Raw genomic sequence first — 57,671 nt, forward strand, 5'->3', positions numbered from 1 at the left:
GGAAGTAAGTTCGAAATATTCAACAATAATTTCTGGCAATAATAACTTGATCAGTTCGCTGTAGGAATCTTGCATTGAGATATATTTTATAAATGCAAAAGTCGTTATTTATATATTTCCCCACAACATTTAGACTTGATCCACAATAATATTTTTACATTTTATCAACGACTTCGTATATCTGCTTATCAATTGCTCGTTTAACATCAATAAAGAAAGTCTTATCCTTTTCCTTTTCTAACAATATCGTTAACTTCTCAAAGCTTCTGCCATTTTGAAATCGAACAGCTTTAATTCTTTTAGCAAGCTTCATTAAATCAGTTCCATATAAATCAAACCGACTTATACCTTTACAATTAAATTTGCTCCATGACTTTAGAGTGATTTTTGTACCATCTTCAAATAGTACAGTTAAATCATCTTTTTCCAAACAAATACCAATCCCGACAGATTCAACAATTATCCCATTGTATGCAAAAACACCATTTTGAATTTCAAAAGATGGCTTCACAACAAAACCCACTTTTTTACTTTCAAGACTTAAAAGACTTTCGTTAGTATAAATAGATTCTTTGTCTGTCATTATGTCCCTGTGAAAAAAAACCTTGACATTATCTTGTCCAAATGCATTTAAGCCTATAAATAGAATTATAACCACTACTATTTTTCTCATTTATTGTTTTTAAGTAAATAATTTAGCACTCTTGTCAAGCCAAGAACTACTGTTTGTCTTTGTTTTTTGCATATTCATTTTATAATGAAAGTAATAAAATCAATACAGATTTTACAATTTCGACTTTTAGCGCAATCCAAAAATCTAATATAGGTTATTTAGACAGTTATTTTGGTAACATCTCTGTTAACTCGCTGTTAATTACCTCATCACCGCCTTGAAATTTACACCCCTCTGTTATTATCACTATTTGGTTAAAAATAACATTACTCAAACCATAACTAAATTAGCAATTGCAGTCAGATGTTTAGTTCTATACTCTGTCTTCTTAAAAATTGCGATGAAAGGCACTACAAACAATCTAGCAGCTTCCCGTACAAACGATATAACCGAGTTAATGTGTTTTGAGGTATTCCTAGCCGCATCACTGCACATACATTCAGTCACAATATCCGTTTTCATGGAGTTTAACCAATAAGTTTGTTGATTTAAACATGCTTAAATACTTAAAGCAATAAACTACTTTAAACCGCTAGCTTAGCTAATTAAACAAAAAAAAGAGCAACCATTACAGTTACTCTTCATATTAATTTAGTATCGCTTTATTATTTAATCGAATTTCAATCCTTTTCTATTAAAGTTACATTACAATCGGTTAAATCAAAACAATTGTTCTTAATAATTTAGTAATGATCTACTCCTATTAAAAATTATTGTGGTTTCTTAAAACAAATATTAGAATAAAAATCCCCAATAAACATAAGGTAAAAACAAAAAATCCACCTATATAGAAAAACATTTTGTTATTTCTATTTTCTTCTCTTATCAAGCCGTTGCTTCTGTACTCAGTCATAATATTATTTCCTTACTTTTAAACAATTCCAATCTGGTTCAATATACCAAACCTATCGCTATACAAAGTAACACATTGCACGCCAGCAACACAATACCTACTTTTAGTGATATTTCATTTATTTTTTCTTTAATCAGTTGCTTATATTATTTATTTTTAAATGACTTTTGCTGCTCTAAATTTCTTCTTTTACGCAAGTACAACTTCGAAATAAGATCATATAAAAGCAATACGGTCGTTATCGATCAAAAAGTAATAAACAGTTCCTCTAACTAAAAAAGCGCCTCGATAGACTACCGAGACGCTTAAATAATAAGACAACTAATTTATTTCATCAATTGCTGAAGTGGTTTTAACTGTTCCAAATCTATTTTAGATTCTTTTAAAACTGACAGCATTGTCATAATGTTTGTGGGATTCATATCTTTTCCTAAAACTCGAACTACCGCAAAGCCCATTTCTTTTCTGTTTGCAAATAAAACGAACTCCTCAATATGATCGTCAGATCCAACATAGCTTATGGAGGCACTTTCCTTTCCAGAGCCAAATTTCATCAACTGTTGGTACTTAGGGTCTTTTAGAATAGCATCGATTTTGGCACGTTCAATTTCAAACTGCCCCTTATTCTGATCATCAAGCTTAAAAGCTAAAACATTCATTTTGTCAAAAGATTTCAAAGCGTCATTTTGCTTTACTGACAATTTTGTTTCATCGACATTCAAAATACTCGGTGACACATCCACTGCAATGAAATTCTTGTTTTCTGTATTTTCAACAAAGTACTTTTGCAAAGTAGGCTCCGAATTACAGCTCATTAGAAACAATGACAAAAATAATGAGATACTATAAATTGCTTTCATATTACATAATATTTAAATTTGGCAATAGGTTTCATCCTGATTTCACAATCTGACAAATACCTTTTTATTTTTTTCCTTTTGTAGCTTTCTTCAATTCATCACCACCTGGAATTCTCATTTTATCAGTTAGAATCGAAATTTCATTCAAATCAAAGTTACCAGTCAAGGACATTAAAACCGTTTCGTTAGATCTACTTCCGCCCTCAATGAACATCAAAAGTTCTTTTATTTGAGAATCAGTCGCTCCTGACTTCACTAATATTTTAATATTTTTACCACTGTCATTAACACGCATTAGCTCTTCAAGTCCAGCTGTTTTTACGTACTTTTCAGCAGCAGATTTCATTTCGCCCGTAGCTCTTGAACTGCTGGTGGTAAAAACTTTTAGATTATCTAATTTTTTTATCAAATTCATATATTGCTGCGTTTCTTTATCTGATGCGTCAACTTTTACCTTGCTCATCAAATCAAACATCTTTCTATTGACTACTATAGAAGTCACATCATCTTGACCGTCAAACTTGTCAAAGGCAGACTGAGCAAAAAATGGAGTTGCTACTAAAGCTATTACTAGTGTGATTATAAATTTTTTCATTTTATTCTTTTTTTATTATTTGTTATTGTTCTTTGTTATTGTTCTTTGAAAATTAAATTTTTCGACTTTTTGTATTCCTTAATATATATTACACTTTCTATGCCAGTATTTACGTGATTTGACAACATCGCTAAAGCCTTTTGTGTTTCTACTAAAGCTACCTCAGGATTGTCATAGGTACCCAAACCAGTATTGATAGCTTTATCATTATAATTGACATAGCTTACGACACCAATTAAAACTGCAACTGAAGCCGCGATAGACAACCACCACACTTGACTTGTCTTAGATTTTTTGGGCTTTATCTCTTTCATTTTTTGGGCTGCTGCAACAGAAAAATAACCAAACATACGCTGGTATTGCTTTAAATGTGGTAAAACATCTGCCGAAGAAAAATAGTCACGTAGCTCATTTTCTTCTGAAATATTGGTTTCACCATTGAAGTATTTTTCTAATAGTATTTCAATATTTTTCAATTCCATAATTTTCAATTTTTGTCATACACTCTCGTATCGTTTTCCTTGCTCTTGATAGCGCCACCCGAATTGCCGTTTCATTCATCTCCATAATTTCGGCAATTTCTGAAAATTCATATTGTTCGATATCTCGCATCTGGATAATTAAGCGTTGTTGTTCAGGCAATTGATTTATTATCTTTTCTACCCAACTGAGACTATCTCCATCCTCCATTTTTTTAACTAAACTGTCTGCAGTATCCGTAAAATTATCGTCTACCATTTTGAGATTCTGTACCCTTTTAGACTTTAGCTGATCTAAACAATAATTTTTAGTCATTGTCATCGCAACAGCTTCAATACTATTAAATCCAGCCAAGCTTTCATTTTTACTCCACAATTTAACTAAAACTTCTTGAGTTGCGTCTTCTGCTTCCTCTGTGCTTATAAGCAAACGCTTGGCCAAGCGAAATACTTTGTCTTTGAATGGTAAGGTCAATTGCAGAAACTCTATTTGATTCATAAATCAAGAAATTGTTAGTTCGGCTTATAATATCAAGACGAAAGAAAGTTAATTTTGTTACAAAATATACAAAATAAAACTAAAGTTACTACTTTTACGTACCTATATCTATTGAAACCTACTATATGAAGACCAATTTTAAATTTACAGTTCTATTACTTTTAGCCATTTTCTCTTTCCAAGGTTGCCAAGACATGGATGATACTGCGGCACCGCTAAGTCTGGAAGTCCATGATTTTATCTGGAAAGGATTAAATCAATACTATTTATGGCAGGCAGATGTACCTAACTTATCTGACGATCGTTTTGCTTCCCAAAACGAACTGAACGTATTTCTAAGAACCTATCCCACTCCTGAGGAACTGTTTGATGCCTTGAGAGTAGACAAATCAATTGATCGTTTTAGCTGGATTGTTTCTGATTATTTAGAATTAGAACAAGCCCTTGGAGGAATTTCAAAAAATCAGGGGGCCGAATTTGGCTTAGTTTACAAACCAGGAAGCACTACCGATATTTTTGGATATGTTCGCTACGTCTTACCTAACTCAGATGCATCGATAAAAGACATTCAAAGAGGGACTATTTTTTATGGTGTTAATGGAACGCAACTTACTGTAAACAATTATCAATCTTTATTAGCACCAGATAATTACACTTTAAATTTAGCCGATTATAATGGAGGAGCCATAACGCCAAATGGAAAATCAGTTTCATTGAGCAAAACAATTTTGGCTGAAAACCCAATTTTAATAAATAAGGTCATTACTACTGGAGAGCACAAAATTGGCTACCTAATGTACAATGGCTTTTACGCTGAATATGACACACAATTAAACGATGCTTTTGGTACACTTAAATCACAAGGAGTTACAGACCTAGTACTTGACCTGCGTTACAATTCAGGTGGTTCGGTACTTACCGCAACCCGATTAGCGAGTATGATTACAGGACAATACACAGGACAAGTTTTTGCGAAGCAAAAATGGAATGATAAAATAAATGAATATTTTGAATCCTCTGATCCCGAAGCGCTAAAAAACAACTTTACAGATAAAATAGGAAGTACAGCAATTAACAGCCTGAAATTATCTAAAATTTATATCCTAACTACTAAAAGTTCTGCTTCAGCAAGTGAACTTGTCATAAATGGTTTGAAGCCCTATATGGATGTTGTTCAGATTGGAGACGTTACTACTGGAAAAAATGTAGGATCAATTACTTTATATGACTCTCCCACCTTTGGAAAAGACAACAGAAATCCTAACCATCGCTACGCTATGCAGCCTATCGTTTTAAAAATAGTAAATGCTGCCGGTTTTGGAGATTACTTTAATGGCCTAACTCCTACTCACCAGTTAAAAGAAAACATAGGGAATTTAGATGTTCTTGGGAATTCCACAGAACCTCTGTTAAGTACTGCAATTGGAAAAATTACAGGAACAGGAAAAATGATCAAACAAAGTCCTGAAAAAGATTTCAACTACTTTAAAGATGGAAAATCTATGAATGGTATTCAAAACCAAATGTATATTGAGAAAGTGCCTGAAGGAATCTTAAAAGCCCTAGACTAATCAAAAAGACACAATAAACTATAGTATGATACGTTATCATTAACCAGCCTCAAATTTTAACAAACATAGAACCTATGAAAAATTCAGTTAAGTTATTTTTGCTTGTGATTACTTTGACTTGTTTTGCGTTTATCAGTCCTGAAAAATCAGAACCAAAACTGATTAATGTAGTTATTGATGCCGGTCACCGTGGAGAAGATTTTAGCGCCACTCAGGATGAAATTACTGAAAAAGAAATTGTAGAACAGCTTATTTCTAAAATTAAGACTTTCAACAAAAATAAAAATATCGTAATTCATTATACCAGATCAACAGACAAGTTTATTCCATTTAAAGACAGAACTGATTTTATAAATACAATCAAACCAGATTTGGTTTTATCGCTACATGTTAACGCAAGTCCAAACAGTAACAAATCTGGGATGGAGTTCTATGTTTCTAAAGAGTCAAATTTTTATGAAAAGTCAAACCTTATAGCAGAAAACTTTCAGACCAGCTTCTTAAATTCGAATTATAAAGTCGCGGAAATAAAGAATGCAGATTTTTATATTTTAAAAGAATCAGAAGTTCCAGCTGTAATAATGGAACTTGGGTATTTAACCAATGAAGCTGACAAAAAGAGTCTTGCTAATAACAACGAGCAGAATCAAATAGCAAAAAAAATCATAGAATGTATTTCTGAATTAAAGTAATACCATCTCCATAACAAAAAAAGGGCTTTCATCACTGAAAGCCCTTTTTTAGGTTTATTATATAATGAGTATTTTATTCATTAAAATAGAATCCTGCGGGAATAACTCCTACAGTATATTCTTTATTTAATGTCCCTGTCGATGAATACACATATACTTTTCCGTTTGAACTATAATCTACAGCATCGCCAACATAGATTGAGTTATTCTTTACTGCAAAACTATATACCCCATAAACACCTTGAGCTGTTGTGCTGAAAAGTGCTGTTGTAGGCAAAGTTGTTCCATCAACATTCACTTTAAAAATATCTGAACCAACAGTATAATAAATACTATTACTTTCAATATCTAAATTAGAAGGATGTGTAGCAGCAGCAAAGTCAATAGTACTGCTTACTGTATTATTAGCTAAGTTAATTTTTACCAATTTTCCAGCAGTTTCTAAAGGTGCATATACAGGCTTACCACCGCATACAACATATAAGCTTCCATTACTTACTTCTAATGAGTTTGGTACATCACCTACTTCAATCGTTGCCGCAACCGTATTAGAATCTGTATTAATTACTGAAAGAGTTTTACCGTATCCATAACCTCCTTGGTGCGCTACATAAACCTTGTTGTTGTATTCTAAGATTCGTTCAGGCCCTTCAACTACAGGAATTTTACTGCTAACTACATAGGTAGACAAATTAATAACTGCGACATAGTCATCTGTAGCGCTCCCTCCATTACCCCAGTTCGTTACGTAGCCTTTTCCATTTGCAAAGGCAATGTATCTAGGATTACTTAAACCGCTATCAATTGTAGCAACGTGTACCATCGTATAACGGTTGATGACTTCAATTTTATTCGAATAATTTAAAACTACAAATGCAAAATCATTGTACAAACCAACATCCTGACCGGTATCTCCCAAAGTTAATGTAGGATTAACCACTGAAAAAATATTATTTTGAAAGCTAACATAATCATTTGAAACGAAAGACAAAGATGCATCTCCATGCCCAAAGCCACCTTGATTTAAAATTAACACACCATTATCATAAGCACCAAGTGGAGTTTCTATTTTATCATCCTCATCATTACTACATGATGCAAAGAAAAATGGGCTTAACAAAGCCAAGAGTACAACTTTTTTGAAATTCATTTTATTATAGTTTAAAAATTAAATTAATGGAATAATTCCTCCCTGGCATAGGCCTTGAGACAACACTTTGGTACTTTTCGTTTAAAACATTCAATACTTGAAAACCAGCTTTAAACATGTTATTTTCACCAAACTCATAGTTAAAACCTAGATTGGTTACCGAATAATCTTTAAGTTCATAAAAATTATCGGTCGAGGTAAACACCTTGCCATTGTACAGGAACTGACAAAAAAATGATGCACTTTTATATGAATAAGACATAGTTGATGTCAATTTATGAAAAGGCACATAAATCAGTTGCAAATTAGTTTCTTCATTCTCAGAAACAGTATATGCATAATTGTTACTCCATATAATAGCGTGATTCCCTATTTTTTTATCAAAAGTAAAATTGGATTCTAATCCATAAGTAGTTACTTTCTTAGTGTTTTCTGGTTGCCATATTCCTGAAGAGTTTGGTTTCCAACTAATCAAATCATTAATTTTGTTTAAAAAAGCAGTAGCAGAAAAACGAATTGTTTTAAAACCAATTTCTTGACCTAGCTCGTACTGATATGCGTTTTCAGGTCTTAAGTTAGGATTGCCTCCTTGTTGCCAATACAAATCATTGAAAGATGGAATTCTGAAATTACGAGACGCATTTACTTTTACAGTATATTTTTTTGTCGCTTCATATTTAGCGCCAACAGAATACAAGAACGGACTATCGTAAGTATTGGTTATTTCTTTTCGCAAACTCAACTGGTATTCTAACTTCTCCAGTAGCTGATGGTTCATTAATAATACACCCGAAGTTACCTGACGCTTTTTTGATAATAAATCAGAACCGTCAGCAGTTGTTTGTGTAAAATCTATGATAGAATTCAGGTTTATTCTTGAATTGATATTATAGGATAAATCATGCTTGACAATAAACGTTTCCGCTTTCCCATTTGTAAAAAACGACTCCTCTTTATCTTCAAAGTATTTATATTTTTCAGTTAAAAAAGCCACTTTAACTTTAGATACAAAGGAACCATAAAAGCCATCCCATTCTACTAAATTTCGTGTATTCAAATCTAAGTATTTGCTTTTAGAAGGCGCAGTTAGTGTTCCCGAAAAATGTCTTTCTCCATCAAAGAACTGACTGTATAATTTTATAATATTCTTTGAATCGAAACGATAGCCAACATTCAAGCTATAACTGGAATTTTCATATTGTCCGTTTTCATTTTTTTTAGTCGTCCCTAAATAGTCGTAATCATTATCCGAGCTATTTCTTGAAAGACTAAACTGACTACTCCATTTATCATTTGATGCTACCAATTTATAATGGGCGCCAAAAGTATTGAAACTACCGTATTGCAATTTTACTTCATTGGAAAAAGTGTCTTTAAAATCTAGTTCATTATTCAGATGAATACTCCCACCAATAGCACTTGTTCCATAAATAGCACTTCCTCCTCCAGCACGAACAACAATCGAATTAAAATCCTGCGTGGTTATGGTATTAAAATCAGTTTGTCCTAAAAGCTGAGAATTGATATTTATTCCGTTCCAGATTACCGCTGTTTGCTGCGCAGTAGTTCCTCTAAAAGAAGGCGAAGAAACCATCCCAAGCCCGTTTTCTTTAAAATAAATAACGGTGTTATAATTTAACAGCGAAGTTAGTGATGCTTGATTTTTAGAAATAATCGAATCATTGAGTTGTTGAACCGATTGTGTACTAGAGAATTTTTTCAGTTGTGAGTCTGAAATTTTTACTTCTTGCAATGAAATAGTATCCTGTTGCGCCGAAATAAATTGGCACAAAAACAAAAAAGAAGATAAAAACAGTTTATTTATAGTCATAATTCCTGAACCTTTTTTCCCGAAAGTTCGATATTCGTTAAGAAAAAAGGCAGGTCTCCTGGCTTGCGTCTTGTTGTTTACCTTCTCATCCGCCGCGGCGAACAATGGTTTGTAGATAACAACAAGCTTGATAGCTTACAGTTGCGGGAACAGCTTAGGTTTTGAACCTAATTCCCTTTTAATGTGATTTAAAAATAATGAAATCACAACCTCAATTCGGCGGCAAAGATAGAATAATTGCCAAGATATTCTTAAAAAATAGAATAAAATCAACTTAGATGAAAAATTTACCGATTTTAAAAATACATAATTAACTATTAATCAATTTATTAAAACACTTACTTATCCTTATCTTTCTTTTTAGTAAGCTTCATTATAAGCCAAGCAAAACCAACTACGAAATGCAATATAATAATCCCAGCAACAACATAAATAAAAGTATTAGAATTGTCTCTCATGATTCCTTTTTTTATAAAATTACTTTTTTAATATTGAAAAAAATGTATCAAATAGCACACAAGATTATTTTTATTAAAACAAAACAATACTTTTGTAAAAAAATTAGATTTATGAAATTCGTTAAAAACACACTATTCCTCCTTCTAATTTCTTTGCTTTTTATCCAATGTAAAAAAGAAACCAATCACGAGTCAATATCTGGGGTAAAAAATGAAATCCAGTACGCGAAAGGATTCGAAATCTATAAGTATTCTGGCTATTCCATCGTAAAAATCACCAATCCTTGGCCCGAGGCCAAAGAAAGTTTTAGCTATGTTTTGAAACAAAAAAACGCAATCATTCCGGACAGTTTGATGCATTTTACTACAATTGAAATTCCTATAAAATCCATTGTTGTTACCTCAACAACACATATTCCCTCTTTGGAAATGTTAGGCGTCGAAAACACTTTAGTTGGCTTCCCGAATACTGATTATATTTCATCAGAGAAAACCAGAAAAAGAATTGATGCGGGAAAAGTGAGAGAGGTTGGAAAAAATGAAAACCTCAACACCGAAGTGTTAATAGACATGCAAGCTGACGTGATTGTTGGCTTCGGTTTAAACAACAGTAATCCCTCATTAGACAACTTACAAAAAAGCGGTTTAAAAGTTATTTTTAACGGCGATTGGACAGAGCAATCTCCTCTTGGAAAAGCAGAATGGATTAAATTTTTCGGCGCTTTGTACGGATTAGATTCCAAGGCAAGCTCCATTTTTTCTGAAATAGAAAAAGAATACAAAACAACTTTGGCTTTAGCCAAAAAGACAACTAAAAAACCTACTGTACTCAGCGGAGCCATGTTTCAAGATCAATGGTATGTCCCTCAAGGCGAAAGTTGGGCTTCGTTATTTCTAAAAGATGCACAGGCTGATTATTTATGGGCTGACACTAAAGGAACTGGTGGATTATCGCTTCCTTTTGAAGTCGTATTAGAGAAAGCACAAAAAGCTGATTTTTGGATTGCCCCTGGTGATTTTTCGTCTCTGAAAGAAATGAGCGATAGCAACCCACATTATGCGCAATTTGATTCGTTTAAAAATAAAAAAGTATATTCGTATGCCTTAAACAAAGGCGCAAAAGGAGGGATTTTATATTTTGAGTGGTCTCCTACCCGTCCCGACTGGGTCTTGAAAGATTTGATAAAAATATTTCACCCCGAGTTACTACCAAATCACAAACTTTTTTTCTTTCAGAAATTAGAATAAATTGAATCAAACCAATCGAAATACCGCTCTTTTCCTAATCCTAACCATTGGAGTAGTTTGCCTGTTTATAATCAACATCAGTTTAGGATCTGTTTCTATTCCCATAAAAGAAGTCTTTCACAGCCTTTTTGGCGGTACTTCCACCAAAGAAACTTGGCAATACATTATCATAAACTACAGATTACCCAAAGCAATTGCTGCAGTTTTAGTAGGAATGGGGCTTTCAATTAGCGGTTTATTAATGCAAACTTTATTTAGAAACCCACTGGCAGGTCCTTATGTTTTAGGACTGAGTTCAGGAGCCAGTTTAGGCGTAGCAATGGTAATTCTTGGAGCAGCATTTCTTCCTGAATCAGTGGCTTCCATTTTACTTTCGTCTTATGGCGTCGTTTTAGCTTCCAGTTTAGGTAGTTTTTTAGTTTTAATGGCTGTATTAGTTGTCTCCTACCGATTACGCGATACCATGGCTATCCTAATTGTCGGGCTTATGTTTGGCAGCTTGACAAGTGCTATTGTGGGAACTTTAAGCTATTTCAGTACGGCAGAACAACTACAAAAGTTCACCTTTTGGTCCTTAGGAAATTTAGGAAATCTATCCTGGACATCGATACTCATTTTATTTATCTGTGTACTGATTGGTCTGCTTTTGAGTTTATTCAGCATAAAACCTTTGAACGCCTTGCTTCTGGGAGAGAATTATGCACGTAGTCTGGGTCTAAACTATAAAAGATCGCAGCTAATCATCATCTTTGCCACCAGTGTACTGGCAGGAAGTATTACTGCTTTTGCAGGACCAATTGCCTTTATTGGTCTAGCGGTTCCCCATATCGCTAAACTAGTTTTCCAGACCAGTAATCACACTATTCTATTTTGGAGCACCTTACTTTTTGGAGCCTGCATCATGTTAATATGTGATAGTATATCACAAGTTCCCGGTGGCGATATTACATTACCTATCAATGCCGTAACTTCCATTTTTGGAGCGCCAATAGTTATTTGGTTGTTAATTCGAAAAAAGAAAATGATTGGATAATGGAAAATAAAATCATCTTAAAGACCTCAAATATTAGCATTGGTTATTCTCATAAAAAGGAACAAACTAGTATTGCTGCGAATATTAATTTATCCTTAGAAAAAGGAAAACTCATTTCCTTGATTGGTGCCAATGGTATTGGAAAATCAACTTTATTGCGAACCATTACTGGAATTCAAAAGCCATTGCAAGGAGATGTATTTCTGAATGCTAAAAAAATCACTGATTTCGAGCCATTAGAGCTAGCCCAAAACTTAAGTGTCGTTTTAACCGAAAAATTGCCCCCAAGTAATCTGACCGTTTTTGAACTCATCGCTTTAGGGAGACAGCCCTATACAAATTGGATTGGAAAATTAACAGACTTGGATATTACAAAAGTTAATGAGGCCATGGAGCTGACACAAATTAGTCATTTGACAGCAAAAAAACATTATGAAATCAGTGATGGGCAATTGCAAAAAGTCTTAATTGCTCGTGCTTTGGCTCAGGACACACCGCTTATTATTTTAGACGAGCCCACTACCCATTTGGATTTACTACACAAAGTAGCGCTGTTTAAACTTTTGAAAAAACTGACTCAAGAAACACAAAAATGCATTCTTTTTTCGACACATGACATCGATATGGCCATTCAGCTTAGTGACGAAATGATCATTATGACGCCAGAAAATGTTGTTCAGGACGAACCTTGCAATTTCATTTCTAAAGGCAGTTTCAATACATTATTCAAAGACGAACATATTGTTTTTGATAGCCAAAAAGGGAAATTTATTATAACCTAATCCTTATTTTCAGGAGCTATTTCCTGCTATCCGTTATATCTTTTGTTTTTTAAAGAAAAAAACAAAAGGATGCCACTGCTATCAGGGCTAGTCATGACCTTGAATCATCAACTGTCTTTTAGCTTCACCAATAACAAATGCCACCGAATTAGCTATATTGAAACTGCGAATGTTTGCTGACATCGGAATTTTTAAATGATTCGCAAATTGAGCCAAGACCTCTTCACTCAATCCCTTACTTTCCTTACCAAAAACAAGCCAGTCTCCATCTTGAAATTCAATTTCTAAATATGACTTTTCAGCATGAGAGCTCATCAGGAATACCCTTGATTTATCGGTAATTTGAGTAGTCCATTCGGCCACATTATGATATTCCGTAACATCAAGATGAACCCAATAATCCAATCCAGAACGTTTCAGATTTTTATCATTAATCACAAACCCAAAAGGATGTACTAAATGCAAACGACTTTCAGTTCCTACGCACAATCTTCCTATATTCCCTGTGTTATTAGGTATTTCTGGTTCTACTAAAACAATGTTTAACATTAGTAATATGTTTAATCGGTTATTTGTTTAATCGTTTAATTGAAAATCACTCACTTCAATCACTTCCCCTGATTGTAAGTTATCAAGATGCACGTTTCCTATTCGCACACGAACCAATCGTAAGGTAGGGAAACCTACTGCCGCTGTCATTTTCCTGACTTGGCGAAATTTACCCTCATTGACTGTAATCGACGCCCAAGAAGTTGGTCCATGCCGTTCATCTCGAATCTTTTTTCCTCTTAGTCCAAAGTTAGGTGTTTCTTCAATTAGAAAAGCTTCACAGCGTTTGGTTATGTACTTAGTACCATTAAAACCTATTTCAACGCCCATTTTCATTTTATCAATGGCGCCTTGAGTCATAACACCGTCAACTTGCACATAATATTCTTTGTCGACTTTTTTAGAACGAATAATCTCGCTCATTTTTCCATCTGTGGTTAACAACAATAAACCTTCCGAGTCTTCATCCAGACGTCCTATCGCCATCGTTCCTTTGGGAAAATTGTGCAATTCGCCTAGTAGTTTCTTTTTTCTTTTCAATTCATAAATAAATTGACTTAAATAACCATAGGGTTTGTGGAGGATGAAATGATAGTGAGCCATTAGTAATGTTCAAATGATATTGGGATGCAAATATAGCGTTGTTTTATCAGCATCAAACAGCAATAAGCTACATTTCACTCCTCTAAAAGCTATGTTAAATAATATACACGATTCATTTAAAATCAGTAATATTATACAATAGAAAAAATAAAACATGATGGATAATAAAGAAAAACAAAATGTAAATGAAGGCTTTAGCGGAACAAATATGGACCCAAAATCCAATTCTCCAAAATCAATTCTTGTTGACGAAATAGAAATTGATGCTGAGGGTAATAAAAAAACCGTACAAAGAGCAAGAAATTTAGAGGGCACTGATACCTCAACTGACGAAGGAAAAACTTCCAATGAAAATAAAAGTTCAAACCGTGGAGTTGAAACAGAAGAGGAAACCATGAAAACTATTGAAAATGAAGACCTCAACTCAGATATCACTGCAAACAGATATCCAACATCACATCCTGATAATCACAAAAATAGAGGGAATATGGAATTAGATGAAGAATAAAGCCTATTCAGTAAATTGTAAAGCCAATAATAACAATCGTTTTTATTGGCTTTTTTTATTTTACTTTTAATAAATTGAGCACTAAGATGTATAATTACTTACTTTTACTATTCACAAAGAAATCCTTTCATGTCAAACATGCTTCCGTTTTTATTCCTATTTATTATTGCACTAACCATTGGAGTTTTCATTGGTAAACTTATATTTTCGGCTCGGTTTCAGTCGGATAAAATTAGTTTGGAAGAAAAATTAATTGCATTAAATTCTCAGTTCAATCAACTTAAAGAACAATTTTTGAATGATAAATTAATTTTCGAAAAACAATTGCAATCAAATAATTTAGAGAAAGAAACCATTCGAAATGAAAAAGACAGCTTAGCGATTCAGCTTTCAAAAAAAGAAGTTGATTTTGAGAATCTTTGGGAGCGCAACAAAGAGCAGAAAAACGAAGTAGAAAAGCTTCAGGAAAAATTCACCAAAGAATTCGAAAATTTAGCAAATAAGATATTAGATGAAAAATCTAATAAATTTACTGAACAGAACAAAGAAAATATGAAAAGTATCTTGACTCCTTTGCAAGATAAGATTCATTTATTCGAAAAGAAAGTCGAAGACACCCACAAAGAGAGTATTGATTATCATGCGGCTTTGCGCCAACAGATTCTAGGATTACGCGAAATGAATATCCAGATGAGTAAGGAAACCATCAACCTAACCAAAGCATTAAAAGGAGACAGTAAGATGCAGGGGAATTGGGGTGAACTCGTTCTAGAACGCGTATTAGAAAAATCAGGACTGGAAAAAGGTCGTGAATATGAAGTGCAGCAAGCTTTTACTACTGAGGAAGGAAGTCGTGTTTTCCCTGATGTGGTTATCAATTTGCCTGATGGCAAAAAAATGATCGTTGATTCAAAAGTATCTTTGACTGCTTATGAAAAATACATTAATGAGGAAGAGGACGATTTAAAAAGCGCATATTTAAAAGAACATGTCAATTCTATAAAGCGTCACGTAGAACAACTGGGAAATAAAAATTACCAAGATTTATACCAGATAGAGAGCCCTGATTTTGTATTGCTTTTTATCCCTATCGAACCAGCATTTGCCATGGCTTTAAATGAAGACACTTCATTATACAACAAAGCATTCGAAAAAAACATAGTAATTGTAACTCCTGCTACTTTATTAGCTACTTTACGTACTATTGACAGCATGTGGGCGAATCAAAAACAACAAGAAAATGCCTTTGAAATAGCGCGCCAAGCAGGTGCTTTGTATGATAAATTCGAAGGTTTCGTTTCTGATTTGATAAAAATAGGAAAGAAAATAGACGAAAGCAAAACAGAATATAGTGCCGCCATGAATAAACTTGTGGATGGAAAAGGCAATTTAATCACAAGCGTTGAAAAGTTAAAAAAAATGGGAGCCAAAGCCAAAAAATCGCTTCCCGAAAACATATTATCTAGAGCTGAAAAAGACGAAAACCAACTATTAAATTAAAAGTACGATGAAAAAATTTTTAGGAATCCTAGTGGCTGTTATCATACTATCTATAACATTCTATTTTACTTTTGTATATTATGCTACGTATAGCGAAGGTGTTCGATCTGGACATTTAATAAAATTTAGTAATAAAGGAATGGCATTCAAAACATGGGAAGGCGAATTGAGCCAAGGAATGTCAGGATCACAAATTTTTGCTTTTTCTGTATTAGATAAGGACAAGCTAGTAATTTCAAATTTGAAAGAGTTAGAAGGCCAATATGTAAAAGTATCCTATATAGAACGCTACAAGACATTTCCTTGGTGGGGTGATACTAAATATTACCTAATTGCTGTAAAAAAAGAAAACTCACCATTTCAAAAAAATTAAATATGAATTCAATATATAAAACAGTTGCCTCCTCAAACATTACTATTTCAGAACTAATGTTGCCCTCACACACCAACTTTAGTGGTAAAATCCATGGTGGATATATTCTTTCCTTACTGGATCAGATTGCTTTTGCTTGTGCTTCAAAATTTTCAGGGAATTATTGTGTTACCGCGTCTGTTGACACTGTTGACTTTCTAAGACCTATTGAAGTAGGTGAATTGGTCACTATGAAAGCCAGCGTAAATTACGTAGGGAACAGTTCTATGATTATTGGTATTCGTGTGGAATCTGAAAATATCCAAACCGGTAAAATAAACCATTGCAACTCCTCTTATTTCACTATGGTCTCTAAAGATAAAGATGGAAAAAAGGCAAGAGTACCAGGTCTTATATTGTCTGATTTAGAAGAAGTGCGCCGCTTTTGTAATTGCATAAAACAAATTTCACTCAAAAAAGAAAAAGACCGTCACGAAGAAAACTTTAATTACAGCTCAATAGAAACCTTAGACAGCTTGAGAAAGTACAATGTACTAGTTCAAATAAGCTAATTAAGTCACATTAAATTAAAAATATTCGTTTTAGGCAAAATGCTTGAAGCGAATATTATTTTGTTCCTATTTTTCATATAAAACCCCTTGAATACAGGCCTTTTTTGAAATATTTTTCGTAATTTTAAGTAGAAAAATTTCAATTACACATGAAAAAAATTCTACTCCTTTTTTTACTGATTCTTTCAAGCGCAATTGATGCACAAGAAAAAATGATGACCACAGATGGTGTTATTGTTTTTGAAGCGTCTATTCCTTTTTTTGAAGCTGTCGAAGCAAAAAATGAAGCGGTTAACTGTATTTTAAAAACTAAAAAAGGAGCTATTACATTTGTGACATACATTAAGTCTTTCCGCTTTAAACGCGCTCTGATGGAAGAGCACTTCAATGAAAATTATCTAGAAAGTAATCGATATCCTAAGGCGACCTTTAAAGGAATAATTGAAAAATTTGATTTAAAAGATTTAGGAGCAGTCTCAAAGGAATACTATATTAAAGGAAGAATGACAATTCATGGAAAGTCAAAAAACATTAGGGTAATTGCTAAAATTAAAAAAGTAAACAAAGGAATAGAACTTAAATCAATCTTCTCTTTGAACACTGATGATTTTGATATCGAAATCCCATTTATTGTGAGAAGTAAAATATCAAAAAAAGTACTAGTTAGTGTTTATTCAAACTTACAGTAATGTTATTTTTCCAAGCAAATTTTGAGTGTTTCCTCTAAATTTTTATGCTTAAATTTCAAACCGATACTTTCTATTTTTTCCGAAGAGACTCTTCTTCCTGTAAGTATTAATTTCCCCATTTCTCCCAATACAATTCTAATCAGAAAAGCAGGTATATTAGGAAGCCAAATAGAATATCCATAAACTTTAGCCAAAGTCTTAGAAAAGGTAGCATTGGTGGTATTATCATTGATTGCCGCATTATAAGCTCCATTCATATTTGGATTCTTTAGAGCCTCAAGGTATATTGCACATAAATCATCAACATAAATCCAAGGCATATACTGCTTACCTGAACCTAATGCCGACCCAAGTCGCAGTTTAAAAATAGGAGTTAGTTTATTCAGGAAACCATCATTCTTGCCTAATACCAGACCAGTACGGACTTTTACCGTGCGTATTCCCAATTGACCAAATTTGTCAGCCGCAGCTTCCCACTTTTGACAAACCATTCCCAAAAAATCATTCGCTGCTGCTGTCTTTTCTGTACAAATTGCCTGTCCATTTACCGCTCCGTAAATCCCAATTGCGGAAGCAGAAATAAAAGCGTCCAATTTCTTGTCGTGCTTCTCTATCACATTAAATAGTAATTGGGCAGATTGCTCCCGACTTTTCATAATAACTTCTTTTCGTTCTTTACTCCATCTTTTTCCGGCAATATTAGCACCAGCGAGATGTATAATAAAGTCTGCTTTCAATACGGCATCTTCTTCGATGGTTTGATTTTGAACATCCCAAGTATAATAAAAAATATTAGCCGTATTAACTCTTTTACTTCTACTCAAAATAGAAATTGTATAACCACTATCTAGCAACAAACTGCTTAAGTTTTTCCCCACAAAACCAGAACCTCCAGTTATTAAAACATTTTTTTTCATGATAGTTAATTTAGATCATTTTGAATAATTTAACAAAGATACAAATAAATTTTGTTTAACATTATGACTATTTCGTTAAACATTAACTATCTTTATACCCTAATATAAAAAATACAAAGAAATGGCACCTAAGAAAAATAAAATTACCAAGGAAAATATAGTTTCAATGTATATGAACTATACATTGGAAAACGGTGAAAAACCGAAATCAGTATACCTGTTTGCAAAATTAAACGATTTTACAGAAGCGGAGTTTTATACTTTCTTTGGAACACTTGAAAGTATTGAGAAAGAAATATACAAGATGTTTTTTGAAAAAACAGTAGAATTACTTCATAAGGACAATGACTACCCTGAGTATGATATGAAAACTAAATTACTTAGCTTTTACTTTACATTCTTTGAATTACTAACTGCCAATAGGAGTTATGTTACAATGAGTTTGAAAGAACACAGCAATCAGTTAAAGAATTTAATGCAGCTTTCTGGTTTGAGAAATAACTTTAAAAAATACATTGGAGAGATCTTAACTGATGACTATCGCATCAAGCAAGAGAAAGCTCAGGAATTACAAGAAAAAGCAATTCAAGAAAGTGCCTGGGTACAATTTTTATTTACTCTTAAATTTTGGATAGACGATGAATCCCCCGCTTTTGAAAAAACAGACATCTATATTGAGAAATCAGTAAAGTTAAGTTTTGAATTAATGAATATGGCTCCAATAGATAGTTTAATAGATTTTGGAAAATTTATTTTCAAAGAAAAAACACAAAAAAAATAATGAAAACGATAGATCATATTCCAACAACTAAAATTGAAAGAGCTTCCAAACTAGTGACTACGGGAGCAAAAATTGGCGTGAATTATTTGAAGTATTACGGTGAAAAAATTGTCAATTCTGATTTGACACGTGATAAATTAAATGAAGACAATGCTGAAGATATTTACGACGGCTTAAAGAAACTTAAAGGAAGTGCCTTGAAAGTCGCTCAAATGCTGAGTATGGACAAGAATTTTTTGCCTCAGGCGTACGTGGAGAAATTCTCTTTGTCGCAGTTCTCAGTTCCACCTCTTTCTTCTCCTTTGGTTCTAAAAACATTTAAAGCCAACTTCGGAAAAACACCTTATGAAATATTTGATGAATTTAATGCCAATTCTGTAAACGCAGCCAGCATTGGTCAAGTACATCTGGCGGTAAAAGACAATAAAAAACTGGCGGTAAAAATCCAGTATCCTGGTGTTGCAAATAGCATTTCATCTGACCTTGCTATGGTAAAGCCTATCGCCATCAGAATGTTTAACCTTCAAGGAAAAGACTCTGATAAATATTTTAAAGAAGTCGAAGACAAATTAATTGAAGAAACTGATTATTTGCTTGAACTGAAACAAAGTGTCGAAGTAGTCGCAGCCTGCAAACAAATAGAAAATTTGACTTTTCCAGAGTACTATCCTGAGTATTCATCTTCAAAAATCATTACGATGGATTGGATGACGGGCATTCATCTTTCAGAATTTACACAAATTAATTCAGATCAGGAAACAGCTGACAAAATTGGTCAGGCGTTATGGGACTTTTATATGTATCAAATCCATGTTCTTAAAAAAGTGCATGCTGATCCGCATCCCGGAAACTTTATGGTCAATAAAGAAAACAAATTGATTGCAATCGACTTTGGTTGCATGAAAAAAATTCCCAATGACTTTTACAATCCTTATTTTGAATTGATTGACGAAAATGTAATTAACGATCCCAAAATATTTAATGCGAAATTATTTGAATTAGAAATTCTTCGTACTGATGACTCAAAAGAAGAAATTAGCTACTTCACAGAAATGTTTTATGATTTACTTTCGCTCTTTACAAAACCATTTCAAGAAGAATCCTTTGATTTTTCAGATGAAACTTTTTTTGAAAACATAGCCAAATTAGGAGAGCGTTTTTCAAAAGATAGTAATCTGAGAAAAATGAATGGCAACCGAGGTTCAAAGCATTTCATCTATATGAACAGAACCTTTTTTGGACTGTACAATCTAATGTTTGATTTGAAAGCAAAAATTGTCGTAAATCAATATAAAAAATACCTTTCCTAAATGAAAAATGAACTTTCAGATATAGAGAAAGACCGGATTATAGAAATGGCTTGGGAAGATAGAACCACATTCGAAGCCATAGCATTACAATTTGGTTTGAAAGAACAAGAAGTTATTGACCTTATGCGCATTGAAATGAAACCATCGAGTTTTAGAATGTGGCGCGCACGAGTTCAGGGACGAAAAACAAAACATGAGAAATTACGAGATTTTAAAGAAGGAAGATTTAAATGCACAATGCAAAGACAAATCAACAACAATAAAATTTCGAAAAGATAAATTAACAACCTTAACCACCTTAAGTATAATTTAGTTATTAGATTAATTATACTCAATTGGTAAACTTATTTTAAATGAAAAACATAGTAATCATTGGCGGAAGCAAAGGAATCGGAAATGCTATTTTATTACAGCAATTAGAAACTAATCTCGTGCATAACATCAGTAGGAACCCACCAGAGGTTTCTCATGCTAATCTAACCCATTATTCATTGGATGTTTTACAAAATGATCTTCCCGATATAGAACATATCGACACTTTAATTTACTGTCCGGGTTCTATCAATTTAAAACCCATTGGAAGTTTGAGTATTGAAGATTTCAGAAAAGATTTTGAAATCAATGTTATTGGCGCGGTTAAAACGATTCAGAAATATTTACCCGTTATAAAAAAAGGAACTGATCCTTCGATTGTCCTATTTAGTACCGTTGCCGTAAAACTGGGAATGCCTTTTCATGCCAGTATTGCCACAGCAAAAGCAGGTATCGAAGGATTGGTAAAATCGTTGGGGGCAGAATTAGCATCGGTAGTACGCATCAATGCTATTGCTCCCACGATTACTGAAACTTCACTATCGGCAGGGATTTTAAGAAATGATCGAATGAAAGAAAATATGGTGGAACGTCACCCAATGAAAAATTATCTAAAACCAGAGGAAGTAGCAAATATGGCTGATTTCCTGATTTCAGAAAAAGCCAAATCCATATCAGGTCAAGTTTTTGAGATGGATTATGGAATCGTCACATTTAAAATGTAATTAAAATCAAGTACTAATAAGACCAGAATATGATAGTTAAAGAAATCAAAAGTTACGAAAAAGTAGAGCGTTATGATACTGAAATCACTGATGCAATTGCTGAAAATTATAAATCTATAATCGATAATTTAGGGGAAGATGTGAATCGGGAGGGAATTGTGAGTACACCGGTTAGAGCAGCTAAAGCAATGCAATACTTAACGCATGGTTATGGCTTGGATCCACTAGAAATTTTAAAGTCGGCACTATTTACAGAGGATCACAGACAGATGATTGTTGTAAAAGATATAGAAGTGTATTCCATGTGTGAACATCATATGTTGCCATTTTTTGGAAAAGCGCATGTTGCTTATATTCCGAATGGTAAGATTGTAGGGCTGAGTAAGATTCCTCGAATTGTTGATGCTTTTGCGAGAAGAATGCAAGTACAAGAAAGATTAACCGATCAAATAAAAGATTGTATTCAAGAAGCTCTAAATCCGCTTGGCGTCGCTGTCGTTATTGAAGCACAACATATGTGTATGCAAATGCGCGGAATTCAAAAACAAAATTCGGTTACAACCACATCGTCTTTTACTGGTGCATTCGAAAAAGACAAAACCAGAAAAGAATTTATAAGCCTAATTTCCAATAAATTTAGCTAAATTTAATACTTAAAATAAAATTTATGAAAATTCTCTTAACGGGCGCAACAGGTTACATCGGGAAACGACTATTACCAATTTTGGTAGGACAAGGACACGAAATAATCTGTTGTGTTAGAGATAAAAATAGATTTTACACTCCAAAAGAATTCGAAAAGAATATTGAAGTAATAGAAGTCGATTTTCTTAAGGAAGAAACGCTATCTGCAATACCATTAGATATTGATGCCGCTTATTACCTCATCCATTCTATGTCTAGTTCATCAGACAATTATGATGAATTAGAAAGCACTTCAGCTAATAATTTTGTGCAACGTATCAATCAAACGAATGCCAAACAAGTTATTTATCTTACTGGAATTGTCAATGACAAATCGCTTTCGAAACATTTGTCTTCAAGAAAAAATGTAGAGGACATTTTAAGTTCAGGAACGTATGCCATGACTGCACTTAGAGCAGGAATTATCGTTGGTTCTGGTAGTGCATCCTTTGAGATTATTAGGGATCTAGTGAACAAGCTTCCTATTATGATTACTCCAAAATGGCTCAATACAAAATGCCAACCCATAGCAATTGCTGATGTACTCGACTTCCTTTCTAAATCATTACTAAACCCCGTTACTTACAATCAAAATTTTGACATTGGCGGACCTGATATTCTTACTTACAAGGAAATGTTGTTGGGTTTTGCCAAAGCAAAAAAACTAAAACGATGGATTTTCACTGTACCTGTAATGACACCCAAATTATCTTCTTATTGGTTGTATTTTGTAACATCTACCTCTTATAAATTAGCATCCGCTTTAGTAAGCAGCATGAAAGTTGAAGTGATTTGTAGAGATCATCGCATCAATGAATTACTTCAGCTAAAACCCATGACCTATGAACAGGCTTTGTCTAGAGCATTAATAAAAGTAGACGAAGATAAAGTAGCGTCTAGCTGGAAAGACTCTCTTGTTAGCGGCCGATTTAACACCAACATGTCAGAGCACCTGATAATTCCTGAAAAGGACTGTTTTATTGATAAAAGAAAAATGAAAATCATAGACAGAGAATATACCGTAAATAAAATCTGGTCCATTGGTGGAGATACGGGCTGGTATTATGGAGATTGGTTATGGGAATTACGTGGTTTTATAGACAAACTATATGGTGGTGTTGGTTCCCGCAGAGGACGTACGAATAAAAGAGAAATTCATGCAGGTGACGCCTTAGATTTTTGGCGCGTACTTTATGCCAACAGAGAAGAAGGGAAATTAGTTTTGTTTGCCGAAATGAAATTACCAGGAGAGGCTTGGCTGGAGTTTAAAATCATTGATAACACCTTAATTCAGACAGCAACTTTTAAACCGAAAGGATTCTGGGGGAAATTATACTGGTATTCTGTTTTTCCTTTTCATGGGTTTATATTTAATGGAATGCTTAATAAATTGATTAAGTAGTTATTTGAAACATATAAGTTTATTAAGATATTTTGGAACTGATGCTGTTTTAAGGGAGTGTTGAATAAATTGATTTTAACATATAAGTCATATAAGTTTTTTTTAGACAACATAGAAAATTCTAAGACAAAAAAAATAAACCATTAAGACATTAAGTTTGATTAAGCTTTTGACAACTTAATTTTCCTTAATTTCTTAATGGTTCAAATATCAGTAAAGAATACTTTTTTTAAACTTAAATGACTTCTATGTTTAGAAAAAAATCATTTCAGTATCCCCGCTTTATAAGTCGCAATCGCTCTATCTCTTGCCATAGCATGTTCTACCATAGGTTCGCCATATCCTAATTCAAATTCTTTTATCCATTTCCTGATGTAGATTCCGTCTTTGTCGAATTTTTTTTGCTGAATTTCTGGATTAAAAACCCTAAAATAGGGCGCCGAATCACAACCGGTTCCCGCAGCCCATTGCCAGTTCCCCACATTGGCTGATAAATCATAATCCAATAGTTTTTCGGCAAAATAAGCTTCTCCCCATTGCCATTGTATCAGTAAATGTTTGCAAAGAAAACTTGCTACAACCATCCGCACTCTATTGTGCATGTATCCGGTTTCATTGAGTTGTCGCATTCCGGCATCAACCATTGGGTATCCCGTAGTTCCAGAACACCAACGCTTGAAATCGTCTTCATTATTACGCCACTGAATTCCGTCATAAGCAGATTTGAAATTGTGAGTGACTACTTTTGGGAAGCTGAACAAGATTTGCATAAAAAACTCTCTCCAAATCAATTCGCTCAAAAAAACATCGTTTTTATGAAATGCCCAATTTACTAATTTGCGAGTACTTACTGTTCCAAAACGTAGATGTGGCGAGAGATAAGAGGTTTGATCCAAAGCAGGATAATCTCTTATATCTTGGTAATTAGAAATAAATTTTAAGTTGTGAGGCTTTACTTTGATAGGACTTTCTTCGAAACCTATTTGTTCTAAGCTTGGAAAATTAAAGTCGGATTTATGAAAATTAGAAAAACCAGCTTTGGTATCATATTCCTCAACCGGAGCCATTGATTTGTATTTCTCTAACCATTTATTTTTATAGGGCGTATAGATGGTGTAAGGTAAACCATCTGCTTTTGTGATTTCAAGTTCTTCAAAGATTACTTGGTCTTTAAAAGTAGAACAAGCTGTATTATTTGATTCGAATAATTCACAAATGGCTGTATCCCGCTTTATCGCATAGGGTTCGTAATCTTTGTTAAAGAAGACTTCTTTTACGTCATATTCTTGTGTAAGTGATTTCCAAACAGCAGTAGTATGTCCTTTTTTTATCAAAAGTGAAATTCCTATTTCCTGTAGTTTATCATTTATTTTCGAAAGTGATTCATGTATAAAACCAACCCTAGCATCATTTTTTGGCAAACTCCCTAAAATTGAATCATCAAAAATAAACATTGGTATTACAGGATATTTTGACTTCAAAGCATGAAACAAACCTACATTATCCTCCAGACGCAAATCGCGTCTGAACCAAAAAAAAGTTACTTCTTGTTTGTTCATTATTTAGAATTAAACATTTTATCGACCATGACACGCCTATGCTCAAAAATATCTTTTAATTTATTTTTAACGACTAATGCATTCATGATACGTCCAATGAAACCCAAAGGCAGGGCATAGTGCACTACATCGGTCATTTTTGTACCGTTTTCTGTGGCTTCAAAAAAATGTTTGTGGTGCCATAAAGCATAAGGCCCTGAAAGTTGTTCATCGACAAAATAACTTTTTTCCTTTACAAAAGTGATTTCGCTTACCCAGGATAGTTTTAACCCTAAAAGAGGAGACACTTTGTATTGTATAATTTGGCCTGCATACATGGATTTATTATCGAAATCAGTGATTTCAAACCCCATTGTTTCAGGTGTGATTTTTTGAAGATTTTTTGGATTAGAAAAAAAAGTCCAACATTCTTCTAAACTTGCATTTACGTGTTGAACACTTTCTTTTTTATAGAGTTTCATCTGTCTTTTATTTTGTTTTTCAATAGAAAATTGTAGGAAGCGTGGATTGCGTGAGGGATAATAGTGGAGCTCTTTTTATAACTGGTATTTTTTACCAGTTATAAAAAAGCGGGAACGAATAGCCCGACCCGCCTTTTTTTTAGCGGGTCACGCCCAAAAGGAATTATTACATTTTATAATATTTGAAAGGTACAAACAACATCCCAAAACACTCTCCGTGCTCTTTTCCTAGATGCTTGTGATGCACTTTGTGCGCTTTTCGCAATCCTATCAGGTACTTGTTATTGGTGTTTTTGAACCACTTAAATCGCTGATGAATCAGGACATCGTGTATCATGAAATAACAAAATCCATAAAATGTGATTCCGAGTCCAATGAAAAACAGATAGTTTACGCCACCTTGCACTCCAAAATAAAAAAGTACGATGCTGGGAACGGCAAAAATCACAAAAAAAATATCGTTTCGTTCAAAAACATTAGCATATTTGGGTTGGTGATGATCAGCATGAAAATACCACATCAATCCGTGCATTACGTACTTATGAGTCAGCCAAGTAACACATTCCATAAAAAGAAAAACGCCTAGAAATATTAAAAAGGAAATCATTGTTTTTTATTTATAAATATTCATTTTAAAAATAAGCATATTTTTTATACTAATCTCAACTTGTAGGTTACAAAAGATTGCGCTAGCAATCCTGCTTTAGTATAGTTAGAAACCCGAATCCTTTCATTTCCAATCTCATGACAAGGGGTATTTTCTAACTTTTTCAACAGCTTTTTATAGTATACAAAGGCAGTGTAAACACCAAATTTAGCAACGATAGGCAGTTTCATAATACCTTGATAGGCAACTCTAAAATCCTCTTCGATTTCGTTTATAATGTCTTGTTTGGCCTTTTCATCAAATGAGTTTAAATCCACTCCAGGAAAATAATTCCTGTTTAAAATCAAATTATCATCCTTAAGATCACGCAAGAAATTAACTTTTTGAAAGGCTGATCCCAAACGCATCGCCTCGTCTTTTAGCTCATTGTATTTTTTTTCATCTCCATTCACAAAAACCTTAAGACACATTAAACCTACGACATCAGCTGAGCCATAAATATAGTCGTCGTACTCTGCTTTACTATCGTAATCTGATTTGATTAAATCTAATTTCATACTTTTCAAAAAAGATTGAATCATATCATCAGTAATATTATATTGCTTGACCGTTTGCTGGAAAGAGTTCAGAATAGGATTCAAACTAATGCCTCTTTCCATTCCCTTGTAATACTCCTTTTCGAAGTCGTTAATCAAATCCTCTTTGTCGTAACCATGAAATGAATCCACAATTTCATCTGCAAAACGCACAAATCCATAGACGCTATAAATCGCATCTCTTATACTTGGCGAAAGCATATAGACTGCCAATGAGAATGAAGTACTATAGTTTTTTGTTACTATTCTACTGCATTTAAAAGATACATCGTCAAATAATTGCTTCATAATTATTGTTCTAAAAATTGCTTGTTTACTAAACCTGATACTAATTTTCCTGATATTAATGCTGGAGGCACACCCGGTCCTGGCACTGTCAACTGCCCTGTGAAATACAAATTATTGACCTTTTTGCTTTTTAGTTTTGGTCTTAAAAAAGCAGTTTGCATTAAAGTGTTTGCCATTCCATAAGCATTCCCTTTGTAAGAATTATATTCTTCTACAAAGTCATTTTTACAAAACGACTTTTTAAAGATAATATTATTTTTTATACTTTGTTGCGTTAAAACCTCAAAACGATCGATTATTTTATTAAAATATTCTTCTCTTAACTCCTCAGTATCATGGATCCCAGGAGCTAGTGGAATAAGAAAAAAACCAGACTCCATTCCTTCTGGAGCAGCTGTTTTATCAGTAATTGATGGGAAATTGGCATAAAACAAAGGTTCCTTTGGCCACTGCGGTGCATCATAAATATCCTTTGCATGCTGATAAAAATCAACATCAAAAAATAAAGCATGATGTGATATGTTTTCTATTTTCTTGTCAAAACCAACATAAAACAATAGAGATGAAGGAGCAAATACGCGGCTATCCCAATATTCTTCTGAATAAGCTCGATATTCCTTGTCTAATAAGGTTTCTGTATGATGGTAATCAGCACCACTCAAAACTATGTCCGAGAATATCGTTTCACCATTAACTACTACTGCCTTGGCTGATTTATTTTCGACAATTATCTTATCAATATTAGCATCAGTATGAAAAACAACACCCAGCTCTCTCGCTAGACTTTCCATCGCACGAACTACATCAAACATTCCCGTTTTAGGATGCCAAGTTCCTAAACCAAAATCGGCATAATTCATAAAACTATAAAATGATGGCGTATCTGATGGTTTTGCTCCCAGAAATAAAACAGGAAATTCCAAAATTTGAATTAGTCTCTCGTTTTTAAATTTCTTACGAACATCCCGACTTATATTGCTAAAAAATTCTCCGATTTTTTTTGTCGTTTCTACAGTCACCAGTTCTAATGGCGAAACTCCTGGACGGTAAACTAAATCCTTGATGGCAATATCATAATTGCTTTTGGCTTCCGTAATGAATTTATTCAGAACAGCACCGCTTCCATTCTCTATGGCTTCAAAAGTAGCTTCAATTTCTGCCAAATTATCTGCGATGGTAATAAATTCATTTTCTCCAAAATAAACTCTATAAGCTGGTGATAGCTTAATGAGCTCATAATAATCAGAAGTTTTCTTTCCGAAATCAGCAAAAAAACGATCAAAAACATCAGGCATCCAGTACCAACTTGGTCCCATATCAAATGTAAATCCGTCCTTTTTAAATTGTCGGGCTCTTCCTCCTATCGATGCGTTCTTCTCATAAACGGTTACCTCATGGCCACTTTTAGCTAAATAGCAAGAAGCAGACAATGCTGAAAACCCTGAGCCTATAATTGTAATTTTCTTTTTCATTTGTTTAGCAAATATAAGAAATGTTTAAACAAAAACTATAATTTTTCTATTAATTCACTAATCGAACCAAAAACAGCGATTTTATCTGACTTCCCTTCCTTTTCAATAAATTCAGCCAGTCTTCCTAAATACCACAATTCCGTATTTTCGTCAAGCAGCTCCTCTTCCATTTGCTGAACGTATTCGTTTACGGCATCTTTCTCTGGCTGAACTGTCAGATATGATACAAATACTATAGAGTGAAAATGCTTTTTTAAATCTTTCAAATTATCAATTGGCATACTTTCCCCAAGGTAAATTGTCTTGTATCCATGCAGTAGAATCTCATAGTTCAAATACATCAAACCTAACTCATGTATTTCATTCATGGGAAGAGAAAGCACAAAAACGGTATCCACTTTTGTACGTTTAAAACCCTGAAGTTTTTCCGTATTAGTCAACAGCTTTTGTTTAATCAAGTAACTAATGAAATGTTCGTGTGCAGGTGTAATTGTATCCGTCTGCCACAACAATCCCAACTCCTCTAATAAAGGTATGAAAACTTCGTGAAAAACCTCCTTGAAAGACTTCTCTGCAATTAACCAATTGTAAGTATTGAGAAACAACTCCTCATCATAATTCATCATCGCCATTTTAAAAGCACTAATAGCGTGACTTTTGGCATTTTTAGAAGATATTATCTCTCTAACAAGCGAAGGTATTTCATTTTCAGAATAGGATGCTATTTTGGAAATTTTGTACCCATAATCATGCAGTAAAGTGATGTTTAACAGTTTTTGCAAACTAGCTAAATCATACAATCTTATATTGGTATCTGTACGCATGGGTTGCAGCACATTGTATCTTTTCTCCCAAATTCGTATGGTATGAGCCTTTATGCCTGAAAGATTTTCAAGATCTTTTATGCTAAAAACACTTTTTACATTGTTCATCGTTTATAATAATTTATTAAACAAATGTAAAATAAATTTATTAATAAATCTCAAATAATTAAGTATGATTGCTATTAGAGCTATTTAAAATAAAAATAGTCCCACTATAGTACGGTATAATAAGGACAATGCAAATAGGAATAAAGTGCTTCAGACTTCATTATGCAAGGTGCAGAAAACTCAACAATAGGGCACTAATTTAGATTCACCTTATCGTAGGAATTCAATTTATCCAAATACAAAATAGTTTTTGAATTGTCCATACTTCTGGTATACATGGGCTCAAACTTAGCTCCATAAATTACCTCATCAAAAGTATAGGAAGTACGAATTGCTACGGTATTACTGAACATATCGTCAAAGGTTTTGACAAAAACGACTATTTCGCCGTTGTTATTGGCAAAATCATCTTCACTGAATTGAAATAAGGGGCTGTCTTCGGTAATAGGATGAACAAGAGTCCAACTTAAGGAAAGTGCGTTTATTTTCTCTAATTCTAAATCCAATGCATAAAATTTATTAACTAATTTACCATTCTCTTCAATACTCATTCCAAGAGTAATCTTAGCTTCGGCATCTGTAAAATTAGTGTTTTTAAACGGCGTTAATCGAATCATTAGACCGCTGATTTCACCATAAGGCGCAATGACTGCATTATGAGAAAATTTCAAAAAAGCTTTTGGTCTGCTAAACCTCCCGAAGAACAAACCCGTTGCAATAGCAAAACTCAACAAACCCATCAAAGCCTCAACTGCTGAGAGTGCGCTAGTCAAAAAACCCGTGGGACTGATATGCCCGTAACCAACAGTGGTAAATGTTTGAGCGCTAAAAAAGTACGCCTGACCAAATTTGACCCACTCACTATCAGAACCCGCTATTCCATCAAGATGCTCTATTCCGATTCCATAATAAACGCTCGCAAACACAAAGTTAATTCCCAAATAAAAAGACAAAATAATAAGCATAAATCTCCAAGCTGGCATGTCAATCATCGTATGGTACCAACTAATCCGTTGCAAAACATGTATCCCCCGTTTTTCAATGTTAGCTGTACCATTTTTATTAATAAAGCGCCCGCCGTAACTATTTGCATTTGTACCAAACCCCGTATTTTCGTCTGCTTTTGCCTTTTGATTTATTCGTCTTAATATTGCCATTTATTGATTCTTATAAAAAAGTAAAATTACATAAAAAGCGGAAAGAATAGTCTCTTTTTACTTTGTTAATTCACAATTATTCAACCCTTAATGTAGCTGTAGCTAATTGAAACTCACTTTAAGCTAAAACTGTTTTACAATTGAATAGTTTTGTAAAAAAACAACTAAAAACCTCCACAACTATTTGATATACAATACATTTTATAAAACTATAAACATAAAAGAAGCGATAGGTGAAAATTTAAAATTTCACCTATCGCCTCTCAATAATGACTACTCACGCAAGTTAGAGTTATTTTTTCATGATTTTTTGGCTGCTTATTGCGTCGTCATTATAAATTCTAACAAAATAAATACCCTTAGTATAGGAACTCAAATCGATTGTTATCGTTTCAGAGTTTACTTTAATCTCCTGAACTAAAGCACCTAATATATTAAATATCTGAATACTGCTCATGGGCTTAACACTCTGAATCCTCATAATATCAGCAATAGGATTGGGATAAATTCTAAAGAAAGACGGTGCTGAAAAGGACTTAGCTGAGAGCACATTGCTGGTAGTAGCCACCCAACTTGAAGCTAAATTATTATCCAAAGAGGTGCTTATTAATTCGAGGTAACTCCCACCTCCATCAGCGGCTGTTGGCCATGGGGCAGAATCAAAGTACTCCACGGTATCTATTATATTTCCATCGGCATCAGCAAGAACAATCTTTTGAGATTTATTGGATAAATTTCTAACAAACTGACCAAAAGGCACTACTCCGTATTTACTTTGAAAAGTACTGCTATTACTGGCCAAAAAGATCGTTTCATTTGCTCCAATGGTTGAGTTAGAAGCGAATTGATAGCTCAGTCCTAATTGGCTAAAGTAAACTCCAGACAAATCTAAAGGGACATCACCTATATTTTCAAGTGCAATAAATTCTAAATCATCACTCTCAGGGAAACTGCCTGACGTTGCGGGATTATAATTAATTTTTGTAATTACCAAAGGCGGTAATGAAACCGTAGCACAATCTGCATAAGAGCCTATGTTATTTGATATCCAGGTAGATCTTTCAGCAATAAAGGTTTTAATCCTATCTACATCGGCGGTATGATCAGCAAGCGTTTCCCATCGTTTATTCTCGCGAGGTATAGCTTCACTAATATAACTTAAAGTTTTATCTATATAAGCAATCAACAGCTCTTTGTTCAACGGCTGGCCAGGCGCGATTACTTCATTCCATCGTTTAGAAAGCTTACATTTAAAATCACTGTTGTCAAATAAATAACTCCAAAACGGCGGTCCAATTCTATTCCCGTTATTAAATTGCCATTGATCTACTACACTGTCTGGATCGAAAGTACTTCCAAAACTAAAATTAAAATCCCAAACAGGTCCTGCTCGCAATTTACCTCCGCGGTCTTTATGAAAAAAGGTGCTGGACTGATACACGTCGGCATTAGAGCTTAACTCATTCACTAACATAAAATCAATAAAGGAAGGTACATCTATAATGGTTCTGTACCCATCAACTAAATCATTGTTGTAGGCTTGGTCTTCCATCCTATTAAACTCCGCTTTGATATACTGGGTTTGTTCTGGTGTCGCATTTTCAGGCTTAGGTAAATCATGTACAAATTTAGTTTCGTCCATCCAGAAAGCTACTGGATCACCACCGGTCGTTTTATCTGCTTTTGTAATATATCCGCCAGTAATATTGGGCAATGCATTATCCGTTGCTTCAATCTTTAAAACATTGACCCTCTCTTTATCAGCTTTTATTTTTTCCTGAAAAACATACAAGCCCTTGTAATCGCCATTGATCACTACTTCACAAAATTCTGTTTTAACGGCATAGTTCCCTAATTGTCTTGACATATAGTAGGCTAAATAATCCCTGACCAAAGAAGGATCAAAACCTAATCCATTTAAAATCCAGTCATTCTCACTTGGCATTCCAAAAATACTTACGTTATTATTTGATGTATTATCTGCCTTCAATGTGGTTAAACCATATTGCTTTTTTGGAAGTGTTTGAGTGGAAGAACCCCTAATTTCGATACCAATTCTACCACTATAATTTAAAAAACTTGCCGTATTTTGATCTGAAAGGTAATTTCTAGTGCCATCAGGTCGCTTGATTATTTTCATAGTTGCCAAAATTTTTGGGTCATCCAAAATTTCAAGCGGCGAATTAGTGCCTGGATCATTATCTGTAGTAATAATAACGATAGGTAGATTACTATCAGTAAAATTTTGTGCTGTTGCAGAATAGGATGCAATCAATACAACTAACAAATTGAATTTGAAAATTGTTTTCAGCAAATCAGTGTAAAGCTTTTCCATGATCTGATTTATTATTGAGTTCTATATTAAATTTAAGAAAAAATTAAATACAAATCACTGTTAATCAATTATTTAAATTATAATTTTTAATATAAAATAAAAACTACATTTTTGCTTTTTGATTAATTATATCTAATAATATCATTAATATTATTTATTTGGTTCAAAAAAAAAGTAAAAAAAAACTAGGATGTGGTATCAAAATATTGAAAAACAAAACGTTTTTTTTTCGCTAACTTTGATAAAACACTGTGATTAAGCCATTAAAAAATCCCCGTTCAAAAGAAATTTATTTTATTTGGTAAAAACTTCTTATACAACAGCACACTTTCATTCATATACAATCAATGTAGAAATAAGAACACCGATTATGCAAGCTTCTGAAACAGATACTTTTTGGCAATATGATAATCAATATTGGCTTGGCAAACTAAATAGCTCTGCCAACGGATTATCACAAATAAATGCAAACCAAGCCTATCTTCAAGCAGAACATATTGTAAAAATGAAATCGGTTTTTAGGAAAGATTTTACACTGTTAGTAGGACAATTTAAAAGTCCGTTAATGTTATTACTAATTGGAGCAGTCATATTATCTGCTTTTGTAGGAGACACATCCGATGTGTTTATTATCCTTTTCATCGTTATATCTACAAGTTTATTGAGTTTTTTTCAAGAACGAAATGCCGGTCGAATTGTTGATAAATTACAGTCTATCATCGCTTTGCAATGCACCGTTATCAGAGATGGGAAAGAAACAAATATCATAGCATCAAAAGTAGTTGCAGGAGATTTAATCATTCTAAAAGCAGGAGATCTATTGCCTGCAGATTGCCTTATCATTGAGGCTAATGAATTACACGCCAACGAAGCCAGCCTGACAGGAGAATCCTATCCAGCAGCTAAAGAGGCAGGAATACTAGACGAAAATACCGAATTAACCAAAAGAACAAACTCCTTATGGCAAGGCACTAGTATAGTAAGTGGAACGGCAAAAGCAATAGTAATCAATACGGGGGCTCACACTATTTTTAGTACTATTACTAAAAACGCAAATGCTACTGTTGAAACCAAATTTGAAAAAGGAATAAAAGATTTTGGTTTTTTTCTAATGAAAATTACCTTGGTGTTATCACTTTTTATATTGATTATTAATTTATTGTATCACAAAAACGTGATGGAGTCCGCATTATTTGCTTTGGCTCTGGCTGTAGGAATGGCTCCAGAACTATTACCCGCCATCACTACAATTGCTATGAGTGCTGGCGCTAAAAGGATGCTAGCAAAAAAAGTAATTGTAAAAAAACTTACTTCTATTCAAAATTTAGGAGAAGTAAATTTACTATGTACTGACAAAACCGGAACTATTACTGAAGGTACTATAAAAGTAATCGCGACTATGGATGGGCTGGGAAGCTGCAGTGAATTTGTAAAAGAAATTGCATTTTGGAATGCTTCTTTTCAAACAGGATACTCAAATCCTATGGATGATGCCTTAAAAGAACTAGTAATTGATTCCAAAATCACTGCCGTAAAAACAGGAGAAATTCCTTATGATTTCATCCGCAAAAGATTGAGTATTTCAATTCACACCCAAAATGATAATTTACTGATTAGTAAAGGAGCTTTTAGCCAAATTATTTCTATCTGTTCATCGGTACGTTTAAATGATGGCTCGATTGCCAACTTAGAAGTACATAGTGCAGCAATTGAAAAGAATTACGAACAATATGGGATAGATGGATTAAGGGCAATTGGTATCTGTTATAAAAGCACAAATGGGGGATCAATATCAAAAGAAGATGAAAACACGATGATTTTTGCAGGCTTCATTTTACTTGAAGATCCTATTAAAACTGGTATAGTAGAAGCCATAGAAAAATAAAAAAAACTACAGGTTAATCTAAAAATAATTTCTGGCGATAATAAAAATGTAGCAAAATCAACGGCTTTAAAAATTGGCATTAAAAATCCTTTTATCACCACAGGCCAAGAACTCTATAAAATAAGTCCCGAAGCCTTAAAACAATTAGTAAAAAAAATACACGTTTTTGCCGAAGTAGAACCACAACAAAAAGAACGAATTATTCTAGCTTTACGAAAAACATATACCGTCGCTTATATGGGAGATGGAATAAATGATGTTTCGGCAATTAATGCTGCCGATGTGGGTATTTCTGTCGAAAACGCAGTTGACGTAGCTCGTGAAGCAGCCGACTTTGTCCTGATGGAAAAAGATTTAAGTGTGATTATAGACGGTATTAAGGAAGGCCGAAAAACATTTGCTAACACTTTAAAATATATTTTTATCAATACTGGTTCTACTTTTGGAAATATGTTTAGCGTAGCAATCGCATCGCTATTATTGCCATTCTTACCTATGTTACCCAAACAAATATTGTTGACCAATTTTATCACTGATTTCCCCTACCTCACAATAGCATCTGATAATGTCGATGCTGAACAATTAAAAAAAACCGGCAAATGGAATCTTAAATTCATAAGAAACTACATGATTATCTTTGGGCTTCATAGCTCAATCTTTGATGTAATTACTTTTCTAGTACTTTATTATCTTCTAAAAGTAAAAGAATCTGCTTTTCAAACCGCTTGGTTTATTGAATCCATACTGACAGAGTTATTTATCCTGTTTATCATTCGAACCCATAAAAATTTCTTCAAAAGCAAACCTGGAAAATACCTTTTCATTCTCAGTATTTTAGGCTTACTAATCACTGTCACTTTACCTTATACTCCTCTTGCAGCTGAAATTGGATTAACTCCTCTCCCATTGCTGAATTTTTCAATAATGTTAATAATCGTAGCAATCTATATCATTACTGCAGATCTATTAAAAGTTTGGTTTTTTAAAAAATATAAGAGCAGCTAAAATATTTTTGTAAGAATAGTTTCTATTTGCTGAAAATTTCATAAAAACAATACGTTAAACAAAGTACAAATTGCATCTAAAAGTTAAATAAATTTTAGATTAACAATCATAACTATCTAAAAATCAGTATCTTTATTGTAACAGTTCCCTTATTATTAAATAAAAATTATAGTTATGTACGACGAGCTTTTTAAAGATAGAATGGAGGCGGGTTTATTACTTTCTGAGAAATTAAAAAAATATCAGGATAGTAATTCGATTGTTCTTGCCATCCCCAGAGGAGGCGTACCCATTGGCTATGAAGTTGCCAAAAGACTACATCTTCCTTTAGATATTGTACTCTCTAAAAAAATTGGACATCCTTTCAATAAAGAGTTTGCGATAGGCGCCGTATCATTAGATTCCGCTATAATTGACGAACACCCCGATATCTCAAAAGAATATATTGAACAAGAAATTATCAGGCTTAGAGAACTATTGCGAGAAAAATACAAGTTGTATAAAGGCAATCGCGCCCCCATTGCGATTGAAGGCAAAAATGTCATCATTGTCGATGATGGAATTGCAACTGGAAACACCCTACTTGTTAGTATTGAGATGTTGAGAAAAAAAAATCCAGCAAAAATCATAGTTGCGGTTCCCGTTCTACCGTATGACACCGTCAAAATATTCGAACAGAATACGGATGAATTTATATATCTGATAGCCTCAAAAAGTTTTAGAGGAGTGGGTGGCTTCTATGAGAAGTTTTATCAGGTGGAAGACGATGAAGTGATTAGTATGCTGAGCGCTTCCAACGCAATCGAATAAAAATACGACTAAGTATCATTATATAAAACTTTGCAAGATGAAGAAATTTGACATCGATATCCCCTTGACTTCCGTCATCCTGAAGGGAGATTTAGTAATTCCTAAAAACGCAACAGGGATTGTTGTCTTTTCTCATGGAAGCGGTAGCAGCAGATTCAGTACCAGAAATAGAATGGTTGCCGAACTTATCCAGAAGCAAAACATTGGAACCTTATTATTCGACCTTCTTACGGAGAAAGAGGATCAGGTTTACGAAAACAGATTCAACATTGATTTACTTGTCAGCCGATTGATAGAAACCACCGAATGGCTTATCGAATACGATGAAGTTAAGGGATTACCCATTGGATATTTTGGAGCAAGTACAGGTGCGGCTTCAGCATTGCGAGCTGCAGCCTATTTTGGTGACACTATAAAAGCGGTGGTATCCCGTGGAGGTAGACCTGATTTAGCTTTAAGTGCTCTGCATCAAGTAACCGCACCCACTTTACTGCTGGTTGGCGGAATGGATGTCCCTGTAATTGAGATGAACAAAACAGCCTTTGACGAATTACATTGCGAAAAAGAAATGAAAATTGTACCAGGAGCCACGCATCTTTTTGAGGAGCCAGGAAAGTTATTAGAAGTCGCAGATTTAGCTATTAACTGGTACAAAAGACATTTGGTCACTTAAGAGCCAACATACTGATTATACTTTTAAGTAAACCATAAAAATCCAGATCCCTGGATTTTTTTTTTTGCACTATACCATTTGCTAAATGGCAATTGCTATTACCTAGTTATTTCAAATATACCATACCGCAACGAGGACTAATCTAATAGAAACTCCAGAACAACAGATGACTAACTGCATAACAGTATCTTATCATTTGAAGAATAAAAGTTACCACTAACACGGATAAATTTAATTATATTTGGATCTACGAATAGTCCAAAATTTATTAAAAATGCCAGATAAAAAATACATCGAAGAACATCCATATATCGCTTACAGCAAACCTATACTGACTGATGAAGAAATGTTAAAACGTTCTAAATCCTTTTATGATTTTATGGACAACCGACGCTCTGTTCGGGAATTCTCTGACAAGCAAGTTCCGCGTGAAGTAATCGAAAACTTAATAAAAACAGCTTCCACAGCCCCTTCTGGCGCGCACAAACAACCCTGGATCTTTTGTGTAGTATCTAATCCCGAAGTCAAAAAACAAATACGCATCGCTGCCGAAGAAGAGGAACTGGAAAGTTACGAATCCCGTATGTCGAGCGATTGGCTGGAAGATTTAAAACCTTTGGGAACTGATTGGCACAAACCCTTTTTAGAAACTGCTCCTTACCTGATAATCGTTTTCAGGCGCATATATGAATTTGGCGCAGACGGAAAAAAGAAAAATAATTATTACGTTCAGGAAAGTGTGGGTCTCGCTTGTGGTTTTTTATTGGCTGCAATACATGATGCGGGTTTAGTTTCACTAACACATACTCCAAGTCCAATGAATTTTATAAGCAAAATCTTAAATCGTCCTGAAAACGAAAAGCCTTTTCTTTTGATTCCCGTGGGTTATCCTGCAGATGAATGTTGGGTTCCCGATATTCAACGAAAAGAACTGGAAGACATTTGCGTTTTTTATTAAATAACTTTGACCTAATTAAGAGAACATTCGAATAAAACATTTAAGAAGAACATTCTACTTTAAGAAATTACAAACAAAAAAGAATTAAATATATGGCTTCAGGATTTTTTGCCCTTTTAGATGATATTGCAGTACTTATGGACGATGTTGCTGTTATGAGTAAAATTGCCACAAAAAAAACAGCGGGAATATTAGGGGATGATTTAGCGGTTAATGCCGAGAAAGCTTCTGGCTTTGTTTCTTCAAGAGAAATTCCAGTATTGTGGGCAATTACTAAAGGCTCATTATTAAATAAATTAATTATTCTTCCATTAGCTTTTCTATTGAGCGCTTTTGTGCCTTGGATAATTACTGTAATATTAGTGCTAGGAGCTATTTATCTAGCCTATGAAGGTGCAGAAAAAATATACGAATACTTTGTGCCTCATCATCATACAGAAAGTAAAATTGACTCTAAACCTCTAACGGAAGAGGAGATTTTACTTCTTGAAAACGGCAAAATAAAATCAGCTATTGTAACTGACTTCATATTATCTATTGAAATCGTAATCATTGCGTTAGGAACCGTTTTAGGCCAACCTATACTAAACCAGATAATTGTAGTCACTTTTATTGCAATTCTAGCAACCGTAGGTGTTTACGGAATTGTTGCACTGATAGTACGAATGGACGATTTCGGACTAGCTTTAAAAACAAGAAAAAACACCATTGCGCAATTTACAGGAGGCATACTAATTAAAGCTTTACCACAAGTCATCAAAACATTAGCTTTTGTAGGCACAATAGCATTATTATTAGTAGCTGGTGGAATATTTGCACATGATATTGAACCATTACATCATTTTTTAAATGGTTTCCCTGATATTATAAAAGAGTTCATACTCGGCTTAATTGGCGGTATTATCGCTTTGGGCATCGTTTTACTTTTTAAAAAAATCTTTAAAAAGAAATAAATAGAGCACAATGATTTCGATACAATTGATAGACAGCAAAAATGATTTATACCAATTAGAAAGGGAACTTCGAAACAAAATTTTATTGCGTCCCATAGGTATTCCAGATCATGCTTGGGAAATGCACGATGAAAAATCTTGGCACTTTGTTGCCGTTGAAAACGATGATGTAATTGGTTGTGTGGTTTTGGCTCCTTTGGACCAAGAACAAACAAAAACCCAACTCATGCAAATGGCAGTCGAAACCAATCAGCAGGGAAAAGGAATTGGTAAATTGTTAGTGAATGAATTACTGGCTTTTTCTAAATCCAAAGGGATTAAAGAAGTCGTTTGTCATTCTAGAGACAATGCAGTTCCTTTTTACTTAAACTTAGGATTCGAAATATACGATGCCCCTTTTGTAGAAGTTGGCATCAAACACTATCACATGAGAATTAATTTAGATAATTAAAAAAACATAATGAATATAGACAACACTTCATACGCCGAAGCAGCCATGCTAATTAGAAAACCAATCTCTGAAGTATTTGAAGCCTTTATCAATCCAGAAATCACGACCAAGTTCTGGTTTACAAAAGCATCTGAAAAATTGCAGGAAGGCAAGTCCATTGATTGGGTTTGGGAAATGTACGGCAATCATACTGTAACTGTCAAAGTACTTTCTATTAAAGCAAACGAAGCCATTGTAATCCAATGGGGAGACGATGAAAAAGCAATAGCCGAATGGGAATTTAATGATTTAGGCGATTCTAAAACCTTTGTTACTATAACTTATAATGGAATTCAAGGTAAACAAGACGAAATGTGTGCTCAGATTAGAGATGTTACTGAAGGTTTTACCCTCGTTCTCGCCGGACTAAAAGCCTACTTAGAACACAATATTCAACTGAATTTAGTAGCTGATCGCTTTCCTGTAGAATTAACCGAGGACTAAATTTGACATACAAAATAGTGATTAGAGTAAAAAAAACAACTAATATCTTATTAGATTGAAGCAATACCTTTTTTCCTTAAATTAGTTGAAATAAATAACCGCTATGAAAAAACTAACCAAAGAAGATATCAGTCAGGAAGTCTTTGACCTATACGATGACTACGCGCATAATAAAATAGAAAGAAGGCAATTCATTGAAAAACTATCATTATTTGCCGTAGGAACGCTTACACTTCCGTCGCTGCTGAGTTTTATGACACCTAATTACTTAGACTCCATCTTGATAAAACCCGGGGACCCGAGGCTAAAATCAGAATTCATTACCTACGATTCCCCTAAAGGCGGTGGAAAAATCAAAGCGCTTTTATCACAACCTGCCGAAACTAAGAAGAAATTACCCGGAATCATTGTGGTACATGAAAATCGTGGCCTGAATCCATACATTGAAGATGTAGGACGAAGAGCCGCTATAGAAGGATTTATTACTTTGGCACCCGATGCTTTATCTCCACTAGGCGGTTATCCCGGAAATGACGATGCAGGAAGAGAATTACAAAAAAAACGTAGCCGTGAAGAAATGCTCGAAGACTTCATAGCAGCTTACGAATACCTAAAATCTCATAAAGATTGTAATGGACATATTGGTGTGGTAGGATTTTGTTTTGGAGGTTGGATTGCTAATATGATGGCGGTCAAAATCCCAGATTTATGCGCTGCAGTTCCGTATTACGGAGGACAACCTACTACCGAAGAAGCCGAAAAAATAAAAACCCCTATCCTAGCGCAGTACGCCAGTCTAGACAGCCGAGTAAATGAAGGTTGGCCCACTTATGAAGCAATTCTTAAAAAGAACAAAGTTGAACACACCGCTTATTTCTATGAAGGCGTTAATCATGGTTTTCACAACAATACCACGCCCCGATATGATGACAAAGCCGCCACTTTATCTTGGACACGTACAATTGATTTTTTCAAAGAAAAATTGAAAAAGATATAGCTGTAGTTTAAAAAAAGTCCTCTGATTGGGACTTTTTTTTATGTTTAGTTTAACTTTTGAGCAACTATTTCTTAAAAATAAAGGAATGCTAAATTTGGCTATATTTGAGAATAGGCAAACATGTACACCTCTTTAAGTCTATATATCTTTCACAAATTCTGTATCATCAATGGTTTTGAAAGGATAACTTCAAAAATTCCGTAAGACAGTCGACTGGATTAATGCCTCATTGAGAAAATTTGATAACAATACAATACCATTACTTTTAATACGCAACGAGAGTAGACCACCAATAAAACAACCACTTGCAATCCATGCCAAAAAGAAAATTGAGTGTAACTCGACCGAATATTCTTTAATTTTTTGGTTTCAAAGGTTATGACTATTTCTACCTTTTTAATTCATCTGATAAAAAGTTAAAGGCTAAAGAAAAAACATTGCCTTTAAATTTTCATTTTGCCATACAAGAGCTTTAAAAAGAGGAAGAATGAAGCTTCGGGCATATGGATATGAATTCACTTAGCAAAGCTCAATTGACAGATGATTTTAAACTAAATTTCAAATTAAACAAATAAGGTCCCTTTTCATAATATGTAAACAAAATATCCTATATTTGAGTAAATAGACGTAATTTATTGATTAACAAACATATAACTCATTAAAAAATAGTTAAATCCTAAAAAACAAAGAAAATGAAAGCATTAGTTTATTATGGCGATCATAAAATCGCTTTAGAAGAAAGACCAAAACCAACTATCATAAAACCGACAGATGTAATTGTAAAAGTATTAAAAACAACTATATGTGGAACCGACTTAGGTATTTACAAAGGTAAAAACCCCGAAATTGAAAGTGGACGTATTCTTGGTCATGAAGGAATAGGTATTATTGAAGAAGTTGGCGCCAGTGTATCGCAGTTTAAAAAGGGAGAAAAAGTATTAATTTCATGCATTACTTCTTGTGGTTCATGCGAATACTGTAAAAAACAAATGTACGCTCATTGTAAAGATGGAGGTTGGATTTTAGGATATATGATTGATGGAGTTCAAGCAGAATATGTTAGAATTCCTCATGCTGATAATAGCTTGCATAGAATCCCTGAAAGCATTGATGATGAAATAGCTGTTTTGTTAAGCGATATTCTGCCAACGGGCCATGAAATAGGTGTTCAATACGGAAACGTAAAACCTGGCGATGAAATTGCAATTGTTGGCGCAGGTCCGGTTGGGATGTCTGTACTTTTAACAGCGCAGTTCTACTCTCCTTCTAAAATAATTATGATTGATCTAGATGACAACCGACTTAAGTTAGCCAAAGAATTAGGTGCTACACATACCATTAATTCTGGAACAACAAATGTTGAAGAAGCTGTTAGAGAAATAGTGGGTGGTGATGGTGTAGATGTCGCTATTGAAGCGGTTGGTATTCCTTCTACTTGGGATATTTGTCAAAAAATAGTTAAACCAGGAGCTCACATTGCTAATGTAGGCGTTCATGGTGTAAAAGTAGATTTTGATATTCAAAAACTATGGATTAAAAATCTAACCATAACTACTGGACTTGTAAACACAAATACAACTCCGATGTTATTAAAAGCAGTTTCAGGTAATAGTATGGATTTAAAGAAAATGATCACACATCGTTTTCCTCTTTCTGAACTTGAGCATGCATATCAAGTGTTTTTAAATGCTGCAGAAGAAAAAGCGCTAAAAATTATTATTACTAATGAATAAATAATAGCCCTAATAAACAGAATAAAAAAATGATTGCCAGTAGCTATACTATTTATAATACCAGATAGTGATAACACAACACAATCGTTAGCGCAGTTTTACAAACTTTGCCCATAATAATTAGTCTTCAAAACAATACCCCATAAAAAAAGCCCCAATCAAGGGGCTTTTTCAATATATTCAATTTAAGCTTATTTGCTCAAGTACATTTTTCTTCTAGAATACAACTCGTAGAATTGATCATCTTTTAAGTCATCAATAAACAAGATACTTTCTCCTGTTGATTTCATTTCTGGTCCTAATGCTTTGTTTACATTATGGAACTTGCTGAAAGAGAAAACCGGTTGTTTAATCGCGTATCCTTTTAATTGCGGATTGAATTTAAAGTCGGTTACTTTATTGTGACCTAACATTACTTTCGTAGCGTAGTTTACATAAGGTTCTCCGTACGCTTTTGCAATAAATGGAACAGTACGTGACGCTCTAGGATTAGCTTCGATAATATAAACGGTATCGTCTTTTATCGCAAACTGAATGTTGATTAAACCAACAGTTCTTAAACCTAGTGCTATTTTCTTAGTATGATCTTTTATTTGTTGCATTACAAATTCACCCAAGTTAAAAGGAGGCAAAGTTGCGTTACTATCACCAGAGTGCACTCCACAAGGTTCAATGTGCTCCATAATTCCTATGATATACACATTTTCTCCGTCACAAATCGCATCAGCCTCTGCTTCTATCGCACCATCAAGATAATGATCTAAAAGCAATTTGTTTCCAGGGATTGTTTTCAATAAGTTAACAACATGCTCTTCAAGCTCTTCCTTGTTGATTACAATTTTCATTCCCTGACCACCCAACACATAAGAAGGACGAATTAATAAAGGAAAGTCTAAAGTATCTGCTAAAGCAGAAGCTTCATCAGCAGTCTCGGCAATTCCAAACTGAGGGAAAGGAATTTTTAATTCAGTTAATAAATCAGAGAAACGCCCTCTGTCTTCGGCTAAATCCAAAGCATCAAAGCTAGTTCCAATAATTTTTATTCCGTATTTAGATAATTTTTCAGCTAATTTCAAAGCCGTTTGACCACCTAATTGTACAATTACACCTTCTGGTTTTTCATGTTTGATAATATCGTAGATATGCTCCCAGAAAACCGGTTCAAAGTATAATTTATCAGCTGTATCAAAATCGGTAGAAACCGTTTCAGGATTACAGTTGATCATGATTGTTTCATATCCACATTCTTTGGCGGCAAGCACCCCGTGAACACAGGAGTAATCAAATTCAATTCCTTGTCCAATTCTATTTGGGCCTGACCCAAGAACAATTATTTTCTTTTTATCAGTAACAATACTTTCATTATCTACATAACGAGTTCCGTCAGCTTTTTCAATTTCAGCTTCAAAAGTCGAGTAGTAATAAGGTGTTTTTGCTTTGAACTCCGCCGCACAAGTATCCACTAATTTGAATACACGGTTGATGTTCATATCCATACGCAAAGTATGCACTTGGCTTTCTAAACAACCTACCATGTGTGCAATTTGTCTGTCAGCAAAACCTTTTTGTTTCGCTTCAAGCAAAAGTTCTCTTGGTAAAGCATCTACTTTATAAGTAGAAATCTCTTTCTCTAAAGTATAAAGCTCTTCATATTGCTTCAAGAACCACATGTCTATTTTAGTAATTTCATGGATACGGCTCAAAGGAATTCCCATAGCAATCGCATCATAAATTACAAAAACACGGTCCCAACTTGCAAAAGTCAGTTTCTCTATAATTTGTTCGTAGTTTGTATATCCTTTTCCGTCAGCACCTAAACCATTTCTTTTGATTTCTAATGATTGAGTAGCTTTATGAAGCGCTTCTTGGAACGAACGTCCAATTCCCATTACTTCACCTACTGATTTCATTTGAAGTCCTAATGTTCTGTCAGCTCCTTCAAATTTGTCAAAGTTCCAACGCGGTATTTTCACAATCACATAATCCAAAGTTGGTTCGAACAATGCCGAAGTAGATTTGGTAATTTGGTTTTGCAATTCATCCAAGTTGTATCCTAAAGCTAGTTTTGAAGCAATTTTCGCAATTGGGTAACCTGTTGCTTTAGAAGCTAATGCAGAAGAACGAGACACACGAGGATTGATTTCAATCGCTACGATATCTTCTTTATCATCCGGTGAAACGGCAAACTGCACGTTACAACCTCCAGCAAAGTTTCCGATGCTACGCATCATCAAGATTGCCATATCACGCATTTTTTGGAACGTGGTATCAGATAAAGTCATTGCTGGCGCTACTGTAATTGAATCTCCAGTATGAATTCCCATTGGGTCCATATTTTCGATTGAACAGATAATCACAACATTGTCATTTTTATCTCTTAAAAGTTCCAACTCATATTCTTTCCAACCCATTAAAGCTTTGTCAATCAAAACCTCATGAATAGGTGACGCTTCTAGACCTCTGGTCAAAAGAGTGTCAAAATCTTCTTTTTTGTATACAATTGCAGCTCCAGTTCCACCTAAGGTAAACGAAGGACGGATTACTAAAGGGAAACCAAATTCCTGTGCAATTTCTTTACCTCTAAGGTAAGAAGTACATATTTCTGCCGGAGCAGATGGTACTCCAATTTTCTTAAGCAATTGTTTGAACTGCTCTCTATCTTCGGTAATATTGATTGCATTAACATCTACACCTATCATTTTTACTCCAAAGTCTTGCCAGATTCCTTTCTCGTCCGCTTCCAGACACAAGTTCAAAGCCGTTTGTCCACCCATTGTTGGCAACACCGCATCAATTTGAGGATGTGCTTTTAGGATTTCAATTATAGATTTGGTTGTCAATGGTTTCAAATAAATATGATCGGCCATTGAAGGGTCGGTCATAATTGTAGCAGGATTTGAATTTATCAAAATAACTTCAATTCCTTCTTCACGAATGGATCGTGCAGATTGTGATCCGGCATAATCAAATTCACATGCTTGACCAATAACAATAGGACCTGAGCCTATTATTAGTACTGATTTAATGGAGGTATCTTTCGGCATTTTATTGTAGTTAATGTGTTGTGTAGTTGTTTTCAACAAGGCCAAAGTTACTGAACTTTAAACCTTTGGGTCTAATGATTAAATATTTTTTAACGATTAGATATAAAAAAAGGCGGTACTAAAAAAAGTAACGCCTTATTTATGTTTATACAAACATTATTTTTTGTGTCTTGGTTCGCAAGAAACAGTCAATTTATGTCTTCCTTTAGCTCTTCTTCTAGCAAGAACTTTTCTTCCATTCGCAGAAGCCATTCTGTCCATAAATCCGTGCTTATTTCTTCTTTTTCTTTTCGATGGTTGAAACGTTCTTTTGCTCATTGCTTTGTATCTTTAAATCTTATTTATATGTCTTTCTATTTTCGAATAACTGTTATCCTAAAACCGAGTGCAAATATACAAAGACTTTTTTTTCTGGCAAGTAGTTTTATAAAAATATTTTTAATTCCTTTTACTATCTTTGCAGTCTTAAAAATACACACATTATGTTTCACAAGAATATCAAACTTATTATCGCTGGACTTTTAGTAATTACTGGCATTTGGCAATTTACGGAAAACAATATTGGTAACGGGATTTTCCTTTTATTATTGACTGCAATTCCTATTTTCTTATACTTTAAAAACGAATTTATCTTACTTGCTTTCTTAAAACTAAGAAAACAAGATTTTGAAGGAGCAAAAAAATGGCTGTCATGGATTAAAAACCCTGAGTCTGCATTAGTAAGAAAACAACAAGGATACTTCAATTACTTACACGGAATAATGCTTTCGCAAACAAATATCAACCAAGCTGAAAAATATTTCAAGAAAGCAATCGAATTAGGATTGTCTATGGATATGGATTTGGCTGTGGCCAAATTGAATCTTGCAGGAGTTGCCATGTCACGCAGAAGAAAGCTGGAAGCGACTAACTTATTGAACGAAGCAAAAAGACTAGACAAACAAGGTATGTTAAAAGAACAAATCACCATGATGAAAGGTCAGATGAAAAAAATATAATTTCATATTTAAACAAAAAAAAATCCGCAATTCGCGGATTTTTTTTTGTTTCAAAACTATTTCTCCAGAAACAAATAACCAGCTATTATAACCAGAACGCCCGCAAAAATATTCTTTAAAGTTTTCTGATCAACATGTATTGCTATTTTACTGCCGAAAAAACCACCCACAATAAAAACCAAAGAAATTATTATCGCATAGCGCCAATCGACAAAACCTGCTTTATGGTAATTGATTACCGCTAGCAAAGTAACGGGTGGCAACAAAGCCGCTAAACTTGTTCCCTGGGCCTGCTGCTGGGTAAATCCCATAAGCAACAAAAGCGGAACCATGATGATTCCCCCTCCAATTCCGATTAATCCGCTTAGAACTCCTGCAATTAGCCCTATGGCCATCAATAAAACGATTGTTTGAATAGACATTTTCATAGGTTTTAAATTAATAGCCGCTCAATGGAATTTCTATTGAATACTTTTTACCAGTTGTGTTATCCAATTTTTTATCCCTGAGCCACGGATTGTGAATTTTTAAAATCTTATAATTAATTCCTTGCGCTTTTGCAAAATCAGCTAAATCAGTAATAGAACTATCTATTTCAATTTTTTTTGTTGGCAAATTGCTATATAATTCTTCGTTCCCTAATGAGAATCCAAATTTATCAGGATTTTTCATGATTTCTTTTAGTGCTAAAATTCTAAAAACATAACGCGAGGTTTCTTCCGTAAGAAGCAAATCATAGTAATTAGTTTCTTTCTGACTCTCCATTTGTCTGTTTACACCGGCCATTCCGCCGTTATATGAAGCTGCGGCTAGCGTCCAAGTACCAAATTTTGCTTTGGCACTCAAAAAATAACTACAAGCAGCTTGAGTCGATTTTTCTAGATTATAGCGCTCATCCACTATATCATTCACTTCCATTCCTCTTTCTTTTGCCGTTTCTGGCATAAACTGCCAAACTCCTCGCGCTCCTGCAGGTGATACCGCGTTTACTAAACCACTCTCGATCACAGCTAGATATTTAAAATCATCTGGAATACCGTTCTTTTTTAAAATGGGTTCAATGATTGGAAAAGCACGATTGGCTCTTTTTATCGCTAGAATCGTCGATGCATGTAAATTGATGTTAACAATTAACTCTCTATCCAAGCGTTCGCTTACATCTGAAATTTTTAAAGGTGTATTTTCTCCTGCAAAATTAGCGCTTGCGGGAAAATAACTTGAGACCGCCGTTTTTTCTAATTTATCTTTCGATTCATAGGTAGTTGCAAAAATCAAAAGACCACTTACTAAAACTAGTACGAGAATCAAACTTACTTTTTCTATCCTTTTCATGTTTATCATTTTTAATTAGTATTCACAAGCAGCAAGAATCACTCCGCAATAACTTTATCTTCTAAAATAATAGCAGGCAAATTGGCGTTCAGCCACTTGTATTTATTCAAAATCATGACGTGCGTCCCTCCTTTTACAACAATGTAGTCATTGATGTACTTAATTGGAAAAACATCATCCATGTCACCATGAATATGTACCACTTGCTCATCTACCACAGTTCTATCCCAAAGAATCACCTTTTCTACCGCCCATTCTAGATATCCAATATCTCTAACCGATAAAAATTTCTCGTATAACTTCAATCGATGGTTAATTTTTTCACCGAAAGAAAATTTCGCCAGATTCTCTAAATTTAAAATCAAGCTCATCGGAATCAGCTTGTATGCCTTAGTTGCCTTCGCAATTTTGAACCTTCTAGGGAATTCTAAATTACTTTTTACACTTGAAATGATAATTACTTTTTTAGCATCAATGTACTTTGCCATTTCTTGTACCAATATTCCTCCAAACGAAACTCCAATTAAAACTGGGTTCTCATGTTTGATTTTTTTTGTAATTCGTTGCGCATATTCAGCCAAAGATTCATTTGCTAAAGGAATTTCCCATTCTAAAAGATGCATTTCAAAAATATCCTCTGGAAGTACAATTCTCTCAAAAATTGTTGCACTAGCCGCTAATCCCGGCATAAAATAAACTGGTATTTTACTCATAATTCGTTTAACTATTTAATATCTGCTTGCCACCTAATTATACTCAATTTCGTATAAAATTAATTTTTTTATTGGAACCAACTTCGTTTCTTAATTTATATTATCAATAAATTATGATTAGAGTGTTTTGAAAATCAGAATACCAACGTCAAAGCCATTATCACATCACTTACCACCGATTTTCCTTATTTAACCAAGAAACCATTTCAGGCCAGAAATGCATATAGCATTGGTGATTTCTGGTTTCTCATTGACAATACGCCCGAAAAAGCTAGCTAATTTATCCCGAATAAACCACAGTAGCCTCCGCTCTACTAAATTGCAGCTCACATAGTATATTATCTGAAAAAGAATATGTTACATTAATATACAATGAAAAATTAACTGCTATTGAAAATCAAATCAGTACCTTTGTAAATGTTTTTTGACAAAAAAAAAAAATAACAGAACTGTATTGTGGGTTTATCATTAAACATTATTGTTATTAGTAAAATTAAAAAATTCTACAACCTCAACATGCAACAATACAGCTCTCAAAAAATAGCGTTTATCTACTTCTTTTCTAGGATAAAATAGAAGTTGACAACAAAATAGTGACAACAAAAGATGCAATGGGAAAAATTAATTTTGATCAATTTTAACCAAGATTAAAAGCAGGTCGAAATACCGATGGGTCCCAATAATTAAACTATGGATAATACTTATCCTGGTTACAACTGTTTTAAACAAAATATATGGAACACTCTATCATCATGGAAATCACAGACAATACTTTCGCAAGACAATTTGAAACTACAGTAGAAGAAGGATTAGTTTCAGTTGAATACTCTTTTCAGGAAAAAAAAATATTTTTGACAAAGATTAATACTCCAGATCAATTTGACAATGAAGAATTTATTTCTCAACTATTAAGTGAAATTATGGCAATTGCTATTGAACGAAAATTAAAAGTAGTTCCGATTTTACCAAAAATCGTTGTCTTTTTTAAAAAGAACCCAGTTTACAAAGAACTGCTTCCTCCGGGAATTAGACTATAAAAAAGAAGCCGTATGATACGGCTTCTTTTTGCCTTAAAGACCCCTTTATTTTTCAAAACTAGTAGTTTTCAGCTATTCAAACTCGCTTCTTTCTACGATTGGTTTTATTTGACTGTCAGAACGGCTTGACCGTCTTGTTTCTCTAGCTGACTGTCTCGCAGACTTCCTTATTTGTCGTTCTGTTTGCTTTGCTGAGGGATCTGCTTGACTTCTAGCAGGTCGAACTTGTTGTCTAGTCGACTTAGGATTTTGCTGTCTTGTTGAAGGCTGAACACGTTGCCTTGTTGAAGGCTGAACTCGCTGTCTTGTAGACTCAGGGCTTTCCTGTCTGGTTGATGACTTCTCTTGTGTCTTTGTTGACGGCTGCTCTTGTCGTCTTGTAGACTCACGATTTTCCTGCTTAGTTGCTGGTCTCTCCTGTGTTCTAGTTGACGGCTGTACTTGTCGTCTTGTAGACTCACGGCTTTCCTGCCTTGTCGCCGGTCTCTCTTGTGTTCTAGTTGACGGCTGTACTTGTCGCCTTGTCGACTCCCGGTTTTCCTGCCTTGTCGCCGGTCTCTCTTGTGTTCTAGTTGACGGCTGCACTTGTCGCCTTGTCGACTCCCGGTTTTCTCTATTTATATCTCTTCTTGAAATCCTAGCTGGCGCTGTAGGCTTCCTAAAAGTCCTACCGCCATAAGTACTTCTATAAACCCCAGCATTTCTATTCCTAGTCACTATTGCTGAAGTAGTTCTTCTTCTTAAGTAATAAGAATGATTAGAAGGGTAACGAATGAAGGACGTTCTATGAAAACGAGGGCTTCTGTAGTAATGATTGTGATAATTCCAATAGTTGTAATATAAAATTGGTCTCCACGGACGCCAATATACCGGATAGTATCCCCAATACCAAGGAGAAACATATAGCGAAAATGATGGGGAAAACATAAGTGCTATAATCGGCCAATCAGAAACATAAACAACACCATTCCCGTAGACATTATTATTTATGATAATCCTCTGGTCACCAATATACCCAGGATTTGGAGTTTCAGAAACATCTCGTGCTGATGGTTCCACAACATAGTCTTCGCCATACAAAGCTTCGTCACCAATAATTTGGACAATAACTCTTCCCGCATTATTCTTACTGACCTCTATAACGGCAACATCTTGAAACTGATTGCTATTAACAGGAACCCTAAGTACAATAGAATGAAAATGTCCTTGATTGTATGAAGTCACTGAAATATAGTCTACAAAATTGTCATTATTTAGATCCAAGTTATTAATATTCGAATCACTCGAGTTTAGTTTTCTTTCGAATTCCTCTATTGTTTGAGAGCTTTGAAAAACATCTAAAACGGCAAAAAGATTAAGGTTATCACCAGGCAAACCTAATGCTACAACTTCATTATCAACTTGAGAAAATAAAGAAGTACTCCACAAACCCATTGTTAAGACTAAAAAGGTTAATACTATCTTTTTCATGGTTTCTAATTTTAAATATTGTAATTAAATCATACTACAAGGTACGAAAACTATATATTCAAATAGCTTAATAACAGTTATTTAACTATTTTACTCCAATAAAAAACAACATTAATACAGAAACAAAAAAAAGGCACACGATATAGAATCGTATGCCTTTACTATTTTCAATTCCCTTCAATTAAGAATCGAACAACATGATTTGTTATTTCTCAATATCTCTCATGCTCTCCATTTTCTTGTTTGCCAAGAATCCTGTAATATCTTCAAAATGTTCTACTACACGTTTGTTTCCAAATTCAAATACCTTAGTCGCTAATCCGTCTAAGAAATCTCTATCGTGAGAAACTAATATCAAAGTTCCATCAAAATCACGCAATGCATCTTTGATAATATCTTTGGTTTTCATGTCTAAGTGATTTGAAGGCTCATCCAAAATCAATAAATTAACTGGCTCAAGCAATAATTTAATCATCGCCAGACGCGTTTTCTCTCCACCTGAAAGCACCTTCACCTTTTTAGTCACATCATCGCCATGAAACATAAAAGCACCTAAAATATCTTTAATTTTAGTACGCACATCACCCACAGCAATATCATCGATAGTTTCAAATATTGTAGCATTCTCATCTAACAATGAAGCTTGGTTTTGAGCAAAATAACCAATTTGAGCATTATGACCTATTTCTAAACTTCCGCCATCTATCTCAATTTGTTTCATAATGGCTTTGATCATCGTCGATTTTCCTTCCCCATTTTTCCCTACGAATGCCACTTTTTGCCCTCTTTCGATAACAATATTAGCATCTTTAAAAACAACGTGCTCACCATAAGTCTTCCCTAAATCTTTTACAATTACAGGATATTGCCCAGAACGAGCAGCAGCGGGAAATTTCAATTTTAAAGCAGAAGTATCTACTTCATCCACTTGTACAATGACTAATTTCTCTAACATTTTAACACGAGATTGAACTGCATCAGTTTTAGAAAACGTCCCTTTGAAACGGTCAATAAAAGTTCTGTTATCAGCAATCATTCGTTGTTGTTCATCGTATGCTTTTTGTTGGTGCATGCGACGGTCTTTTCTCAATTCTAAATAATGTGAGTATTTAGCCTTGTAATCATAGATTCGTCCCATAGTTACCTCAATGGTACGATTTGTAATATTATCTACAAATGCTCTATCATGCGAAATTACCACAACCGCCTTTGCTGAATTGATTAAGAAATCCTCTAACCATTGGATACTTTCAATATCCATGTGATTGGTAGGCTCATCCAGCAAAATCAAATCTGGTTTTTGCAAAAGGATTTTTGCCAACTCAATTCTCATTCTCCAACCACCTGAAAATTCAGAAGTTTGACGTGTAAAATCCTCGCGGGCAAATCCCAATCCTATTAATATTTTTTCGATTTCAGCCTCATAATTCACCTCTTCAATAGCATAAAACTTCTCGCTCAGGTCAGAAACCCTTTCAATCAATTTCATGTATGCATCACTTTCATAATCCGTTCTAATTGTCAATTGTTCATTGATTTCGTCAATCTCAGCTTTCATGCTAAAAATTTCACCAAATGCTTTTGAAGTTTCTTCAACAACAGTAGCTCCGTCAGTAGTCAATAAATGCTGTGGCAAATAAGCAACAACTGCATCTTTGGGCGCAGAAACATTTCCGGTAGAAGGTTTACTTTGCCCCGCTATTATCTTAAGAAGCGTTGATTTCCCCGCTCCATTCTTACCCATAAGGGCAATTTTATCATTTTCATTAATAGCAAAGGAAACATCACTAAAAAGCGATGTCCCACCAAATTGTACGGAAATATCATTAACTGTAATCATTGTAGTATTGTTTTGTAGATTCGACAATTTGAAAGCCGAATAGATTTTAAAAAGTGCAAAGATAGATTAATTAAGCAATTGGTATAATATAAAATGAAAGCTTCCAGCAACAGAGATCAAAAATCCTGTTCCTGGAAGCTTTCAAAAGAAATAGTTAATCTAAACTTACTCCTTTTCCTTTTTATTTATGGTATTCCAAATATGTGCATTTGAAACCCCAATATCTTCGGGATTGAAAACGGGATCTTTCCCTTCCTTTTTCTGTTTTTCGTAATCTTTCAATGCGGCTAAGGCTGGTTTCTGTAATAGAATAATCGCAATGATATTAAACCAAGCCATAAGTCCTACTCCTAGATCACCAATATCCCAGGCCAATTTTGCTTGATTGATTGAACCATACATTATAACCAACATCATAACCAATTTCAATAAATGCGTATAAACTGGCGACTTCAAATTTCTTGTCAAATAAGAAATATTCGTTTCAGCTATGTAGTAATAAGCCAAAATAGTAGTAAAGGCAAAGAAGAACAATGCAATGGCAACGAAATAAGATCCAAAACCAGGTAAAACACTATCCATGGCGCTCTGAGTAAACCCAGGCCCTACAGTTACATTTTTAGCTCCTTCATATAAAAACTTAGTAGTTCCGTCAGCCGCTAATACAGGATCTTGCACATTATACCTTCCTGTTATTAACAACATAAAACCAGTAGCAGAACAAACCAATAAAGTATCAATATAAACCGAAAACGATTGTACTAAACCTTGCTTAGTAGGATGCGAAACATTTGCTGCAGCAGCAATATGCGGAGCAGTACCTTGTCCTGCCTCGTTAGAATAAATTCCACGTTTTACACCCCATTGAATTGCCAGACCAAATACAGCCCCAAAACCAGCTTCCATATTAAAAGCGCTTTTAAACACTAATGAAATAACTCCTGGAAGTTGATCGATGTCAATTATAATTATCACCAATACAATTAAAATATAAGCGATAGCCATTATAGGCACCACATACTCTGTAAACTTGGCGATTCTTTTTACACCTCCAAATACAATGGCTCCAAAGATTACTGCAACAGCAACTCCAGACATCCAAGTATCAATATTAAAGGCATTCTGTATTCCGTCAGCAACAGAATTTGCCTGCACTCCTGGCAGTAACAAACCCGCAGAGATTATAGAAACAATGGCAAACAAAACGGCAAACCATTTCACTCCCAATCCTCTTTCGATATAAAAAGCGGGACCTCCACGAAACTGTCCTAAATGCTTTTCTTTATAAATTTGTGCCAATGTTGCTTCTACGAAAGCGGTACTTGCTCCTAAAAAAGCAACCATCCACATCCAAAACATAGCTCCTGGTCCTCCAAAAGCGATAGCTGTAGCAACACCTGCAATATTTCCCGTACCTACTCTTCCTGCTAAAGACATCGATAAGGCTTGAAAAGAAGAGACTCCAGATTCAGAACTTTTCCCGTCAAACAGTAAACGAAACATTTCTCTGATGTGGCGCACTTGTAAAAAACGGGTACGTAAAGTGAAATAAAGTCCTGTACCTAAACACAAAACGATTAATGCGTTACTCCAAACAATACCATTTAATACCCCAATAATCTCTTCCATAAATATATTTTATATTAATAATTATTAAAAAATCAACAAAACAATCGTTTCACTCATAATTTTTTATAAAACTAAAACATCTAGTTAAAAAAAACTAATGCAAGACTATAAAAAAGAGCAAAAACTGATTAATCATCTAAAAACAAGGCTCAACTCAGAATCCCGAATATTACACATAGCAAAACATTTTAACACTATGTCATGATTAAAAAATAAAATTTTCATAATTGACCGTAAATAAGGCCACAAAAAAATGGTCTTATTACATTAATAAAACCATTTTTAAAACTATAAACTATTTAGCAAAAGACTATCCTTTTCTCCACTTTTTCGTTTCTTCAAAGACATGTTCTAAAATAGCTGCTTCTTTTTCGTCAAAATCTACATTCCTGCGCCCCATTACAAGTCTAGCCGTTTCAAAAGCTTTTTTAGTGATGTAGGTAGAAAAACCTGCTGCACCTCCCCATGAAAAACTAGGAACAAAATTACGAGGAAAACCGCTTCCGAAGATATTAGCGCTTACACCAATAACGGTTCCAGTGTTAAACATGGTATTGATTCCACATTTACTATGATCTCCCATCATCAATCCGCAAAATTGAAGTCCCGTTTTAGCAAAGCCTTCGGTTTCATAACTCCATAATTTCACTTCCTCATAATTATTTTTTAGGTTCGAATTGTTACTGTCAGCACCAATATTACACCATTCACCCAAAACAGAATTTCCTAAAAAGCCATCATGACCTTTGTTAGCATTACTAAACAAGACTGAGTTATTAATCTCACCTCCTACTTTAGAATTTGGGCCAACAGTTGTTGCTCCGTATATTTTGGCAGCCATTTTAACTACAGCGCCTTCACACAAAGCAAATGGACCCCGTATCACAGAACCTTCCATAATTTCTGAATCCTTACCTATATATATAGGACCCGTAGACGCATTCAGTGTCACGAACTCTAACTTAGCCCCTTCTTCGATAAATATGTTTTCTGGCGCAATTACATTAACACTCTTTGGTATTGTTTGCGATTTTCTACCTTCAGTCAAAAACTCAAAGTCTTCCTGAATCGCAGCGGCATTCTTTGAGAAAATATCCCAAGTATTCTGAACCGTCAAGCAGTCTTCGTTGTATTCTATAATTTCATAAGAATCAAAATCTACTTCTTCTTGGTCTTCCTGCGTATAAAAAGCGACTACTTCTTCTCCTTTAAAGATGACTTGATTTGGTTGCAAATTATCAACCATTTCAGCCAAAACTGCGTTGGGTAAAAAGGAGGCATTAATCATAACATTATTTTCTAATTCTACCATTGGGAATTTATCAGATAAATATTCTTCCGTTAAAGTGGTAGTGGTAGAACCCAAATGCATTTCCCATTTTTGGCGAATTGTCATAATTCCAATAAGGATGTCTGCAACAGGACGTGTGAAGGTAAAAGGCAATAAGGCATTTCTGGCTGGGCCATCAAAAAGTATGTAGTTCATTTTATAAAGTTCAAAAGTTACAAAGGGTCAAAGTTACAAAGTTTTTATTTGTTTTATTTACAAGTTTACTCTCTAAGCTCTCCCAATTTAAATCAATAAAAAAAGCCTCCCAAATGGAAGGCTTTACTATATCAACAAACAAGTTAAGATTACTTAACGTGTTTAGCGTATTTAGTTTTAAATTTATCAATACGTCCTGCAGTATCGATAAGTTTGTTTTTACCTGTGTAAAAAGGATGAGAAGTTCTAGAGATCTCCATTTTCACAACTGGGTATTCAACACCGTCAACTGTAATTGTTTCTCTTGTATCTGCTGTAGATTTAGTGATAAAAACGTCTTCATTTGACATGTCTTTAAATGCAACTAATCTGTAATTCTCTGGGTGAGTTCCTTTTTTCATCTTGTTTATTTGTTTGGCTATAACTTGTTTTGAAGCTTTTCGTTTAACGGAAAAGGTATAAACTCACTATAACTTTTTGTTTTTACACTATTATTTTGAGTCTGCAAATTTACAATTATTTTCCAATAAACAAATCTTTGTTTCATTTTTTTTATTAAATCGTAAAAACTGTTTTTTGTAGTCCAATAAATTGGGAATTGCTATATTTGTGGATTAATTAAAAAAGTCTTTATGGAAAGAAGTGTATCACCAGGGAAATCTGGACTAATATATGGCGTATTGTTTGGCGTTATAATGATTTTAGAATTCGTGATAATGTACATAATAGGAATGCGATCATTAGTAGGAACCAGTGCCGGCGTGATTGTAAATATTGCTAATTACTTAGTACTACCCCTAGTATTCATCTATTTAGGATGTATCAATTTTAAGAAAAATTTAAACAACGGTTTCATTAGCTTTGGCGAAGCTTTAAAAGTAGGAGTTTCTATCACTTTTATTGCTGCCCTAATATATGGTCTATTTAATATCGCTTTTAACTTTATCTATCCTGAGTTTATCAATGAAATGATTTCAATTACTCAAGACGATATGATCAAACAAAACCCTAACATAACGAGTAAAGAAATGGAAATGGGAATTGAAATGATGAAAAAATTCATGAATCCTTTAATTGTTTTACCTGTTACACTTGCTATGTATTCCTTTTTTGGGTTAATATATTCGCTAATTGTAGGT

The 57,671-nt window shown here is 34.1% G+C and carries 58 protein-coding genes and 1 riboswitch (1 of these 59 running past the window's edge); of the genes, 29 read left to right on the forward strand and 29 right to left on the reverse strand.

Going from position 1 to position 57,671, the window contains the following annotated elements; genetic code table 11:
• Positions 1 to 154 precede the first annotated feature (154 nt).
• From BLV91_RS11675 to BLV91_RS11700, 6 genes are all read right to left on the reverse strand, one after another.
• Complete coding sequence (locus tag BLV91_RS11675; protein ID WP_091433481.1) at positions 155 to 673, reverse strand: hypothetical protein; 519 nt, start codon at positions 671 to 673, stop codon at positions 155 to 157.
• Between the two features lie 270 nt (positions 674 to 943).
• On the reverse strand, positions 944 to 1,135 hold the full coding sequence (locus tag BLV91_RS11680) for a hypothetical protein (protein WP_091433484.1): 192 nt from the start codon (positions 1,133 to 1,135) through the stop codon (positions 944 to 946).
• Positions 1,136 to 1,852: 717 nt separating this feature from the next.
• A complete protein-coding gene (locus BLV91_RS11685; RefSeq protein ID WP_091433486.1) occupies positions 1,853 to 2,386 on the reverse strand; it encodes a DUF4252 domain-containing protein in 534 nt (177 codons plus the stop codon).
• A gap of 64 nt (positions 2,387 to 2,450) precedes the next feature.
• The gene (locus BLV91_RS11690) at positions 2,451 to 2,981 is read right to left on the reverse strand and encodes a DUF4252 domain-containing protein (protein WP_091433488.1); all 531 of its coding nucleotides are present in this window, start codon (positions 2,979 to 2,981) and stop codon (positions 2,451 to 2,453) included.
• A 35-nt stretch (positions 2,982 to 3,016) separates the two neighbouring features.
• Positions 3,017 to 3,463 (reverse strand): hypothetical protein, encoded by a 447-nt coding sequence (locus BLV91_RS11695; RefSeq protein WP_091433491.1) that lies wholly within the window; start codon positions 3,461 to 3,463, stop codon positions 3,017 to 3,019.
• Positions 3,444 to 3,959: an RNA polymerase sigma factor gene (locus BLV91_RS11700; protein WP_091433494.1), complete on the reverse strand. Its 516-nt coding sequence runs from the start codon at positions 3,957 to 3,959 to the stop codon at positions 3,444 to 3,446. The genes BLV91_RS11695 and BLV91_RS11700 overlap by 20 nt, the downstream gene beginning before the upstream one ends.
• A 125-nt stretch (positions 3,960 to 4,084) precedes the next feature.
• Here BLV91_RS11700 and BLV91_RS11705 point away from each other — a divergent pair, with 125 nt between their 5' ends.
• Complete coding sequence (locus tag BLV91_RS11705; RefSeq protein WP_091433497.1) at positions 4,085 to 5,530, forward strand: S41 family peptidase; 1,446 nt, start codon at positions 4,085 to 4,087, stop codon at positions 5,528 to 5,530.
• Between the two features lie 74 nt (positions 5,531 to 5,604).
• A complete protein-coding gene (locus BLV91_RS11710) occupies positions 5,605 to 6,222 on the forward strand; it encodes an N-acetylmuramoyl-L-alanine amidase family protein (protein ID WP_091433499.1) in 618 nt (205 codons plus the stop codon).
• Between the two features lie 73 nt (positions 6,223 to 6,295).
• On the opposite strand, the gene BLV91_RS11715 is transcribed toward BLV91_RS11710, so the two are convergent.
• Both BLV91_RS11715 and BLV91_RS11720 read right to left on the reverse strand, forming a co-directional pair.
• Positions 6,296 to 7,372, reverse strand: coding sequence for a YncE family protein (locus BLV91_RS11715; protein ID WP_091433502.1), 1,077 nt, complete (start codon positions 7,370 to 7,372; stop codon positions 6,296 to 6,298).
• A 4-nt stretch (positions 7,373 to 7,376) separates the two neighbouring features.
• A complete protein-coding gene (locus BLV91_RS11720) occupies positions 7,377 to 9,203 on the reverse strand; it encodes a TonB-dependent receptor plug domain-containing protein (RefSeq protein ID WP_091433722.1) in 1,827 nt (608 codons plus the stop codon).
• Between the two features lie 31 nt (positions 9,204 to 9,234).
• Positions 9,235 to 9,432: riboswitch (cobalamin riboswitch) on the reverse strand.
• Positions 9,433 to 9,772: 340 nt separating this feature from the next.
• Here BLV91_RS11720 and BLV91_RS11725 point away from each other — a divergent pair.
• Genes BLV91_RS11725 through BLV91_RS11735 form a run of 3 tightly spaced genes read left to right on the forward strand, consistent with a single transcriptional unit; the run spans position 9,773 to position 12,724 of the window.
• Positions 9,773 to 10,909, forward strand: coding sequence for an ABC transporter substrate-binding protein (locus BLV91_RS11725; protein WP_091433504.1), 1,137 nt, complete (start codon positions 9,773 to 9,775; stop codon positions 10,907 to 10,909).
• 1 nt (position 10,910) lies between these two features.
• Entirely contained in the window at positions 10,911 to 11,942 is a 1,032-nt protein-coding gene (locus tag BLV91_RS11730) for a FecCD family ABC transporter permease (protein WP_091433507.1), read from the forward strand.
• Positions 11,942 to 12,724, forward strand: a complete 783-nt coding sequence (locus BLV91_RS11735) for an ABC transporter ATP-binding protein (RefSeq protein WP_091433727.1) — start codon at positions 11,942 to 11,944, stop codon at positions 12,722 to 12,724. Before BLV91_RS11730 ends, BLV91_RS11735 begins: the two co-directional genes overlap by 1 nt.
• A gap of 87 nt (positions 12,725 to 12,811) precedes the next feature.
• Here BLV91_RS11735 and BLV91_RS11740 read toward each other — a convergent pair whose 3' ends face one another.
• Positions 12,812 to 13,273 carry a tRNA (cytidine(34)-2'-O)-methyltransferase gene (locus tag BLV91_RS11740; RefSeq protein WP_091433509.1) on the reverse strand — a complete coding sequence of 154 codons (462 nt, stop codon included), beginning with the start codon at positions 13,271 to 13,273 and terminating at the stop codon, positions 12,812 to 12,814.
• Between the two features lie 27 nt (positions 13,274 to 13,300).
• Positions 13,301 to 13,876 (reverse strand): pseudouridine synthase, encoded by a 576-nt coding sequence (locus BLV91_RS11745; RefSeq protein ID WP_091433512.1) that lies wholly within the window; start codon positions 13,874 to 13,876, stop codon positions 13,301 to 13,303.
• Positions 13,877 to 14,030: 154 nt separating this feature from the next.
• Between BLV91_RS11745 and BLV91_RS11750 the strand changes: the two genes are divergently transcribed.
• The 5 genes from BLV91_RS11750 (at position 14,031) to BLV91_RS11770 (ending at position 17,497) form a co-directional block, all read left to right on the forward strand.
• Positions 14,031 to 14,384 carry a hypothetical protein gene (locus tag BLV91_RS11750; protein WP_091433514.1) on the forward strand — a complete coding sequence of 118 codons (354 nt, stop codon included), beginning with the start codon at positions 14,031 to 14,033 and terminating at the stop codon, positions 14,382 to 14,384.
• Positions 14,385 to 14,513: 129 nt separating this feature from the next.
• Positions 14,514 to 15,884 (forward strand): DNA recombination protein RmuC, encoded by a 1,371-nt coding sequence (gene rmuC / locus BLV91_RS11755; protein WP_091433519.1) that lies wholly within the window; start codon positions 14,514 to 14,516, stop codon positions 15,882 to 15,884.
• A gap of 7 nt (positions 15,885 to 15,891) precedes the next feature.
• Complete coding sequence (locus tag BLV91_RS11760) at positions 15,892 to 16,257, forward strand: 6-phosphogluconate dehydrogenase (protein WP_091433525.1); 366 nt, start codon at positions 15,892 to 15,894, stop codon at positions 16,255 to 16,257.
• A gap of 2 nt (positions 16,258 to 16,259) precedes the next feature.
• Positions 16,260 to 16,808, forward strand: coding sequence for an acyl-CoA thioesterase (locus tag BLV91_RS11765; RefSeq protein WP_091433529.1), 549 nt, complete (start codon positions 16,260 to 16,262; stop codon positions 16,806 to 16,808).
• Positions 16,809 to 16,957: 149 nt separating this feature from the next.
• On the forward strand, positions 16,958 to 17,497 hold the full coding sequence (locus tag BLV91_RS11770; RefSeq protein ID WP_091433532.1) for a YceI family protein: 540 nt from the start codon (positions 16,958 to 16,960) through the stop codon (positions 17,495 to 17,497).
• A 2-nt stretch (positions 17,498 to 17,499) separates the two neighbouring features.
• Here BLV91_RS11770 and BLV91_RS11775 read toward each other — a convergent pair whose 3' ends face one another.
• Positions 17,500 to 18,414, reverse strand: coding sequence for a TIGR01777 family oxidoreductase (locus tag BLV91_RS11775; protein WP_091433535.1), 915 nt, complete (start codon positions 18,412 to 18,414; stop codon positions 17,500 to 17,502).
• Between the two features lie 121 nt (positions 18,415 to 18,535).
• Between BLV91_RS11775 and BLV91_RS11780 the strand changes: the two genes are divergently transcribed.
• From BLV91_RS11780 to BLV91_RS11805, 6 genes are all read left to right on the forward strand, one after another.
• A complete protein-coding gene (locus tag BLV91_RS11780; protein ID WP_091433537.1) occupies positions 18,536 to 19,195 on the forward strand; it encodes a TetR family transcriptional regulator C-terminal domain-containing protein in 660 nt (219 codons plus the stop codon).
• The gene (locus tag BLV91_RS11785; protein WP_091433541.1) at positions 19,195 to 20,505 is read left to right on the forward strand and encodes an ABC1 kinase family protein; all 1,311 of its coding nucleotides are present in this window, start codon (positions 19,195 to 19,197) and stop codon (positions 20,503 to 20,505) included. The genes BLV91_RS11780 and BLV91_RS11785 overlap by 1 nt, the downstream gene beginning before the upstream one ends.
• Positions 20,506 to 20,784: a TIGR03643 family protein gene (locus tag BLV91_RS11790; protein WP_091433545.1), complete on the forward strand. Its 279-nt coding sequence runs from the start codon at positions 20,506 to 20,508 to the stop codon at positions 20,782 to 20,784. It begins immediately after the preceding gene.
• Positions 20,785 to 20,858: 74 nt separating this feature from the next.
• Positions 20,859 to 21,542, forward strand: coding sequence for an SDR family NAD(P)-dependent oxidoreductase (locus tag BLV91_RS11795; RefSeq protein WP_091433548.1), 684 nt, complete (start codon positions 20,859 to 20,861; stop codon positions 21,540 to 21,542).
• A gap of 29 nt (positions 21,543 to 21,571) precedes the next feature.
• Entirely contained in the window at positions 21,572 to 22,186 is a 615-nt protein-coding gene (gene folE, locus BLV91_RS11800; RefSeq protein ID WP_091433551.1) for a GTP cyclohydrolase I FolE, read from the forward strand.
• Positions 22,187 to 22,209: 23 nt separating this feature from the next.
• Complete coding sequence (locus BLV91_RS11805; RefSeq protein WP_091433556.1) at positions 22,210 to 23,628, forward strand: SDR family oxidoreductase; 1,419 nt, start codon at positions 22,210 to 22,212, stop codon at positions 23,626 to 23,628.
• Between the two features lie 263 nt (positions 23,629 to 23,891).
• On the opposite strand, the gene BLV91_RS11810 is transcribed toward BLV91_RS11805, so the two are convergent.
• The 8 genes from BLV91_RS11810 to BLV91_RS11845 form a co-directional block, all read right to left on the reverse strand.
• Positions 23,892 to 25,187: a cryptochrome/photolyase family protein gene (locus BLV91_RS11810; protein WP_091433560.1), complete on the reverse strand. Its 1,296-nt coding sequence runs from the start codon at positions 25,185 to 25,187 to the stop codon at positions 23,892 to 23,894.
• Positions 25,187 to 25,648, reverse strand: a complete 462-nt coding sequence (locus BLV91_RS11815) for an SRPBCC family protein (RefSeq protein ID WP_091433563.1) — start codon at positions 25,646 to 25,648, stop codon at positions 25,187 to 25,189. Before BLV91_RS11815 ends, BLV91_RS11810 begins: the two co-directional genes overlap by 1 nt.
• Positions 25,649 to 25,814: 166 nt before the next feature.
• Positions 25,815 to 26,255, reverse strand: coding sequence for a sterol desaturase family protein (locus BLV91_RS11820; protein WP_091433565.1), 441 nt, complete (start codon positions 26,253 to 26,255; stop codon positions 25,815 to 25,817).
• Positions 26,256 to 26,299: 44 nt separating this feature from the next.
• Complete coding sequence (locus BLV91_RS11825) at positions 26,300 to 27,139, reverse strand: phytoene/squalene synthase family protein (RefSeq protein WP_091433567.1); 840 nt, start codon at positions 27,137 to 27,139, stop codon at positions 26,300 to 26,302.
• Positions 27,140 to 27,141: 2 nt separating this feature from the next.
• On the reverse strand, positions 27,142 to 28,611 hold the full coding sequence (locus tag BLV91_RS11830; protein WP_091433569.1) for a phytoene desaturase family protein: 1,470 nt from the start codon (positions 28,609 to 28,611) through the stop codon (positions 27,142 to 27,144).
• 35 nt (positions 28,612 to 28,646) lie between these two features.
• On the reverse strand, positions 28,647 to 29,543 hold the full coding sequence (locus BLV91_RS11835; protein WP_091433571.1) for a MerR family transcriptional regulator: 897 nt from the start codon (positions 29,541 to 29,543) through the stop codon (positions 28,647 to 28,649).
• Between the two features lie 194 nt (positions 29,544 to 29,737).
• Positions 29,738 to 30,700 carry an ion channel gene (locus tag BLV91_RS11840; RefSeq protein WP_091433573.1) on the reverse strand — a complete coding sequence of 321 codons (963 nt, stop codon included), beginning with the start codon at positions 30,698 to 30,700 and terminating at the stop codon, positions 29,738 to 29,740.
• A gap of 292 nt (positions 30,701 to 30,992) precedes the next feature.
• Entirely contained in the window at positions 30,993 to 33,035 is a 2,043-nt protein-coding gene (locus BLV91_RS11845) for a CotH kinase family protein (protein WP_091433575.1), read from the reverse strand.
• Between the two features lie 298 nt (positions 33,036 to 33,333).
• Between BLV91_RS11845 and BLV91_RS17130 the strand changes: the two genes are divergently transcribed.
• The 10 genes from BLV91_RS17130 (at position 33,334) to BLV91_RS11890 (ending at position 42,983) form a co-directional block, all read left to right on the forward strand.
• The gene (locus tag BLV91_RS17130) at positions 33,334 to 34,920 is read left to right on the forward strand and encodes an HAD-IC family P-type ATPase (protein ID WP_217636967.1); all 1,587 of its coding nucleotides are present in this window, start codon (positions 33,334 to 33,336) and stop codon (positions 34,918 to 34,920) included.
• A gap of 120 nt (positions 34,921 to 35,040) precedes the next feature.
• Positions 35,041 to 35,925: an HAD-IC family P-type ATPase gene (locus BLV91_RS17135; protein WP_394331838.1), complete on the forward strand. Its 885-nt coding sequence runs from the start codon at positions 35,041 to 35,043 to the stop codon at positions 35,923 to 35,925.
• Between the two features lie 174 nt (positions 35,926 to 36,099).
• Positions 36,100 to 36,735 (forward strand): phosphoribosyltransferase, encoded by a 636-nt coding sequence (locus BLV91_RS11855; protein WP_091433576.1) that lies wholly within the window; start codon positions 36,100 to 36,102, stop codon positions 36,733 to 36,735.
• A 37-nt stretch (positions 36,736 to 36,772) separates the two neighbouring features.
• Positions 36,773 to 37,408, forward strand: coding sequence for a dienelactone hydrolase family protein (locus tag BLV91_RS11860; protein ID WP_091433578.1), 636 nt, complete (start codon positions 36,773 to 36,775; stop codon positions 37,406 to 37,408).
• Positions 37,409 to 37,682: 274 nt separating this feature from the next.
• Positions 37,683 to 38,366, forward strand: coding sequence for a nitroreductase family protein (locus BLV91_RS11865; protein ID WP_091433579.1), 684 nt, complete (start codon positions 37,683 to 37,685; stop codon positions 38,364 to 38,366).
• 92 nt (positions 38,367 to 38,458) lie between these two features.
• Entirely contained in the window at positions 38,459 to 39,319 is an 861-nt protein-coding gene (locus BLV91_RS11870) for a DUF808 domain-containing protein (protein WP_091433581.1), read from the forward strand.
• Between the two features lie 10 nt (positions 39,320 to 39,329).
• The gene (locus BLV91_RS11875) at positions 39,330 to 39,770 is read left to right on the forward strand and encodes a GNAT family N-acetyltransferase (protein WP_091433583.1); all 441 of its coding nucleotides are present in this window, start codon (positions 39,330 to 39,332) and stop codon (positions 39,768 to 39,770) included.
• A 9-nt stretch (positions 39,771 to 39,779) separates the two neighbouring features.
• On the forward strand, positions 39,780 to 40,253 hold the full coding sequence (locus BLV91_RS11880; protein WP_091433585.1) for an SRPBCC family protein: 474 nt from the start codon (positions 39,780 to 39,782) through the stop codon (positions 40,251 to 40,253).
• Positions 40,254 to 40,356: 103 nt separating this feature from the next.
• A complete protein-coding gene (locus BLV91_RS11885) occupies positions 40,357 to 41,250 on the forward strand; it encodes a dienelactone hydrolase family protein (RefSeq protein ID WP_091433587.1) in 894 nt (297 codons plus the stop codon).
• A gap of 692 nt (positions 41,251 to 41,942) precedes the next feature.
• Positions 41,943 to 42,983, forward strand: a complete 1,041-nt coding sequence (locus BLV91_RS11890; RefSeq protein ID WP_091433589.1) for a zinc-dependent alcohol dehydrogenase family protein — start codon at positions 41,943 to 41,945, stop codon at positions 42,981 to 42,983.
• A 191-nt stretch (positions 42,984 to 43,174) separates the two neighbouring features.
• Here BLV91_RS11890 and carB read toward each other — a convergent pair whose 3' ends face one another.
• Positions 43,175 to 46,027, reverse strand: coding sequence for a carbamoyl-phosphate synthase large subunit (gene carB / locus BLV91_RS11895; RefSeq protein ID WP_091433591.1), 2,853 nt, complete (start codon positions 46,025 to 46,027; stop codon positions 43,175 to 43,177).
• A 156-nt stretch (positions 46,028 to 46,183) separates the two neighbouring features.
• Complete coding sequence (gene rpmH / locus BLV91_RS11900) at positions 46,184 to 46,345, reverse strand: 50S ribosomal protein L34 (protein WP_007136275.1); 162 nt, start codon at positions 46,343 to 46,345, stop codon at positions 46,184 to 46,186.
• 164 nt (positions 46,346 to 46,509) lie between these two features.
• Here rpmH and BLV91_RS11905 point away from each other — a divergent pair, with 164 nt between their 5' ends.
• Positions 46,510 to 47,025, forward strand: a complete 516-nt coding sequence (locus BLV91_RS11905; RefSeq protein ID WP_091433593.1) for a hypothetical protein — start codon at positions 46,510 to 46,512, stop codon at positions 47,023 to 47,025.
• Between the two features lie 56 nt (positions 47,026 to 47,081).
• Here BLV91_RS11905 and BLV91_RS11910 read toward each other — a convergent pair whose 3' ends face one another.
• The 3 genes from BLV91_RS11910 to BLV91_RS11920 are packed head-to-tail and all read right to left on the reverse strand — an operon-like array spanning position 47,082 to position 49,070.
• Positions 47,082 to 47,447: a sulfite exporter TauE/SafE family protein gene (locus BLV91_RS11910; RefSeq protein ID WP_245709682.1), complete on the reverse strand. Its 366-nt coding sequence runs from the start codon at positions 47,445 to 47,447 to the stop codon at positions 47,082 to 47,084.
• 16 nt (positions 47,448 to 47,463) lie between these two features.
• Positions 47,464 to 48,357, reverse strand: a complete 894-nt coding sequence (locus tag BLV91_RS11915; RefSeq protein ID WP_091433596.1) for a lytic transglycosylase domain-containing protein — start codon at positions 48,355 to 48,357, stop codon at positions 47,464 to 47,466.
• Between the two features lie 38 nt (positions 48,358 to 48,395).
• The gene (locus BLV91_RS11920) at positions 48,396 to 49,070 is read right to left on the reverse strand and encodes an alpha/beta hydrolase (RefSeq protein ID WP_091433598.1); all 675 of its coding nucleotides are present in this window, start codon (positions 49,068 to 49,070) and stop codon (positions 48,396 to 48,398) included.
• Between the two features lie 752 nt (positions 49,071 to 49,822).
• Here BLV91_RS11920 and BLV91_RS11925 point away from each other — a divergent pair.
• Positions 49,823 to 50,107 (forward strand): GNAT family N-acetyltransferase, encoded by a 285-nt coding sequence (locus tag BLV91_RS11925; protein WP_091433600.1) that lies wholly within the window; start codon positions 49,823 to 49,825, stop codon positions 50,105 to 50,107.
• 72 nt (positions 50,108 to 50,179) lie between these two features.
• Here BLV91_RS11925 and BLV91_RS11930 read toward each other — a convergent pair whose 3' ends face one another.
• The 5 genes from BLV91_RS11930 to BLV91_RS11950 all read right to left on the reverse strand — a co-directional run bounded on the left by BLV91_RS11930 (position 50,180) and on the right by BLV91_RS11950 (position 56,933).
• Entirely contained in the window at positions 50,180 to 51,577 is a 1,398-nt protein-coding gene (locus BLV91_RS11930; protein WP_091433601.1) for a hypothetical protein, read from the reverse strand.
• Between the two features lie 205 nt (positions 51,578 to 51,782).
• Complete coding sequence (locus BLV91_RS11935; RefSeq protein WP_091433730.1) at positions 51,783 to 53,417, reverse strand: ABC-F family ATP-binding cassette domain-containing protein; 1,635 nt, start codon at positions 53,415 to 53,417, stop codon at positions 51,783 to 51,785.
• Positions 53,418 to 53,582: 165 nt separating this feature from the next.
• Complete coding sequence (locus BLV91_RS11940) at positions 53,583 to 55,046, reverse strand: alanine/glycine:cation symporter family protein (RefSeq protein WP_091433602.1); 1,464 nt, start codon at positions 55,044 to 55,046, stop codon at positions 53,583 to 53,585.
• A 310-nt stretch (positions 55,047 to 55,356) separates the two neighbouring features.
• Positions 55,357 to 56,532, reverse strand: a complete 1,176-nt coding sequence (locus BLV91_RS11945; protein ID WP_091433604.1) for a GlmU family protein — start codon at positions 56,530 to 56,532, stop codon at positions 55,357 to 55,359.
• Between the two features lie 149 nt (positions 56,533 to 56,681).
• Positions 56,682 to 56,933, reverse strand: a complete 252-nt coding sequence (locus BLV91_RS11950; RefSeq protein WP_007136285.1) for a type B 50S ribosomal protein L31 — start codon at positions 56,931 to 56,933, stop codon at positions 56,682 to 56,684.
• 231 nt (positions 56,934 to 57,164) lie between these two features.
• On the opposite strand from BLV91_RS11950, the gene BLV91_RS11955 reads away from it, so the two are divergent.
• Positions 57,165 to 57,671, forward strand: the 5' portion of a protein-coding gene (locus tag BLV91_RS11955) for a DUF4199 domain-containing protein (RefSeq protein ID WP_091433605.1). It continues 36 nt past the right edge of the window; the window shows 507 of its 543 coding nt (coding positions 1-507); it begins with the start codon at positions 57,165 to 57,167; its stop codon lies off the right edge, out of view.

Origin of the sequence: Flavobacterium degerlachei, from assembly GCF_900106645.1 — a bacterium.
GTDB classification, from domain to species: domain Bacteria; phylum Bacteroidota; class Bacteroidia; order Flavobacteriales; family Flavobacteriaceae; genus Flavobacterium; species Flavobacterium degerlachei.

Excerpts from the sequence above, each read along its gene's own strand:
- BLV91_RS11710 (WP_091433499.1), top strand. The coding sequence starts at position 5,605 with ATGAAAAATTCAGTTAAGTTATTTTTGCTTGTGATTACTTTGACTTGT.
- BLV91_RS11905 (WP_091433593.1), top strand. The coding sequence starts at position 46,510 with ATGTTTCACAAGAATATCAAACTTATTATCGCTGGACTTTTAGTAATT.
- BLV91_RS11855 (WP_091433576.1), top strand. The coding sequence starts at position 36,100 with ATGTACGACGAGCTTTTTAAAGATAGAATGGAGGCGGGTTTATTACTT.
- BLV91_RS11785 (WP_091433541.1), top strand. The coding sequence starts at position 19,195 with ATGAAAACGATAGATCATATTCCAACAACTAAAATTGAAAGAGCTTCC.
- BLV91_RS11735 (WP_091433727.1), top strand. The coding sequence starts at position 11,942 with ATGGAAAATAAAATCATCTTAAAGACCTCAAATATTAGCATTGGTTAT.
- BLV91_RS11940 (WP_091433602.1), bottom strand. The coding sequence starts at position 55,046 with ATGGAAGAGATTATTGGGGTATTAAATGGTATTGTTTGGAGTAACGCA.
- BLV91_RS11860 (WP_091433578.1), top strand. The coding sequence starts at position 36,773 with ATGAAGAAATTTGACATCGATATCCCCTTGACTTCCGTCATCCTGAAG.
- BLV91_RS11770 (WP_091433532.1), top strand. The coding sequence starts at position 16,958 with ATGAAAAAAATTCTACTCCTTTTTTTACTGATTCTTTCAAGCGCAATT.
- BLV91_RS11685 (WP_091433486.1), bottom strand. The coding sequence starts at position 2,386 with ATGAAAGCAATTTATAGTATCTCATTATTTTTGTCATTGTTTCTAATG.
- BLV91_RS11820 (WP_091433565.1), bottom strand. The coding sequence starts at position 26,255 with ATGATTTCCTTTTTAATATTTCTAGGCGTTTTTCTTTTTATGGAATGT.
- BLV91_RS11750 (WP_091433514.1), top strand. The coding sequence starts at position 14,031 with ATGATGGATAATAAAGAAAAACAAAATGTAAATGAAGGCTTTAGCGGA.
- BLV91_RS11760 (WP_091433525.1), top strand. The coding sequence starts at position 15,892 with ATGAAAAAATTTTTAGGAATCCTAGTGGCTGTTATCATACTATCTATA.
- BLV91_RS11780 (WP_091433537.1), top strand. The coding sequence starts at position 18,536 with ATGGCACCTAAGAAAAATAAAATTACCAAGGAAAATATAGTTTCAATG.
- BLV91_RS11790 (WP_091433545.1), top strand. The coding sequence starts at position 20,506 with ATGAAAAATGAACTTTCAGATATAGAGAAAGACCGGATTATAGAAATG.
- BLV91_RS11795 (WP_091433548.1), top strand. The coding sequence starts at position 20,859 with ATGAAAAACATAGTAATCATTGGCGGAAGCAAAGGAATCGGAAATGCT.
- BLV91_RS11725 (WP_091433504.1), top strand. The coding sequence starts at position 9,773 with ATGAAATTCGTTAAAAACACACTATTCCTCCTTCTAATTTCTTTGCTT.
- rpmH (WP_007136275.1), bottom strand. The coding sequence starts at position 46,345 with ATGAGCAAAAGAACGTTTCAACCATCGAAAAGAAAAAGAAGAAATAAG.
- BLV91_RS11930 (WP_091433601.1), bottom strand. The coding sequence starts at position 51,577 with ATGAAAAAGATAGTATTAACCTTTTTAGTCTTAACAATGGGTTTGTGG.
- BLV91_RS11805 (WP_091433556.1), top strand. The coding sequence starts at position 22,210 with ATGAAAATTCTCTTAACGGGCGCAACAGGTTACATCGGGAAACGACTA.
- BLV91_RS11840 (WP_091433573.1), bottom strand. The coding sequence starts at position 30,700 with ATGGCAATATTAAGACGAATAAATCAAAAGGCAAAAGCAGACGAAAAT.
- BLV91_RS11945 (WP_091433604.1), bottom strand. The coding sequence starts at position 56,532 with ATGAACTACATACTTTTTGATGGCCCAGCCAGAAATGCCTTATTGCCT.
- BLV91_RS11765 (WP_091433529.1), top strand. The coding sequence starts at position 16,260 with ATGAATTCAATATATAAAACAGTTGCCTCCTCAAACATTACTATTTCA.
- BLV91_RS11830 (WP_091433569.1), bottom strand. The coding sequence starts at position 28,611 with ATGAAAAAGAAAATTACAATTATAGGCTCAGGGTTTTCAGCATTGTCT.
- BLV91_RS11715 (WP_091433502.1), bottom strand. The coding sequence starts at position 7,372 with ATGAATTTCAAAAAAGTTGTACTCTTGGCTTTGTTAAGCCCATTTTTC.
- BLV91_RS11705 (WP_091433497.1), top strand. The coding sequence starts at position 4,085 with ATGAAGACCAATTTTAAATTTACAGTTCTATTACTTTTAGCCATTTTC.
- rmuC (WP_091433519.1), top strand. The coding sequence starts at position 14,514 with ATGTCAAACATGCTTCCGTTTTTATTCCTATTTATTATTGCACTAACC.
- BLV91_RS11700 (WP_091433494.1), bottom strand. The coding sequence starts at position 3,959 with ATGAATCAAATAGAGTTTCTGCAATTGACCTTACCATTCAAAGACAAA.
- folE (WP_091433551.1), top strand. The coding sequence starts at position 21,572 with ATGATAGTTAAAGAAATCAAAAGTTACGAAAAAGTAGAGCGTTATGAT.
- BLV91_RS11870 (WP_091433581.1), top strand. The coding sequence starts at position 38,459 with ATGGCTTCAGGATTTTTTGCCCTTTTAGATGATATTGCAGTACTTATG.
- BLV91_RS11695 (WP_091433491.1), bottom strand. The coding sequence starts at position 3,463 with ATGGAATTGAAAAATATTGAAATACTATTAGAAAAATACTTCAATGGT.
- BLV91_RS11675 (WP_091433481.1), bottom strand. The coding sequence starts at position 673 with ATGAGAAAAATAGTAGTGGTTATAATTCTATTTATAGGCTTAAATGCA.
- BLV91_RS11845 (WP_091433575.1), bottom strand. The coding sequence starts at position 33,035 with ATGGAAAAGCTTTACACTGATTTGCTGAAAACAATTTTCAAATTCAAT.
- BLV91_RS11825 (WP_091433567.1), bottom strand. The coding sequence starts at position 27,139 with ATGAAGCAATTATTTGACGATGTATCTTTTAAATGCAGTAGAATAGTA.
- BLV91_RS11950 (WP_007136285.1), bottom strand. The coding sequence starts at position 56,933 with ATGAAAAAAGGAACTCACCCAGAGAATTACAGATTAGTTGCATTTAAA.
- BLV91_RS11910 (WP_245709682.1), bottom strand. The coding sequence starts at position 47,447 with ATGTCTATTCAAACAATCGTTTTATTGATGGCCATAGGGCTAATTGCA.
- BLV91_RS11815 (WP_091433563.1), bottom strand. The coding sequence starts at position 25,648 with ATGAAACTCTATAAAAAAGAAAGTGTTCAACACGTAAATGCAAGTTTA.
- BLV91_RS11935 (WP_091433730.1), bottom strand. The coding sequence starts at position 53,417 with ATGATTACAGTTAATGATATTTCCGTACAATTTGGTGGGACATCGCTT.
- BLV91_RS11690 (WP_091433488.1), bottom strand. The coding sequence starts at position 2,981 with ATGAAAAAATTTATAATCACACTAGTAATAGCTTTAGTAGCAACTCCA.
- BLV91_RS11775 (WP_091433535.1), bottom strand. The coding sequence starts at position 18,414 with ATGAAAAAAAATGTTTTAATAACTGGAGGTTCTGGTTTTGTGGGGAAA.
- BLV91_RS11890 (WP_091433589.1), top strand. The coding sequence starts at position 41,943 with ATGAAAGCATTAGTTTATTATGGCGATCATAAAATCGCTTTAGAAGAA.
- BLV91_RS11680 (WP_091433484.1), bottom strand. The coding sequence starts at position 1,135 with ATGAAAACGGATATTGTGACTGAATGTATGTGCAGTGATGCGGCTAGG.
- BLV91_RS11745 (WP_091433512.1), bottom strand. The coding sequence starts at position 13,876 with ATGGCTCACTATCATTTCATCCTCCACAAACCCTATGGTTATTTAAGT.
- BLV91_RS11720 (WP_091433722.1), bottom strand. The coding sequence starts at position 9,203 with ATGACTATAAATAAACTGTTTTTATCTTCTTTTTTGTTTTTGTGCCAA.
- BLV91_RS11875 (WP_091433583.1), top strand. The coding sequence starts at position 39,330 with ATGATTTCGATACAATTGATAGACAGCAAAAATGATTTATACCAATTA.
- BLV91_RS11865 (WP_091433579.1), top strand. The coding sequence starts at position 37,683 with ATGCCAGATAAAAAATACATCGAAGAACATCCATATATCGCTTACAGC.
- BLV91_RS11915 (WP_091433596.1), bottom strand. The coding sequence starts at position 48,357 with ATGAAAAGGATAGAAAAAGTAAGTTTGATTCTCGTACTAGTTTTAGTA.
- BLV91_RS11885 (WP_091433587.1), top strand. The coding sequence starts at position 40,357 with ATGAAAAAACTAACCAAAGAAGATATCAGTCAGGAAGTCTTTGACCTA.
- BLV91_RS11925 (WP_091433600.1), top strand. The coding sequence starts at position 49,823 with ATGGAAATCACAGACAATACTTTCGCAAGACAATTTGAAACTACAGTA.
- BLV91_RS11880 (WP_091433585.1), top strand. The coding sequence starts at position 39,780 with ATGAATATAGACAACACTTCATACGCCGAAGCAGCCATGCTAATTAGA.
- BLV91_RS11740 (WP_091433509.1), bottom strand. The coding sequence starts at position 13,273 with ATGTTAAACATTGTTTTAGTAGAACCAGAAATACCTAATAACACAGGG.
- BLV91_RS11920 (WP_091433598.1), bottom strand. The coding sequence starts at position 49,070 with ATGAGTAAAATACCAGTTTATTTTATGCCGGGATTAGCGGCTAGTGCA.
- carB (WP_091433591.1), bottom strand. The coding sequence starts at position 46,027 with ATGCCGAAAGATACCTCCATTAAATCAGTACTAATAATAGGCTCAGGT.
- BLV91_RS11810 (WP_091433560.1), bottom strand. The coding sequence starts at position 25,187 with ATGAACAAACAAGAAGTAACTTTTTTTTGGTTCAGACGCGATTTGCGT.
- BLV91_RS11835 (WP_091433571.1), bottom strand. The coding sequence starts at position 29,543 with ATGAACAATGTAAAAAGTGTTTTTAGCATAAAAGATCTTGAAAATCTT.